Source organism: Myceligenerans pegani (assembly GCF_014892515.1).
In the GTDB taxonomy this organism is placed as follows: domain Bacteria; phylum Actinomycetota; class Actinomycetes; order Actinomycetales; family Cellulomonadaceae; genus Myceligenerans; species Myceligenerans pegani.
Map to the genome: position 1 here is coordinate 1 of NZ_JADBGR010000098.1, position 57,671 is coordinate 57,671.

Sequence of the window (57,671 nt, forward strand, 5' to 3'; positions counted from 1 at the left end):
TTCGTGCTGGCCCGCTGGCGCTTCAAGGGCGCCGACATCGTCTTCACCCTCATCCTGTTCGGGATGTTCATCCCCTACCAAGCCGTCATGATCCCCCTGAACCAGCTCGTCCTGGGCATCGGCATCCCCACCGGCATCCCCACCCTGATCCTCCTGCACGTCATCTACGGCATCCCCATCACCACGCTGATCTTCCGCAACTACTACTCGACCGTTCCCGCCGAGCTCATCGAGGCGGCCCGGGTCGACGGCGCCGGCATGCTGCGCACCTACTGGAACGTGCTGCTCCCCATCTCCGTCCCCAGCTTCACCGTCGTCCTCATCTGGCAGTTCACCAACGCGTGGAACGACTTCCTGTTCGCCGTGTTCTTCTCCTCCAGCCAGAACGGCCCCGTCACCATCGCCCTCAACAACCTTGCCAACGGCGCCCTGCTGCAGAACTACGGCGTCTCCATGGCCGGCGCCCTCCTGGCCTCCCTGCCCACCCTGCTGGTCTACATCATCCTCGGCAAGTACTTCGTCGGCGGCCTCATGTCCGGCTCCGTCAAAGGCTGAAACAACAGCGGCGCGGCATCCTCTGCCGCGCCGCTGCGTCCCGCACAGGGGCTCAGCCGCCCGACGCCGCCAAGGCCGCCTGGAACGCCACCACATCGGTCGACCCGGAGTTGAACTCCACCACCGCCGTCGTGATCTTGTCGAGCTGCGCGATCGGGACCGCCGCGCCGTGCGTCACGGACGACACGATCGTGTCCTGGCCGAACGACTCGATGGCGGTCCTCTGGTACTCGCTGAACTGCGCCGCGTCGACGTCGGTCCGGGCCGGGATCGAGCCCTTGATCTTGTTGAACGCGACCTGCCCCTCCTTCGAGCTGACCGTCTGCAGCCAGGCCTTCGCGCTGTCCTCGTCGAGGATGCCGGTCGACATGGTGAACGAGTCGGCGAGGAAGTCGAACGTCCCCGAGGTTCCCGGGGCGGGGACGACCCGGTAGTCGTCCCCGTAGGTCATGTCCTCGGAGTTGTACGCGGTGAGGGCCCAGTCCCCCATGATGTTGAACGCCGAGTCCCCCGCGATGACCATCGCGCTGGCGCCGTCCCATTCGAGCGTGTCGCGGTCGGCGTTGGTGTAGCTCATCAGCTTGCCGTAGTGCTCGAGCGCGGTGGTGACACGCGGGTCGTTCCAGTCGGTGCTGCCGTTCCAGAGGCCGCTGTACGCCTCGGGGCCGAGGTCGGCGAGCAGCGTGGTCTCGAGCAGGTGCACCTGGGGCCAGGTGGTCCCGACGGACAGCGGCGCCTCGACCCCGGCCTTCTTCAGCTTCTCGAGGTCCGCGAGGAACGCGTCGAGGGTGTCGTACTCGCCGGACGCCTCGAGGCCGTGCTGCTCCAGCACGGCGGGGTTGACCCAGAGCAGGTTGGCGCGGTGGATGTTCGAGGGGATCGAGTAGATCTTGCCGTTTTTCGTGGACAGCCGGTCGATGAGATCCTCCGGGAACGCCTCGGTCAGGCCGAACTCCTCGTAGAGTGCCGACACGTCCTGGATGTACTTGTCCTTGATGTAGTCCTGCAGCTCCGCACCCGCGTGCGCGACGAACACGTCCGGCGGGTCCTCCGTCTCGAGCCGCGACTGCAGGTGCTCCTTCGACGTCGAACTGCCACCGCCGCCCATGAGACCGTCGTTGACGAACTCGATCCCGGGGTGCTGCTTCTCGAACACCTCCACCAGCGCGTCCAGGCCCTGTTTCTCCACGCCCGCTGCCCACCAGGTGTAGACGGCGACCTTCTCGTGCGTCCGCAGGGAGGGCTCGGCGCTCTCCGCCGTCCCGGTCCCGCACGCGGCCAGCGCCAGGCAGGCAGCGGCGGCCGACGCCACCGCCGCGATTCTCTTCCGCATCACTCGCATTCGCGTCCTGTCTTCCCCTTCAACGTTGGAGGGCGACACCACCGATCCCCCGACGGATCCGATGGCGCGCGGCACCCGCGCGAGCGGGTGGTGCGCGAGCGAGCATAGCGTGAGACCGCTAACATCCAGCAAACCTGGACAACCTACCCCCGCAGCAGCATCACCCGGTCCACCGCGATCGTCCCCGGATCGAGCCGCAGGCTGATCGTCGGCTGCCATCCCGTGACGTCGTCCCGCGACATCGTCAGCGGCAGCAGCCCGGACCGGATCTCGCGCCATTCGCCGTCGTGCTCGATCCACGACGTCAGCTCGCCGTGGTCGACGACGGTCGCGAGCCGGTCACCCGGCTCCCACCGCACGTCGAGCGGCCCCACACCTGCGGACAGCCCCTTCCCCTCGCCGTCCACGACCACGTCGATCCCGCTGCTGCCGCGCGTGTGGTTGTACCAGCTGTGCGCGCGGTTGCCGGGCCCGTCGGTGATCCCGAGGAACATCGAGTCCTCCGCCGCGCCCCTCCCGGCGAACGACTCGGGTTCCACCACGAGCGCGAACCGGTCGCCCGCGGTCGCCGGCAGCGCCAGGTGGCTCCAGCGGCGCCCGTCGGCAGTCGCCTCCAGCACGCCGGCCTCGGTGTCCACGGACAGCGCGGCCGCGGGTTCGCCGTCGTCCCCGTACGCCGTGTACTCGGCGAGCCGGTCGGTGCCGAAGTCGTCGTCGAACACGACCTCGCCGAACGTCTCGGGGTCGAACGGCTCGTCGCCCGGCAGGCCCCAGGCCGCGGACGGCACGGACTCGTCCGGGATCTCGACGCCGGGCTCGGTGACCCACTTGGCGCCGGAGTCGTACTTCGTGATGGTGAACTCGTCGAGCGTCTCGCCGACCTCGACCGGCGATTCGCCGCCGGGCACCACGTACGTCGCGACGGACTCGTAGCGCAGCGTGCCGCCGTCGACGCTGATCGCCTGGTAGGCGGACACGTCCTGCGCCTGCTTCACGGCCACGGCGCCGTTCGCCTCCCACACGGACTCGCCGCGGTTGAGCACGTACTGCTTGCGCCCTCCGTTCGAGATCGCGTACACGGGCCCGGTGGTGACGCCCTCGGTCTCCGTGATGTCCATCGTGTGGTAGCCGCGGCCGTAGGTGTGGTCGTGCCCCTGCAGCACGAGGTCGACGTCGCTGGTCTCCAGCACGGGCAGGATGTACTGGCGCCAGTCGTCCTCGTCGCGCGGGTTGCCGTTGCCGTCGATCGAGTTGGAGAACACCGGCTGGTGCGTCATCACGACCGCCCAGTCGAGCGGGTTCTCGGCGAGCACCCGCTCCAGCCAGGTCGCCTGCATGGTCATCCACGCCCGGCGGCCCTCGTCGCAGTCGTAGTCCGCGAGCCCGGGCGGCCGCACGAGGGCACAGATGTCGTCGCGGTTCGCGTTCACCGTCACGAATCGGACGCCCTGGTAGTCGGTGTGGTACACGGTGTCGGTCATCGCGTCGGCGACGTGCTCGCCGTAGTCGGCGGCGTACTCGCGCGCGTCGGACGGCACCGGCCCGTTGCGCTCGTACTCGAAGTGGTCGCGGAAGTTTTCGGCGAGCGGCTGCCCGCCGATCTCGTGGTTGCCCAGTGCCGCGAGCACGTTGGTGCGGGTGCGCAGGTCCGCGTTCGCGTCGAACCAGTCGGACCACTCGAGCTGGTTCGTCGCGGTGTTCACGAGGTCGCCCGCGTACAGGCTGACCTCGGCGGACGGGTGCGCGTCCAACGCCATGTCCACCGTGTTCGCCCACTCGTCGGCGATCCCCTCCTGCGCGTCGCCGAAGTACAGGAACGTGAACGGGTCGGCGCCGCCGCTCGCCGTCGTGAACCGGTGCCAGCCGGACCACCGGCCGGCGTCGCCCACGCGGTACTCGTACGTCGTGTCCGGCGCCAGGCCGGTGAACGACGCCGAGTGGCTGCGCGCTGGGTAGCCGTCGACGTGCCGCTCCGGCTGTTCGACGGCGTCGACGGTGCGCACCTCACCCGGACCGCCGTCGGACACCTCGCGCAGTTCGGCCACGCCGTCGACCGGCAGCGGACTGGCGGTGCGCCAGGTGACGTTCTGCGACGTCGCGGGGTCGGCGGGCGGGGTGAGCACGACGCGGCTCGGCTCGCCGGTGGGAGCGTCGGGGTCGACGTACGGCGTGGTGGTGGTCGCGACGTCGAAGACGTGCATGATGCCGCGGTCGGTGTGTTCCGGGAGCACGACGGCGTCGACCGTCTTCGTCTCGTCCAGCACCGCGGGCTGGGTGGCGAAGACGCGGAAGGTGCCGCCGCCGGACGTCCCGTTGCGGTGGTTGCGCCCGGCGGTCTCGACGAGCGCGGTGTTCCCGCCGCCGGCGCCCTGGGCCCAGTCGGTGAGGTGCACCCGCACCGCCTGACGCGACCCGTCGGTGTACTCGACGTGCGCGGTGCCCGACGCCGGGCCGTTGGTCGCCAGCCCCAGGAAGGAGATCGCGGCGGCCTCGGTGTCCTCGACGTCGACGCGCTGCCCCGCGACGATCCAGTTGTCGGGTTCGCCCTCCGCGGCATCCGGCCAGGTGAAGGTGATGTCAGCGGCCTCGAAGCGCACCTCGCCGCCCGGGGTGACGCCCTCGGCCGCGAGGCTCTCGCGCGAGTACGACCAGTCGGACAGATCGATGGAGCCCATGTTGCCGCGGCCGTCGTGGGTGGTGCCGACGTTGTTGCGGGCGTCGCGGCCGTCGTCGTGCGACGGCGGGACGTCGTCGGTGCCGGTGCCCCAGTCGTCCGGGGTGTCGCTCATGGTGAACCGCAGCGTGCCGCCGCTCCGGGCGAACGACGCGTCCACCCAGGACGCGGACTGCCGCTCGCCGTTCACCCGGAGACCGGTCGTGTAGCGCTTCCCATCCGACACCCCGGGTGCCACGATCGTGTAGTCGCGGCGGCTGTCGGCGGCGTCGATCCGGATCCGGTCGAACATCGGGGCGCTCACCACGAGGTCGGCGGTGCCGTAGATCGCGGGGTAGATCCCGAGGTTGGCCCAGACGTACCAGGCGGACAGGGCGCCCTGGTCGTCGTTGCCGGGCAGGCCGGAGGGCGTCGTGTCGTACAGCTCGCCGACCGCCCGGTACAGCACGTCGGTGGTCTTGTGCGGCTTGCCGAGCCAGTTGTAGACCCACGGGCTGTTGAAGGAGGGCTCGTTGCTCAGGTAGTTGCCGGTCTGCGTGTAGGCGCCGACGTCGAGGTTCGCCATGAGCACGTCGAGCGCGTCCTCGGACGCCTCCACGCCCCCGCGCGCCTCCACGAGCGCGCCGATGTTGTGCGGCACCATCCAGCCGTACTGGTAGCCGGTGGACTGGTTGAACTGGCCCCGGCCGGACGAGTCGTCCCGCACCCGCAGGTCGAACCCGCGGTCGAAGCCGGTGCGCTCACGCGGCCGGATGTGCCGGGTGACCGGGTCGAAGACGTTCTGCCAGTGCTGCGCCCGGGCCATGAACGCGTCGTACGAGTCCTCGTCGCCCAGACGGCGGGCGAGCTGCGCGATCGCGAAGTCCTCCACCGAGTACTCGAGCGTGCGCGCCGTGGCGAAGTTCGACTTGCGGTTCTCCACGAAACCCGCGGCCAGGTACTGGTAGGCGTCGGGGCGGGTGCTGGCGTCGCCCGGCAGGGACTGCGTCTCCAGGAGGGACGCGAGGGCGGCCTCCCGGTCGTAGTCGGTCGCGCCGAAGTCGTCGGCGGCGGCCAGGGCGATCGGCAGCGAGTCCGCGGCCATGCGGGCCTGCACCAGGTTGTAGGTCGGCCCGTCGTACCAGGTTCCGGTCTGCTCGGCCATGGTCACGAGCGAGGCGTTGATGTCGCTCGCGACCTCGGGGTAGAGCATCGCGAGGAGCTGCGTGTGCCCCCGGTAGTGGTCCCAGCCGGCGAAGTTCACGTACAGGTGCTCGCCGCGCCCCATGCGGTGCAACTCGCCGTCGTACCCGATGTACTCGCCGTTGACGTCCTCGAACACGTTCGGGTTGTGCAGCGCGTGGTAGAGCGCCGTGTACAGCTTGGTGCGCGCCTCGCGGGTGCCGCCGGCGACGTCGATCGCGCCGAGCGCCCGCTGCCACGCGTGCTTCGCGGAGATCCGCACCGCCCGGAAGCTCTTGTGGCGATCGACCTCCTTGGCGCGGTTGAGCGCGGCGTTCTCGACGCTCGTGTAGCTGATGCCGATCTTCGCGGTGACCGTCGTGCCCGGCCGGAAGGTCAGGAAGGCGCCGGCGCCGTGCTTCCGGTCCGACGACGCCGTGCGGGCGCCCGGCGTGACCTCGCCGTCGTCCCACGTGCCGTGCGAGACGAAGCGGGCGTCGAAGACCGCGGAGAAGTGCAGGTCGTAGAACGTGCCCTGGTTGCACATCGAGCCGGCGCGGACCGTGCCGCTGACGGTGCGGGTGGCGGGGTCGACGGTGAGGTCGGCGGCCTCGACCGTGTTGTTGGAGCCGGCGGCGTTCAGCAGGAGGGTGGCCCCGCCGTCGTCGGGGAACGCGAAGCGGCTGACGGCGGTGCGCGTCGTCGCCGTGAGCTCCGTGGTGACGCCGTTGTCCGTGGTGACGGAGTAGTAGCCCGGCTCGGCCCGCTCGGCGTCGTGGTCGAACGGCAGGTAGTAGTCCCGGATCGACGTGCTGGGGTCCGCGGGGAGGGCGCCGTCGTCGGACAGGCTCCCGGTGAAGGGGAGGATCGGGACGTCGAAGCCGCCGTAGGCACCGGTGCAGCCGGTGCCGGAGATGCGGGTGAGGCCGAAGCCGCGCAGGCGGTCACCCGTGTACTCGTAGCCGCCCTTCTCCCCGTTGTGGCCCTCGCGGTAGGTGGTGGGGCTGTTCTGGACGAGGCCGAACGGGACGGTGCCACCCGGGAAGGTGTTGCCGTAGGCGTCGTTCGACTTGTTCTCCGTCGTGTCGAGCTCGGTGCCGATGAACGGGTCGACGGCGTCGAACGGGGCGAGGCGCGAGCCGTGGTCACCGCCGGGCCACTCCCAGGGCCAGCCACCCGGCCAGTCCCAGGACCAGCCGTCGGCGAGGAAGGCGCCTGTGTGCGGCACGCCTGTGGCCGGCGCCGCCATGGTCAGCGGCAGCGTGGCGGCCAGGCCGGCCGCGACCAGCGCTCTGCTGAGGGGTGTGGGCATGTCGTTCCTCTTCCTGGTGCGGGGCGACGCGCCCCACGGTCGGATCCGGTCAAGTCTCGAAGGGGCAGGGAGCCGCGCGGTGTCGCCCCGCTGAACGCGGGCGGAACTCCGGACGACAACGCTGTCATCCGCGTGCGGGCGTGGGCGTGAGGTCGGCCCGACGTCGGACGATCGGCCGCCCGGGGAGCCGATCGTCCGACATCCGACCGACCACTCGACATCCGACCGATCACATCACCCGACCCGGCCGGCGTCCGTGGCGATGGCGAAGACGTGGAAGCGCTCGTCGTCCGGCAGGGTGACGCTCGCCAGGTCCTTGCCCTCGGGCACCGGGATCGGCGCCGTCGAGAACAGCCCGCAGCCGATGTTCTGGACGTCGGTGCCCGCGCCCCGGGCGGAGGGCCGCGCGACCACGACGGCGTCGCCGGGCCCGCCGCACCAGTCCGGCAGCGCGACCTCGGCGGAGGCCGTGGTCCCGTCCGTAAACGTGAGGACGAGGTCTCCGCCGTGCGTCCCGTGGGTGCTGGTACCGACGACGGCGACACGGGTGGCGTCCCGGAGCGCTTCCGGCACGGCGAGCGTCTCGCCCGACGCGGCGATGTTGTCCGGCTCCCCCGCGTCCGGTGCGCCGAGCACATAGGTGAGGTCGGTCCCCGGGACGGTCAGCTCGAGACCCTGCACCGCTCCGAGCTCGGCGAGCGGCTCGCGCAGCAGGTAGGCACCGCCCCCGTCGAGGTCCGCGTTGGCCTCGCCGGCGTCGCCGATGCCGACGTTGTCGAACGCCTCCGACACCCAGGAGCCGGCTGCCACGACCACGGGCACCTCGCGCTTGACGTGCCGCCCGGACCGATCGCTGACCTTGACCTTGACGCGGTACTCGCCCGGCCGCGCGTCCGCGCCGGCACGCACCACGACGGTCCCCTCGACGGTGGCCGGCAGGCCGTCGGACCGCACACGCCACCGCGCCGGCTCCACGTCGGCGTCCAGCGGGCCACGGGCGGTGACCTTCACCTTCCCCGAGGCCGCGCGAGGAGCCTGGGCGACGACGTCGAGCCGGAGCTCGGTCGTACCGCCCGGCCGCACCACCGGATGAGCCGGGCTCACTCCGGCGCCGAGACCCGTGGTCGTGCGCTCCCCGGGCGCGACCGCACCCGGCGACGCCTCCGGCGCCGTCGCCCAGTCCGACGGCGCGGAGCCGACGACGACGTCGAGACTCCCCGCGACGACGAGCTCGTCGCCGGTGACCCAGGCGCGGTCCAGCGGCTCGCCGCCGAGCGCGACGGCCTGCGTGTAACGCTCCTGGTCCGTCACGCCCTCGGCCGTGAGGTGCAGCTCATCCGTGCCGAAGACGTCCTCGTCGAGGGCGATCCGCACGTCGTCGAACCGCGGCGTGGACAGCCCCCACAGGTCGGCGCCGGGTGCGATCGGGTAGATCCCGACGGAGGAGAGCACGTGCCACGCGGACATGGTGCCGAGGTCGTCGTTGCCGGTCACGCCGTGCGGGCCGTCGGTGAACAGGGTCGCCGCGGCGCGCACGACGTCCGTCGTCTTCCACGGCTCGCCCGCCCACAGGTACATGTAGGGCGCGTGCAGGTTCGGCTCGTTGTTCGGGTTGTACGTCTCCCAGCCGTAGTAGTCGTAGGTCCCGTTGACCCACACGTCACGGGCCGTGCCCTCCGGGTCCTCCAGGAGCTGCTCGTAGGCGAAGAAGGCATCGAGGTCGCGGACCGCCGCCCGGGTGCCGCCGAGCAGGTCGAACAGTCCGGGCACGTCCTGCTGGACGAGCCACTGGTACTGGACGGCGGTGCCCTCGTGGAACCCCTCGGAGTGCGCGGGATCCGGGTCGCCCACGAACATCCCGTCGACGCCCCGCGCGCGGAAGGCCCCGGTGCGCGGATCGAACACGTTGCGGAAGCTCTGCCCGCGCGCGGCGTAGCGGGCCGCGTCGTCGTCGTGCCCGAGGCCCTCGGCCATCGTCGCGAGCATCGCGTCGGCGAGCGCGTACTCCAGGCTGGCGGAGCCGCCGTGGTCGAAGTCGTAGTCACCCGGCTTGCCGGAGCGGGACGGCTCGTGCGGCACGAAACCGTGCTCGATGTACTCCGCGTTCGCCGCGCGGCCGTTGAACGGGGTGTCCGGCGCCGGCACGCGGTCGGCGTTCTCGCGCAGCAGCTCGTACGCCTCCTCCTCGTGCCCCTCCAGCAGGCCCTGGTTCCACGCGCTGACGAGGAACGGGGTCACGGGGTCGCCCGTCATGATGTTCGTCTCGACGGCGCCGTAGCCCCAGCGCGGGAGCCAGCCGCCCTGTTGGCCCTGCCGCACGAGCGACAGCGCCATGTCCGCCGACTCGTCCGGCGCCAGCAGGTAGAGCAGCTGCTGCTGGGTGCGGTACGTGTCCCAGAGGGAGAAGTTCTGGTAATAGGTGAAGTCCTCCTCCGCCTCGTGCACCTCCTGGTCCCAGCCGCGGTAGCGGCCGTCGACGTCGGAGGCGACGTTCGGCGCCAGGAAGCTGCGGTACAGCGACGAGTAGAAGGTGCGCAGGTCCTCGCGCGTGCCGCGGGCCACGCGGACGCCTGCGAGCCGCTCCTCCCAGGCGTCCGCGGCGGCGGCGCGCGCGTCGTCGAACGTGGAGCGCTCGGCCTCGAGATTCCGGCGGGCGCCGTCCGGGCCGACGTAGCTCATCGCGGTCACCGCCTCGACGTCGGTGTCGCCGTCCGTCGTGTCGAACGTGACGTAGGCGCCGCGACGCCCGCCGCCCGAGGACTCGCCGGAGCCGTCGGTGACCTCGTCGCCCGCCCAGGTGCCGTGGGAGGTGAACGGCCGGTCGAAGGTGGTGACGGTGTGGATCGTCTGCGGCTCGGTGGCCTGGCAGAAGCCACTGACGGTGATCTCGGTCTCGACGGTGCGGTCACCCGTGATCCGCACCGCGGAACTGTCGACGCCGTTGAGGGCCTGGCCGGTGTTGAGCAGCACGTTCGCCTGTTCGGTGGCGGGGAACGTGTAGCGCTGGACGGCGGTCCGGGTGGTCGCCGAGAGTTCGGCGCCGATCGCGCCGGCCCCGCTGTCCAGGCTCACCCGGTAGTAGCCGGGCGCCGCTTCCTCGTCGTCGTGCGAGTAGCCGAGGGCGTACTCGGCGTTGTCGGTGTTCGTCACCTCGCCGGTGGTGGGCAGCACGGGCAGGGTCCCGCCGAGCCCGCACCCCACGCCGGACAGGTGCACGAGCGAGAAGCCGCGGATGCGGTCCTGGTCGTAGTCGTAGCCGGCGTAGTGGCCGGTGTCCGGGGAGAACTGCACCATGCCGAACGGGACGGCCGCGCCGGGGTAGGTGTTGCCGTCGTCCTGGGTGCCGATGAACGGGTTGACGTGGTCCGTGAGGGACTCGCCCGCGGCGACCACCGGCGGCGCGACGGCGTCCGCGGCAGCCTCCCCGCTCGCGGCGAGCGCCGGCCGCGCCGCGGGAACCGCGGACGCCCCGGCGAGAAGCAGTGCGAGGACGGCGACGGCGCCGCCCGATCGGAATGCGTGGACCTGCATCGGTCACTCCTTCGTGTCTCCCGCGACGTCGAGGGACGCACCGCCCACGACGGCGGCGCCCGGGGCCCACCCTCGCAGCACGGTGACAACGCTGTCAACAGTCGTGGAGCAGCGCGGCGGCGTCGTGACGCGTCCGGCCGGGAGCGGGCAGGTGGCGACGGGCAGGACCGGCGCGCCCCGGCCCGGCGCCCGGGTGCCGGGCGCCGGCCGGTCAGGACTGGGAGATTCCCGCCCTGGCGATGGTGAAGGTCGACCCGGTCGCGTCGTGGGTGCACGACATGCCGGTGGTCCTGCTCACGCAGGTGTAGCCGTGGGCCTTCTGCTTCTTCTCGTACTGCAGGACCTTCAGGCCCGACGCCACGACCGGCTTGTCCTTCTTCGCCACGCACGGGACGGTCAGCGTCCCCGACTGGTCGAGCGCCACGATGTGGCCCTGAACGCCGTCGCACCCGTCGGGCGCCGGCTCGTTGTTCAGCTCGACGATGCCGCACGTCGCGGCGTTGGCGGAGATGGTGCAGGTGATGTTGCCCGACGGCGCCGCGAAGACCTTCGCGCCCGGCGCGTCCAGCTCCAGGCCGGTCGCGTATTTCGGCCCCTCGGGCTCGGAGTCCTCGCCCCCGCCGGCGGACTCCGAGTTGGCGGCCTCCGGGTTGTTCCCGACAGGGTCGGTCCGATCGCCGCCGTCGTTCGACATGAGGTTCACCGCGAACACGATCGCCGCGATCACGAGGACGACGTCGAGCGCGATGAAGGCGATCCAGCCCGGGCTGAGCCGGCGGCGCGCGGGGGCCTGCTCGTAGCCCTGCTGTTCGTAGCCGGGCTGGGCGTAGCCCTGCGGCGCGTAACCCTGCTGCGGGTAGCCCTGCTGTTGCTGCGGGTACCCCGGCTGCTGGGGGTAGCCCTGCTGCTCGTAGCCGGGCTGGGCGTAGCCCTGCGGAGGGTAGCCCTGGGCATACCCCTGCGGGGCGTAGCCCTGCTGCTGCGGATAACCTTGCTGGTCGTAGCCCGGCTGCGGCGGGTACGCCTGCTGCGGTGCGTACCCGGGCTGCTGCACCGGCGGCGCCGGGGCGGGCGTCACCGCGTCGGAGAACTGCGACGTGGGCGAGATGGCCGGGGGCATCCGTGTCGTCGCCGAGACCCGCTGCGGGCCCGGCACCTGCGCGGCCGGCGAGGCGGCCGCGGAAGAGGCGGCCGAGGCCGCGTCGGCCCCGCCGTTTCCTTCGTCGTCCCACCCCTCGGGCGGCGGCGGAGGGGGCACCGTTCCGGACATGCGGCTCCTTCTCTCGGACACGATCGACCTTGGATCATACGACGAAGCGAGGATATCGCCCGCGCGGTGTCCACTTCCGCGACGTCATCGCGTGAGGAGGCGACGACGTCGGTCGGATGTCGTGAAGTCGGCTCCCCGGGGGACCGATCTCACGACATCCGGCCGATCGCTCGGCATCGGAACGGCCTCAGGCCCCCGCGTCGGCCGCCTGCGCGCGCAGGGCGCGCTCCGTGCCCGCCAGGCCCTCCACCACGAGACGGCGCAGCGCCGGGGCGGCGTCCTCGTGGTCGGCCAGCCACGCCGCGACGGCATCGCGCAGCTCCACCGAGGCGAGCGGGGCCGGGTAGAAGCCCTCGATGATCTCCTCGGCGATGTGGTACGACCGCTCCTCCCACACGCGGAGCACCGCGTCGAGGTACGGCTCCACCACCGGCGCCAGCACGGTCGCGTCGTTGACATGCACGAACCCGAGGCCCGTGTTCCGGATGATGGCGTTCGGGGCCTCCGAGTCGGACACCACCGACTCCAGCGCCGCCAGCTTGGACCCGGTGGTCGGGACCGTCGCGCGCGCCCGGGCCGCGGACTGGCGCCCGGTGGCGGTGTCGTCCTCGGCCAGCGTCGCCGCGATCTCCTCCTCGCCGGCCGCACCGTTCAGCACGAGCCCTTCGAGCAGCTCCCAGCGCAGGTCGGTGTCGATCTCCAGCCCGTCGAGCGTCGTCGACCCGTCCATCAGGCCCTGGAGCAGCGCCACGTGTTCCTGGGTCGAAGCCAGGTGCGCGAAGAACTTCACGAGCTGGAACTGCAGGTCAGAGCCCGCCTCGGCGCCGCGGGCGAGCTCGGCGAGCCGGTCCCCCGCGCGCACGAGCGTCCCCGGACGCGCGCCCGGGGCAACGTACTGCCGGATCGCGAGCACGAGCTGGTTGAGCGTGGTCCGCACCGTGGTCGACTCGGTCTCGGCGGCGATGTTGCCGAGGACCAGGTCCACGTACGACGACGCCGGCGTCTCGCCGTCGCGCACCGCGTCCCACGCCGACCCCCACACGAGGGACCGCGCCAGCGGATCGGTGATCTGCGACAGGTACTGCACCGCGACGGCCAGCGACTCCTCGTCGAGCCGGATCTTCGCGTACGCCAGGTCGTCGTCGTTCAGCAGCACGAGGGCCGGGCGGTCCAGCTCGACCAGCTCGAGGACGTCGGTGCGCTCGCCGTCGACGTCCACCTCCGCGCGGTGCACCCGCTCCAGCTTCCCGGCGTCGTTCAGCGAGTAGAAACCGATCCCGAGCCGGTGCGGGCGCAGCGTCGGCCACTCGGCCGGCGCCGTCTGCTCCACCGTGAACGACGTGATCCGGCCGTGCGAGTCCGTCTCCACGTGCGGCCGCAGCGTGTTCACGCCCGCCGTCTCCAGCCACTTCGCGGACCACTCGGTGAGGTCCCGGCCCGACGTCGCCTCGAGCTCCGTCAGCAGGTCGGGCAGCTCCGTGTTGCCCCACGCGTGCTTGCCGAAGTAGGCGGACACGCCGGCGACGAACGCCTCGCGGCCCACCCAGGCGACGAGCTGCTTGAGCACGGAGGCGCCCTTGGCGTACGTGATGCCGTCGAAGTTGACCTGGACGTCCTCCAGGTCACGGATCTCCGCCACGATCGGGTGTGTCGAGGGCAGCTGGTCCTGCCGGTAGGCCCACGCCTTCTCCATCGCCGCGAAGGTCGTCCACGCGGCGTCGTACTCCGTCGCCTCCGCCGTCGCCAGCGTCGAGATGTACTCCGCGAAGGACTCGTTCAGCCACAGGTCGTTCCACCACTTCATGGTGACCAGGTCGCCGAACCACATGTGCGCCAGCTCGTGCAGGATCGTCACCACGCGACGCTCCCGGACGGCGTCGGTCACCTTCGACCGGAACACGTACGACTCGGTGAACGTGACGCAGCCGGCGTTCTCCATCGCGCCCATGTTGTACTCGGGCACGAAGAGCTGGTCGTACTTCGTGAACGGGTAGGGGACGCCGAAGAGGTTCTCGTAGAACTCGAAGCCCTTGCGCGTGGTCTCGAAGATGTAGTCCGCGTCGAAGTACTCGCTCAGCGACTTGCGGCAGAACGCGCCGAGCGCGATCTCGCGGCCGTCCGCCGACGTCAGGGAGCTCCGCTCGACGGCGTACGGGCCGGCCACGAGCGCCGTGATGTACGACGAGATGCGCGGCGTGGGGGCGAACGTCCACGTCGCCGCCTTCACCGACGCGTCCGTGGCGTGCGTCGCCGCCACGGGCGCCGGCGTCGGTTCGTTCGACACGACCTCCCAGTACTCCGGCGCCGTCACCGTGAACTGGTAGGTCGCCTTGAGGTCGGGCTGCTCGAACACCGCGAACACGCGACGCGAGTCCGGGACCTCGAACTGCGTGTACAGGTAGACCTCGCCGTCCACCGGGTCCACGAAGCGGTGCAGCCCCTCCCCCGTGTTCGTGTAGGCGCAGTCGGCGACGACGGTCAGCTCGTTCTCGGCGGCCAGCCCCTCCAGGGCGATCCGGGAATCGGCGAACACGACGGCCGGGTCCAGCTCGCGCCCGTTCAGGACCACCGACCGCACCGCCGGCGCCACGAGGTCGATGAACGTGGCGGCTCCAGGGGCAGCGGCGAAGCGCACTGTCGTGGTGGACGCGAACGTCGTCGGTCCGGTCGTCAGGTCGAGGTCGATCGCGTAGGAGTCGACGGTGACGACATCGGCGCGCTCGACGGCCTCGGCTCGCGTGAGGTTCTCTCCGGGCACGGGCCCTCCAGTCTCTGTCAGGGCGCTCCGGCGCCCGGTGTTCGGCGATTTCGGGGTCGATCATGCCACCAGTCGGGCCGGACGCCGCCGTTGAATTCCCCGCGGACCGATCGTTAGCGAATCGTTCAGCTTCGTGGACGGCAGCGGACGGCCCGGCGGGTGCGAGCGCGCGGCGGGTGATATGCGCGCCCGGGCCTGCCGCCGTCGCACGCTCGCGGCTACGATGCGGGTGGGGGACTGCGGAGGGGGCCGACGGTGGTCGATCACAACTGGTCACAGCCCCGCCCCGGACTCGACCGGCGGCTCGACGGAGCGCTCACCCACCGGCTCACCACGCTCGTCGCGGCCGCGGGCTACGGCAAGTCCACGGTCCTGTCCGCCTGGGTGCGCGCCGTCGGCGGCGCGGCCTACCGGATCGGGCCGGCCGACCAGGAGCTGACCGGGCTCAGCGGCGGCGTGATCTCCGCCCTGCGCCTGCGCGCACCAGCCCTCCCGTCCGAGATCGTCACGGCCGTCGACGCCCCGCTCGGACCGGACGCCGTCGCCGGCGAGTCCGCCCGGGCGAGCGCGCTGGCCGGAGCCCTGTCCGAGGCGCTCGGCGCGCACCTGACCGGCAGCCTCGTCCTCGTCCTGGACGGCCTCGAGGGAATCTCCGGCTCCCCCGCGGCGAGCCGCTTCGTCGAGACCCTGGTCCGCACCGCACCGCCGCACCTGCACATCGTGATCTCCTCCCGCGACGTGCTGCCGTTCCCCATCGCGCGACTCCGCCAGGTCCACGAGGTGCTCGAGTTCGACGCCACCGACCTGACGCTCACGCCCCAGGAGACCGCCGACTGGCTGCGCCGCCGCATCGGCGACGCCGCGGCGGGCGTCGCGTCCGCGTTGCATGCCGCGACCGGCGGCTGGCCCGCCGCCACGCACGCCGCCGTGGACGCCATGGCACGCACCGACCCCGACGCCTGGGCCGACGTGGTGGCGGTCGCGGCCGCGACCTCCGAGGCACTCGACCAGCTCGCGCGCCGGGCCTTCGACGCCCTGCCCGCCGAGCCCCGATTCCTGCTCCGCGCGGCGACCGTGGCCCCCGTCGTCACCGACCAGCTCGCCACGGCTCTCGGCGTCGCGCCCGACACGCTGCCCGGCATCACGTCGCGCGGGCTGTTCATGGAATCCGGCGCCGACGGGTCCCGGCTCACGCCCGTCGGCCTGCGCGTCCTCCACTCCCACGCGCCGCTCGAGGAGCACGAGGCACACGACGTGGCCGAGGTCGCGGCACGCTGGTACGTCGAGCACGGTGCCACCCATCACGCCGCGCAGGCGGCGGTCGCGGCACGCCACGACAACCTCATCGAGTCGCTGCTGGCCGACCACGGCGAGGCGCTCGTCGAGCACCCCGACGACCTGATCGCGGCGCTCGCGCGGATCGGGGTGGACATCGGCGGCGGCGCGGCGGACGGAGACGAGGCGAGCGGCGCCGGCGGGACCGGGGCCCGACCCGCGGGACGAGTCAACACGGAGCAGGGGAACACGGAACACCTTCGCCTCGCCGGACTGGCGCACTTCCACCGCGGGGACTGGGACGCCGCACGCGCCCTGCTCCTCCGCGCGGGCGAGGCAAGCGCGTTCGACTCCGCCGTGGCCTACCGGCTCGGCATCATCGAGCACCTCCGCGGCGAACTGCACGCCGCGCTCGATGTCTACCGCCGCGGCGCCGAACTCGGCCGCCCTGCCGCCGACGCCGCCGTGTGCACCGCGATGGCCGCCGCCGTCCGCTGGCTGCAGGGCGACCGCGCCGAGTGCGCCGCCCTCGCCGACACGGCCAGGGAACAGGCCACGCGGCTCGGCGACGACCGCGCCCTCGCGGCGGTGCACACCGTCCTCGCCATGCTCGCCGCCTACGACGGCGACGGGCGGGCCAACGACGCCCACTACCTCAAGGCGCTGGACCACGCGGCCCGCGCCGGCGACGTCGCGCAGCAGATCCGCATCCGCAGCAACCGGGCCTCCAGGCAGCACACCGCGGGCGCGTTCACCGAGGCGCTCGCCGAGCTGGAGATCGCGATCCGGCTGTGCGATCTCACCGGGTTCGCGCCCTGGGCGGCGCTGGCCCGCTCCAACCGGGCGGAGACCCTGATCCGGCTCGGGAGGCTGGAGGAAGCGGCGGTCGAGGCCGGGGACGCCGTCGAGCGCTGGGAAGCCATGGGCGCCCGCCTGATGGGCTACGGACTGACCCAGCAGGCCCAGATCCACGTGCTGAGGGGGCACCCGACCGCCGCGGCGTCGGCCTTCCGGCGCGCGGCCGAGATCGCGGAGCAGGCGGGCGACGCGCAGGCCCGCGGCACGGCGCTGGCCGGCCTGGCGGAACTGCTCGCGGCCGACGACCCGGCCGCCGCGGCCGACCTCGCCGCCCAGGCGGCCGAGCACCACGTCGGGACGGCTCTGGTCTCCGCGTGGCTGGCCGGCGCCCGGGCCGCGATCACCGGTGGTCGGCCGGACGACGCGCGGCGGCTCCTGGACGGCGCCGAGGCGGAGGCGGCGCGGCGCAACGAGCGTGCGAGCCTGGCCCGGGCGGCCGAGCTGCGGGCGGAGCTGGACGGTGACGTGCGCGTGGCGGACCAGGCCGTGCAGCGCTGGCGCACGATCGGTGACCCCATCGGCCTGGCCCGGGCGGAGCTGGTCCGGGCCACGCTCGGGCCGGCGCGTCCCGGGGCGGAGGTCGCCGAGGGCGTCCGGTCCCGGATGCACGCCATCGGCTGCCGCGCCCTGGACGGGGAGATCGAGGCGCTGGCCTCCCGCGCGTCGGCATCGGAGGAGCCGCGGATCGTCGTCCAGACGCTCGGCACGTTCCGCGTGCTCCGGGACGGCGTGCCGGTCCCGACCGCGGCCTGGCAGTCCCGCAAGGCGCGTGACCTGCTGAAGGTGCTGGTCACCCGCCGGGGCCGCCCGGTCTCCCGGGACCAGCTGGCGGAGATCCTCTGGCCCGACGCCGGGGCCGACGCCGTGTCGCTCAAGCGCCTGAACGTCATGGTGTCGACCGTCCGGGGCGTGCTCGACCCCGATCACTCCTGGCCCGCGGACCACATCGTGGCGAGCACGTCGGGATCGCTGCACGTCGAGCTGGACCACGTGCACGTCGACGTCGTCGACTTCCTCGACCGGGTCGCCGAGGCGACCGCGCTGGACCAAGCCGACCGGCGCGCCGAGGCACTGGACCGCTGGCGCGCCGCGGAGGCCGCGTACACGGGCGACTTCTGCGAGGAGGACGCGTACGCGGACTGGGCGACGACCCTGCGCGAGGAGGCCCGGCTCGCCTACGCCCAGGCCGCCGCCCGCATCGCGGACCAGGAGGCCGGCGCCGGGCACTACGAGGAGGCGGCCCGGTACTGGCTCCGACTGCTCGAACGCGACCCGTACGACGAGCGCGCCCACCTGGCCCTCATCCTGGCGCTCGACCAGGCGGGCCGGCGCGGCGACGCGCGGCGGCGGTACCAGGTGTACGCGGACCTGATGCGCGAACTCGACATCGAGCCGTCGCCGCATCCGGTGTGAACGCGGGAACGGCGACGGGGGTCGTCATCACCGTCCGCTGGCCCTCCACCCCGAACTGACTGCGCTCGGTCAACGGCAATGAGCTACCGGGCGACCTGCCATGTTCCCGGCCCGGCCGACCTGAACCTGACCTGAACCGGCGTCGTCGATCGTTGAGCATCGGTCCCGCTACCTGCGAGGAGTCACGGTGCGAACGGTCGTCGTCCGGCTCGCGGAGCCCGAGCAAACCGGGGGTACGCTGCACGGCCTCGTCGAGGTCATCGGCGAGGAGCCGGTGCCGTTCAGCGGCATCGAAGCGCTGATCGACCTCCTCACCGCGGCCGCGCGACGCCCGCTCCCGCCCGACGACGCCGGCCCGTCCCGCTCCTCGTGAACCTGACCTGAACGTCCGACGGCGATCGTGAGGGGATCGGACGCGTCCTGCGTCCGATGCCGGATCTACGAACCGAAGGGTGGACACGATGCCTGTTGATCCAACGCCAGGCTGGGGACTGGGTCATGCTGTCGGCCTGACCAACGAGGGGACGCAATGTCCGAACATCGGGTTCGATCAACAGCAGGTCGGCGAGCTTCTCGATGCGGTCGGCCTGCCGGCGGGCGGTACGTCGCTGGAGCATCTGCCCGCCATCGAGCACGGTCACGCGTCGCCGGAATTGTGCGAGGCGATCAGGGGTTTTCAGCGGGTCCAGGCCGGCTTGGTCGACGATGCCCGCGTCGACGTGAACGGTCCCACGTGGGAGCGTCTGATCAAGCTGGGAGCACCTACGGCCGTGCCTTTCGGCGGCGTCCCGCTGATGTTGAGCGCGACCAAACTCACAGTGGTCGAGCTTCCTCGATCCGCCAGCGGTCTGCCGTCGCTCACCTACACGATCAAGGGGCCTGTGGCGACGTATCGGGCTCCGGGAATCCGAATCGAGCTGTCCGCCAGCGGTCCGCTCAAGGTCTCCTGGGGCAGCACGTACCCCATCGCGTGCCAATTGTCCCCGGACCTGGCGGCACTGGAAGCCGCCGTCGCGTCGGGAGCGGCCCGCACCATCGGCGGCGCGGCGCTCAACACCCTGTGCCACCGGCTCAAGGTGGAGTCCCAGCAGGCGATCGCCGGCATGTTCTCCTCGGTGAGCCTTTCGGTCGGGCTGGACGGCACGCCGGTGCTGGGCGGGAGCATCGGTGACGGCACGCGATTCCAGTCCATTTCGGCGGATCCGATCGAGCGGTCTGTGACGTACAGCGCCGTGAAATCGATCGTGAAGTCGCAACCGGTGCTCGGCGGTGACGTGCAGATCTCGGGCTCCGTCACGTTGACGCTCAAGGTCACGGCCGAAGACCCGGATGGCGAGGCAAGTGTCGTGGTACTGCTGGTCGGGCTCGTCGTCGGCGGCCACATCGTCATGGCCGCAGCCGGAGGACTGGCCGCCGGCCTCGGCGCTGTCGGGGAGGCGGCGGCCATCAGCAAGGAGGTCGTCGTGCGCGTGGGCCCTGCTCTCCTCGTCCCCTGACACTTCGCCTGACCGACCACGAACTTCAGCCAACGACCCTGAGGAGCACAACGATGCCCAACGACATGAAACCCGAAGCACTACTGAACAAGGTGCTTGGAAAAGTGACCGATGTTCTGATCAACGGCGACGGTACCGTCCTGCCCAAGGCGACTGACCACTACCTCGCGTTCATGAGCCCGGGGATCCCGTTGCTCGACGACGACTTCAACTACGCGCTTGAGGGGTTCGGCGGGGTAAACCGCCACAACGTCGATACCGCGGACCTTCCGGGCTCGGTCGGCCCGAAGGACGCGACCGCGCCGAGTACAGAGGCCTCGGCTGCCGCGATGGCCAGCGACGCGCTTGCCAAGTACCAGCGAGCCGAGGCGTTCCAGGCGATGTGCGACCTGATCCCGGACACGACCGGAATCGTCGATTCCAATCGCATCAACGTCTGGAATCCCGAGTCGCGGGTCTCCAGCGTGTACGCCCTGGCCCTGCAGATGAGCCAGGTCTACGACATCCAGCCGGACGAGGAGACTAAAGCGAAGATCGAGCGCTGGCGGTCACTGCTCCAGACCGAAGAGCAGGACATCGTCGATCCGGAGACGACCACATTGGTACCGAGCAAACTCGTCAAGCGGTACCAGGAGAAGCAGTTCGAGTGGCTGAAGGCCGCAACCGAGTATCAGAATCTCCGCGTCGACGCGCTCACCGCGACAAACCAGGAGGCGGTCCACCGCTTTGCCACGACGGCGAGCATCATCGAGATGAAGGTGCGGGCAGCGGCGAACGACTGGGCTACCAACGGGTACCGTGACGAATACGATCGCATCGCCGCGGCGATTGCGTCGGTCGAGGGGCGCAGCTACGCCTTGCTGAAGCAGCGCTACGTGGAGGACTTCACCCGAGGCGTGCTGACCAACCCTTCCTCGGGCGCGAACTTCCTGTACACGTCGCCGGCGCCGGCCTCGTTCGCTCGCGGAGGATCCGGTTGGACCGAGTTCACCTTCGGCAGTGGCGACTATCAGAGCGCCAACAGCTTCTCGTCAAGCACTTCGTCGGGCGGTGGCGGATTCTCCATCTTCGGAATCGGTGTCTCCGGTAGCGGGTCGGTCACAAGGACCAAGTGGGAAGGAACCATCGACGCCTCGAACTTCACGCTGACGATGAAAATCGCCCGTGTCCCGATCTACCGGCCATGGTTCCATCTCGACTTCCTCAAGAGCCAATACTGGCGATTCGCTCAGAACGACACGGTCGTCAAGGACCAGTTGATCAGCGACGGCCAGTCACCGCCTCAAGGTCTCATGCCATCGATCACTACCGAGTGCGTGTTCGTACGGGACGTGCGTATCCACTTCGGTGAATCGCACAGCGACTACATGTCAAAGTTCGAGACCGTGCGAGGAGGAGGGGGCTTCTCTTTCGGCCCGTGGTGGGCCGGCGGCTCGCACGTTAACCAGTCGGACTCCCGGACCTTCGATTCCACCTGGAGCAACGAAGGTATCTCCATCAACGGACTGCAGTTGCTGGGTTTCGTTTGCCATACGCTTCCGCGATCTCCGGAGCCCAGCCCGGAGATCACCGACTGGATCTGATCATCCGCTGCACATCGACCATCGGCCACGCTTACAGCCTGAGCAGGGATCAGCCATGAACCAGACCCTTCACTGGGCCGCCGAGCCGGAGACGCTCGCCATCACGCAGAACGGAACCGCGCTCCTTGCGGCAGAGGTCAACACGCTCAACGCGATTGAGGTGCTCGAGGCCGTCACCGGCACCGGGGCCGCACCCCCGCCTTCGGCCGGACCCCCCACCTCGCGCGATCTGGCTGAGGTCGTCGCCGACGCCGACCGGAGCGGGGACGATCCGAGTCCGGCGTCGGCGGTCTCCCTGGCCCTGGCCGCGTGCATCGGCGAGTACACAGCCGCGGGCGACCGATCAGCGTTTCCGAGTTTCGCAACCACGACGTGGGTGGCGCCCACGCCCATGTCCTTCGAGCTGGTGTATCAGAGCAGCCTGGTCGCGGCGCACGCATCGGTCTGGAATCCGGGCCCGTCACCGACGTTGCTCTGGGACGTCTGGCGTGACGTGCTCGACGAAGCCGAGGCACGTGACCACGAGCCATCCGACGAGGAACTGACGCGGATCGAAGCAGCACGGGCGCTCCTGTACGTCGACGCAGACGCCGGATCCGTCACCGACATCTACCGCCGGTACGCCAAACTCCAGGGAGAACTCATCGTCGCAGCGAGTCGACACGCCCAACTCCAGCTGTCGGAGACGGTGTCCGAAACCGAATTGGATGCCTCGGAGGCGGCCGTCGCCAACGCCGCGAGCCGGCTCGCCATCGAAGGTCGCCAATCCGATGTCGAGGCGGCGATACAGACGATCGCAACGTACGGGAGTTCCCGTCCCACAAAGCTCTTCACGCGCGCCCGGGAGAACTTCGACCTCGTAACCATCTGGCGAACAGACGCCGCATCGGGTGCTCGCTACCCCGAGACGTCCTTCGTTCCCGCGTCGTTCGAGACCGCCGCATGGACACCGATCCAGCTCTCGCGGGCCGACATCATCAAGCGATCCTCCGTGGGTGACCGATACCCGGAGCTATCGGAAGCGAGGCTCGTCGACCACGGGGCGATTGACGCCGGCGAGCGACTTCTGGTCGACGGCCTGAAGGCCGAGCTGGCGTTCGTCGCCGTGCGCCGCGAGTCCTGGTTCAACCCCGATCTCCTGGGATTGCGTGCCTGGCGCCTCAAGGACCCAACGGCGCCGCTGGTCAGTGACGGCGCTGTACCAGCAGCGGGACGCCTCCCCGCCTTCGCCGTCGGGCTGGTCCTGATCCGGAACCTCGAACTCGCTCGTGTCGTCGAGAACCAGATGACCTTTGAGGAGGAGCGGCGGTTGCGACAAGAGCACTACGACCGCGAGTATCCAGCGGCCAAGGCACGCCACGAGCAGCTACGGCTGGTCGATCCCCGGAAGGCAGCACTGGAAGGGATCCGGGTCCCGCCGTTGCTGATACCGCGCTACCTCCCGGCCGACCCATATCGTCGACCCGAGGTGTGCATCGCCGCCTTCGTGTGCCAGTTGGTCCCCCGCTCACCCGACCCAGACCCCGTCCTGTTCGCGGATGAGTAGAGGGCGCATGCCCTGCGAGACCCCGGGACCGGTATCCGTGACGTGTCTCTCCGGCTGCTCGACACCGGCCTGAGGCTCGTCAAACCTCTGAGACCCGATCGGAGATCTCCCATGACTACCGAACCTTCAGCTCCCACAACCAAGTTCGACCCCGTCGAGCTCCCTTCGCGTTACGCCAAGGCGATCGTCGCGATCATCGCCGCCGCGCTCAGCGTGCTCGTCACAGCGCTGACCGACGACGTCGTGACCCTCGCGGAGGTACTCGGCATCGCCGTCGCGGTGGTGACCGCCGTATCCGTCTACCTCGTGCCGAACCTGCCGACCGGCATCGGTCACTACGCCAAGGCGATCGTGGCCGTCGCCGGTACCGCGCTCCAGGCCGCCGTTCCGCTCGCTGTCGAAGGCACTATCGACGTATCCGGCTGGCTGCTGATCCTGCTGGCCGCGCTCGGCGCCGTGTCCGTCGGGATCGTGCCCAACCGCAGCGAATAGCCTGCTCAGCTCTCCGAGAGCGAGGCACTCATGGCGCGACGACCGGTCCGCCCAATCACCTTTGCCTGAAAGGAGAACCGCGATGACCGCGGCCGCGTGCCGCCCAATCCCGCCCAACGACGCCGGCCCGTCCCGCTCCTCGTGAACCTGACCTGAACGTCCGACGGCGATCGTGAGGCATCACCGGTACCTCCGATGACCTCTTCGGCTGGGAGGACATGGCGTCGCGGCAGTGGATGGCACCTTCGGCCTCAGGCGCGCAGCACCCGAGGACTCCGCCCCGGATCGAGTCGTCAAGGGCCGAGGAGGGCAAGAGGGATGACCGCGACACCGTCAGCCCGGCGATACGCACTGCGACCCGTGGTCAGCACGATCTTGTCGACGAGGTCGTCACCGAGCCGATCGCCCAGCCAATGCAGATGACGCACGTCGCGATCGTCCGGGGTAGCAGCGAGTTTGACCTCGAACGCGATGGTGCGTCCGTCTGGGGCATGGACCACCAGATCGACCTCACGCTCACCTCGCGCCGTACGGATGTGGGCGACGTCGAGCTCGAGTGGCTGCGCATACACGCGTACGCACAACGTCGCCAAGGACTCGAAGAGCGTTCCGAGAAGCGGCCCGTCTCGCAATGACGCGAACTCCCGGCCCGCAGAGGTGTCGAGCAGGGTGTCAGCGGTGACTCGCAACAGCGACGCGGCAAGCGCGGGGTCTGCCAATTGATGCTTCGGCGTCCGTCCGAGCCCTGCGAGCCGATTACGGCTCAGTGTGAACGCGGGCACCTGGTCCAGGAGCCACAGGTGCGACAGGACGTCACGGTAGTCGTTGACGGTGGCGCGGGTGGGGCGCTGGTCGTCAGGGATCGCCGCCGCGATGGACTCGTACGTGGCCGTCGTCGAGCTGGCCGCCGCGTACGCTCGCACCCAGTGCGCGAGGGACGCCGGGCGCTTGGGTACGAATCCGAGTTCGGGCACGTCCTGCTCGAGTGCGCTTTCGACGTATCCGGCCAACAACCGTGGTCGAGAGCGTTCGGAGGCGAAACGTATTCCAGGAAATCCTGAACCCAGGATCTCGTCGACGTAGTCGCCGAGCCCGAGATCCGACGTCCCTGCGACCTGCTGCTCTCCGCGCCAGAGCGCCGCCAGACTTACCGACGGGAGCGCCGAGCCGCGCTCGACGAGGCTCATCGGACGCATCCGCAGTCGGACCAGCCGACCGGCACCGGAATGCACGCGAACGTCGCGCGGGTTCGCGCTGCCCGTGAGGATGAACCGGCCGGGCGACGGATCGGCGTCCACCTCTCGGCGCATCGCCTCCCAGATGTCGGGGTCGTACTGCCACTCGTCGATCAACACCGGCGGCTGCGCCGCCGCGAGAGCCTCGCGCCGTGCGGACTGCACGACAATTCGCTGATCCACATCCGCCAGGTCGAGAATGGTGCCGGCGTGCCGCTTGGCCGACTCGGTCTTTCCGATCGCCTTCGGTCCGACGACAGATACTGCGGGGACATCGGCGACCAGCTCAGCGAGTTCTTCGTCGATGACGCGTGCACGGTACTTCAAGGGCCATGGCTCTCGGTCGGGTGGTCGAGGACCGTTCGAGCCTATCCCGAAGCGGCGCGATACTCAACAGATCCGCAGTGTCATACTCTACTAATTTGCGAGTCGATACTATACAGATCGGCGACTCTACTACTCGCCACGCCTCGGCAGGGCCACCCCGTGAACCTTGCCTGACATCGACGGCGACCTAATGGGAGAGGACGGGTAGCGTGACTCCGGCCGCCGCGGCAAAGCCTCGCAGCGCCGCGATGATCCCGGCGATCGCCTCGGCTTCAGCTGCCACGACGGCTGCCGCAGCAGCCGCTTCGGCGAGCGCGATCATGATGGCGAGCAGTCCGGCGACGAGCCGTGCCCTGTTGAGGTACTCGATGTAGTCCCCCTTGAGACACAAGGTCCAGAAGATCAGTCCGCGCACGGGGCGACGTAGTTCGAGCACGGGCCTGATGCGCTCCCCGTGCGGCCCGATCAACGGGGTCAAGGTCAACGGGATCTCACGTGTAGGGGTGTACCGCCGGCCGGGCTTGTACGGGAGCCCCGCGGCCTCGTAGTCATCCAGGATGCTCAGCAGCTTGAGGCCGGCGTCGCGTGCGCCACTGATGCTCGCGGGCTTGATCTCGTACCACTCCGAGCTCCCCCCGGCGTGGCGCATGATGTCCGGGCGGCGTCTGCGGCCGAGCTCGGTGACCTTGGCGGGCGTCAGTCCGGGGTGCTCGGCCGCGAGGAATCGCGTGTACTTCGACGATCCCTTCTCGTCGTCGAAGAAGTCGGCCACGGGCGCAGGTCCCATCAGGGTCTTGAAGTCCTCGAACACGCGCGGCTCGACGATGGTCTCGCCGAACCATTGCGCGATGGCGTGTCCGAGCTCCATCGAGAGCCGGAAGCACAACCGATCCCTCAGCTCGAAGAGGTCCAGAAGCCTGTCGCCGATGCCGACGTCGGCGTGCAGGATCTCGGCGAAGCCAGCCTTGTAGGGGTCGAGTGCGAGGATTCCGGCCTTCTCCGGCGGCCTGGCGAGAGTCTCGTCCTCGAGGAAGGCGATCTCGGCGTCGAGCGCGTGCGATGTCCCGACGCCGACGACGGGATCGTTGGGCATCAGTCCGCGATCGGTCTTGTAGTCGACGATCGCCCGGGCGGTCTCACCGCCGACGGTGAGCCTGCCGTCAATGTCGGTGGTGGGCATCGAGTATCCGAGTGCGACCAGCGCGGTTTGTACCAGTGTCACCTGATCGGAGGTCTCGGGGGCGGAGATCCGCCTGTTCCCGCTGGCGACAGCCTGAAGATCCGCGCTGCTTCCGAGCAGCTGCGAGGTGAGCATGATGTCCCCTTTCACTACGCCGAGAGGTCGATCGCGGCCAGGTCGTCGCGCCAGGCCGTGACGAGATCGACCACGTTGGCGTAGTACTTCTGCTCGACGGCGGCGTCCAGGGTCGCGATCTGACCGACGATGTACTCGAGTTCGCTCGTGTACTCGAACCCGCCGGGCGAGACGATCTTCGCGCGCCAGGACGTGTTCGGGATGATGAGGTTCCGGTGCACCTCCTCCACGCCGACGGTCATGTCGGGACTGGTCGGCCGCAGGACCCCGATGGCGCCCTCTTCCCCGGTCAGCACGCGTGCTTCGAGGTCGCCGCCGTCGACGCTGACCGTCCAGGCGCGGGTGATGAGTGCGTCGAGCCGGTCCGGCAGCGCGACCGAGAGGATGTCGAGCTGTTCGATCAGCCCCTCGTAGGCGTCTTCGTCCCATCCGAGCTCGGGCACGATGGCGTCGAGTTCGAGCAGACCGGTTTGGTCCAGCGAGAACGCAAGGCTGTATGCGTCGGAGTCCTCAACCTGGAAGAGCTTGCCGAGGCCCGGTCCACCGAGAACGGGACGTGGTTCAGTGGGCCACCCGCCTGGCTCGTCGGGCATCGGGAATGGGATCGGTTGCTGAAGATCCGGATCGGGGCAGCTCCCGTCCTCGACCTTCTCAGGGATCCGCGTGTCGTCGACGACGATCTCCTCCTCGACCCAGCATCCGACGACGGCGTGCTCGCCCTTTTGGACCTTGTCGTGGTCGTTCGGGGGTTCGGGCGCGTTCGCGTTCTCGTCGTCGGACGAGCCGAAGACGGCGTCGAAAATGCCCGAGATGAACGTCACAGCGCCTTCGACCACCGCCGATCCGACCTTGATGGCACCCGCGATCGGGGCTTCGGCCACGAGCCCGATACCGATGGCGACGGATGCGACGGTCTCCACGAACTGGCCCACTTCGCTCTGGCGGAACTCGGCGAAGGTGGATCCAGCGTCGGCGTCGATGGTGCCGAGGACGCTCTGGACGCGGTCGAAGATACGGTGCCCCGGAGCCTTGATCGTGTGCACGACCTCGGTTCCCACACCGATGGGATCGTCGAACACGTGCTGGAGAGTCTCCAGGGACGGAAAGCCGAACTGGCCGGTGATGCCGTCGACGACCGGAATGAGGTCGGCTTCGCCCGACAGGACGCCCTCGAGCCCGCCGACGGCGTTCCAGACCATCTCGGCGCGCGCCAGCAGGCCGCCGTCGTGCGAGTGCAGCTCGGTCAGGATCGTGGACAACAGGATCGACTCGAGGCCGGCGATCGATCCATGCTCGTCGGCGAAGTCTAGGAGTGAACTGAGCATCTCGTGGCTGCCCTCCGGTCCCATGGCGAGGACCTGGCCGAGCGTGGTCGCCGTCGCGTTGGCGTGCAGGACGGAAGCCACGTCCGGAGGGAGGTCGAGACCGCCGGGGAGGCCGAAGTTCGGCACCCGCCCCGCGGCGATCTGCCCCATGTCCTGGATGTACTCCCACGCCCGCGTGGTCGGCACCTCGTAGTACCTGGCCTCCGCCAGGACAACCGCGCCCAACTCGGTTTCCGCAAACGGGATGGCGGTGAGTGTTTCGATCTGTGACATCGTCGTCTCCTTGGAGGAACGTCTGCTTTCGATGCCTCACGATCGCTGTCGGACGTTCAGGCCAGGTTCATGGACAAGGCAACGGCATGACTGATCGCGGGCCAGGAGGCATCGATCAGCTGGCCGCGGCGTTTCACTTCCGGTGCCGGCGACATCGTCTGCACCAGCCGGTCCGGCTGCGGTGTGTCCGATGCTCCGCCTCGATGACGTAAGTTCAGGCAGGTTCAGGTCAGGTTCAGGCGGCGAGTCCCGAGGCTCGCAGCGGCTGCAGCGGATAGGGAAGGCCCAGCCATCTGCTGTGCGAAGAAACGCGCGACACCTCTCCCCCGCCCGCCCAGGATGGCGTCATGACCCTCTACGACCCCTTCGCCGTCGGCCCGTACTCCGTCACGAGAAGCACAGACAGCATCGACCTGGACACCGGACTGGGCAGGCCGCACCCGGTCGAGACGTGGGCGCCCGCCGAAACGCCAACGCGCGGACCCGCCGGAACCGAGGCCCCGACGGTGCTGTTCTCACATCGCGGCGGCGCTCATCGAGGCTCGGCGTCGTTCCTGTGTGCGCACCTGGCGAGCCACGGGTACCGGGTACTCGCGACCGACCACGCCGAGACGGTCGACGAGACCCTCGGCGGCGCGCGACCCGGGGAGGACGCGGCCGGCCGGGCCGCACGCGCGGACCTGATCGCGCGGACGCGCGTGGTGGAACTACGCACGTTACTTGAGCGGGCGGTGGCCGACGGCGCCGAGCGGATCGGCGTCGTCGGCCACAGCATCGGGGGCTGGACCGCGCTGACCGTCGCGCAGGCCGATCCCCGGGTGGACGCTGTCGTGGCCATCGCGCCCGCGGGTGGCTCCGACCCGAGGCCCGGCGTCTACCAGGTGACGCTCGACCCGGTGCGCAGCGTGCCCACGCTGTACCTCACCGGGGCGGAGGACGTCTCGACGCGCCTGGCGGGGATCCGCGACATGGTCTCGCGCACGCCCGACCCCGTACGGCTCGTCGTGCTGGACGGCGCCGACCACTACCACTTCGCGGACGACGTCGGCGCGGAGCACGAGGCGATCCGGTCGGCAGCAGACACGGTCCCGCTCCTGAGCTGGGTCCGAGCGATGCGGCAACTCGACGAGCTCATCGATCCCGCCGTCGCACACGCCTTCGCGCAAGGCCTGACCCTCGCACACCTCGACGCGACGCTGCGTGACCGGCCGGCAGCGGCCGCCCTCCTGTCGGGCGACCTGACAGCGGCCCTGGCGGCCCGTGGCATCCCCGCGACCGAACCGGAGCGTGCACCCACACGTGGCTGACGGGTGGACAGCACCCCTTTTCTCGTTCGTCGTCCGCGTCCGGCTCCTCCTTCCAGCCTCGGGTCGGTGCCGCCGCCACGCAGCTGTCCGTGCCGCGCCGCCGCCGTGCGACCGCGGGCGGGCGGGTATCGAATGGACGAAGACCCCCATCGACGAAGACACCCATCCGCGAAGAGGACACGATCATGGCGGCACATGCCGGCGAGAAAGCGCGGAAGACCGGCGACTTCTTCTGCGCGAAGTGCGGCGAGAAGGTTCACGTGACCGCGGGAGACACGATCCCGGAGTGCCCGAACGGCCACGACGAGTTCGAGACGCGGCGCAACGAGCCCGGAAACGCCTGAGCGCCGGGTCGAGCCGCTCACCGGTTCCCTGCCTCGCCGCCGCGCACCTGGCCCGAGTCGCCCTGCCCGGGGCAGAATCCAGGGATGAGCAGCTCCGAGAACCCGGTCGACATCAAACCCCGCTCCCGCCAGGTGACCGATGGCCTGGAGGCCACCGCGTCCCGGGGGATGCTCCGCGCCGTCGGGCTCGGCGACGACGACTTCGCCAAGCCCCAGATCGGCGTCGCCAGTTCGTGGAACGAGATCACGCCGTGCAACCTCTCGCTCGACAGGCTGGGCAAGGCCGCCAAGGAGGGCGTGCACGCCGCGGGCGGCTACCCGCTGGAGTTCGGCACCATCTCCGTCTCCGACGGCATCTCCATGGGCCACGAGGGCATGCACTTCTCGCTCGTCTCCCGCGACGTCATCGCCGACTCGGTCGAGACGGTGATGCAGGCCGAGCGCCTGGACGGGTCGGTGCTGCTGGCCGGGTGCGACAAGTCGCTGCCCGGCATGCTGATGGCGGCCGCGCGCCTGGACCTGTCGAGCGTGTTCCTCTACGCCGGCTCGATCATGCCGGGCTGGGTCAAGCTCACCGACGGCACGGAGAAGCAGGTCACGATCATCGACGCGTTCGAGGCCGTCGGGGCGTGCGCGCGCGGGCTCATGAGCACCGAGGACGTCGGCCGGATCGAGCGCGCGATCTGCCCCGGCGAGGGCGCGTGCGGCGGCATGTACACCGCGAACACGATGGCGTCGGCGGCCGAGGCGCTCGGCATGTCGCTGCCCGGCTCGGCCGCTCCGCCGTCGGCCGACCGCCGCCGCGACACGTGGGCGCACCGGTCGGGCGAGGCGGTCGTGAACCTGCTGCGCCGGGGCATCACCGCGCGCGACATCCTCACCAAGGAGGCGTTCGAGAACGCGATCGCCGTCGTCATGGCGTTCGGCGGGTCCACGAACGCCGTGCTCCACCTGCTGGCCATCGCCTACGAGGCCGAGGTGGAACTCACCCTCGACGACTTCTCCCGCATCGCGGACCGCGTGCCGCACCTGGGCGATCTCAAGCCGTTCGGGCAGTACGTGATGAACGACGTCGACCGCATCGGCGGCGTCCCGGTGGTGATGAAGGCGCTGCTGGACGCCGGCCTGCTGCACGGGGACGCCCTGACGGTCACGGGCCGCACCATGGCCGAGAACCTCGCCGAGATCGCGCCGCCCGACCCGGACGGCAAGATCCTGCGTGCCATGGGCGAACCGATCCACCAGACCGGCGGCATCACCATCCTGCACGGGTCGCTCGCGCCGGAGGGGGCGGTGGTGAAGTCGGCCGGCTTCGACTCCGACGTGTTCGAGGGGACCGCGCGCGTCTTCGAGCGCGAGCGCGCCGCGCTGGACGCCCTGGAGGACGGGACGATCCAGGCCGGCGACGTCGTCGTCATCCGCTACGAGGGCCCCAAGGGCGGCCCCGGCATGCGCGAGATGCTCGCCATCACCGGCGCCATCAAGGGCGCGGGCCTCGGCAAGGACGTCCTGCTCGTGACGGACGGCCGGTTCTCCGGCGGCACCACCGGCCTGTGCGTGGGTCACATCGCACCCGAGGCCGTCGACGCCGGGCCCATCGCGTTCGTGCGCGACGGCGACCGCATCCGCCTCGACGTGGCCGCGAAGACCCTCGACCTGCTGGTGGACCCGGCCGACCTGGAGGCCCGCCGGGCGGGCTGGGCCCCGCTCCCCCACGGCTACACGCGCGGCGTGCTGGCCAAGTACACGAAACTCGTCGGCTCGGCCTCGCGAGGCGCGGTGCTCACATGACCCTGCCGACCGCGTCCGCGGGAACTCAGCCCTCCTCGTTGAGGACCGTCACCAGGGACCGCAGCCGCGCCGAGTCGAACAGGTCCTCCAGCATGACCAGGGCGCCCGAGCCGTCTGCCAGCGGGACGCGCCAGTTCGGGTAGCCGTCGCCGGCGCCGAGCTGCGCCTGGGTGCGCCGCTCCCCGACCGCGTCGGCGAGGTCCACGGCCACGAGCGCCGCCGGGGTGTCCCGCAGGTAGCGGTACAGGCCCTCGACGAGCTCCCGTTCCGACGGGTCGAACGTCGTCATGCCGCTCCGGGACAGCGACGTCATCAGCGCCTCGCGGCGTGCCCGCGCCCGGGAACGCAGCACCTGGGCGTCCTCGGTGAGGATGCCCAGCCGCTCGCCGAGGTCGATGTGCTCGCCGGCCAGGCAACTCGCCGTCGGCGGCAGGTCCGGCGGCGTCGGGGTGACGAAGCCGCCGGGGCGGAAGTCCTGCGGCGGGACGAGCTCGCCGGTGCCGGACTGGTCGGCGAGCAGGACGGATCCGAGCAGGATGCCGCGCCCGGCCAGGTAGTCGCGCTCGGCGTCGTCGAGGAGAGCGTCGTCGGCGATCAGCGGGACGCCGGCGCGGTGCGCCTCCAGGCACAGGATCCCGACGAGTGCCTCGTGGTCGTACGTCACGTAGGCGCCCGCGGTCGCCCGTGTGGCGCCGGGGATCCACCAGGATCGGAACAGATCCCCGATGTGCCCGACGCGCAGCGCGCCGCAGTGCCGCAACGCGGTGCGGAGCATGTCACGGAACGGCGCGTACCCCGCCTTCGCGAGCTCCTGCGGGTGCCAGGGCGGCAGGCCGCGGTTGCGGCCCTCGGCGCCGACGGCCGACGACGGCGGCACGCCCACCGACACCCCGCGCGCCAGCACCCCGGGCTGCACCCAGACGTCGGCTCCCTCCGGGTGCACGCCCGAGGCCAGCTCCTTGACGATCCCGACGCGCATCCCCGCCTCGAGCCCGATCCGGTGGGCGCGCCGCAACTGCTCGTCGGCGACCCACTGGAGCCAGCAGTAGAACTCGACCCGGTCCTTCAGGGATCCGCGCAGCGTCGCCACCGTGGACGACGACGGGTCCAGCAGGTCCGGCGGCCACTCCTGCTCGCCGAGGTGCTCCGCGATGGCGCACCAGGTGGCGAAGTCCACCAGGCCACGCCCCTGCCCCAGGACGAACTCGTCGAACGCGGTCTGCCGCGCGGCCGAGCGTGCCGCGGTGAAGACCACCTCGAGCGCCGACTTCTTGGCCTCCCAGACCGCCTCGCGATCGATCGGGGCGGCGTCGCTCGACAGGTCGCGCACCGGCTCGCCCGCCCACTCCACCAGGGAGCGGTCGGCCGAGGACAGGTAGGCGGTCTCCCGGATGTCCTCGACGCGGATGTACAGCGGCGACAGGAACCGGCGCGACGTCGGCAGGTACGGGCTGTCGGTGATGGGTGCCGTGGGCTCCGTGGCATGGAGGGGGCCGGGCGCGACGAAGTCCGCACCCGCGTTGTTCGCCGTGAGCCAGGCCAGGTCGGCGAGGTCGGCCAGGTCGCCGATGCCCCACGAGTCGCGCGAGCGCACCGAGTAGAGCTGGGTCAGGAAGCCCCACACCTGCGTGTCCGCGAGCGCCCGCGCCGTCGCCAGCCGGTCCGGCGTGACGACGAGGGTGGTCACCGCCGTGGTGCCGTCCGACTCGGCGTGCAGGGTGTGCCATCCCAGGGGCAGGTCGCCGGGGACGACGAAGGTCGCCCGGCCCACCTTCCGCGAGTCCACGGTGCGCGGCTCGACCAGGACGTCCGCCTGGTCCAGGTGGCGCGTGCCCGGGGCCGGCGTCGCGTCGTCAGGCCCCGGCGCACCCGCGGGAGGCGGCCCGGACGCGGGCGCGACGCGCCGGATCGTGCCCGTGGCCGGGCCGACGCGCCAGGGCGTGGCGCTCGCCGGCACCGCGGGTGCCGCGGGTTCGAGCTCCACCCAGCACGAGACGCTCGATCCGTCGGTCACGTGCACCGGGATCCGCGTCTCGGTGCCCTGGCGGACGACGACGGCGGACGGGAGCATCTCGCGCCACTCGTCGTCCCGCACCCGGGCGGTCGACTCGGCGATGGCCGACGGCGACGCGGCGGGCACGCCGAGCGCGCCGAGCACGGCCGCGAGCGTCGACGGGCTCACGCGGCGCGTGGTCCCGGCGGCATCGGTGAACACGGTCTGTACGCCGCAGAGCTCCGCCAGGTCGGCGAGATCCTCCGGCAGCTCGGGCAGCGCCGACCGACCGGCCGGCTCGGTGGCGCCGTCGACACCGGTCGCGGCGCGAGTCGTCTCGTCGTGGCTCACAGGCAAGATCCTGCCACCGAACGGGGTCGCTCGGGGGGAACCACCGGCGTGTGGCCCGATTCGGGGGACGCGCGGACCCGCTTCGTGCGGCGGGCCGCGAGCCCGGCGGGCGGCTCCGAGGGGCCCGCACCGCCGTCGGCCCGCGCTCGCGTCAGCTCTCGCTCGGCGGCATCTCCGACGCCTCGGCCGCCCGGTTCGCCGGGATGCTCTGCACGACGATGCCCTCGCGCAGCAGCTCCTCCTGGGCGGAGACGCGCAGTGCCCGCGCGATCAGCCACTGCTCGCCGGGGCGGACCTGCGCGTGCAGGGTGAACGTGAGGGTGAAGGCGTCCACGTTGTCGACGCCGCGCACCGACGGCGCCTCCAGCAGGGCCGACGACGTCTCCGGGTCCTCCTGCACGCGGTCGACGGCGCGGCCGAGCGCGGCGCGCACGGCTTCGACGTCGCTCCCCACGGGCACGAGGATGGGTGCCACCGCGCGGCTCCACTCCTGCGTGCTGTTGCCCGCCCGGAGGATCTCGCCGTTGCGGACGTACCAGAGGGTGCCGTCGAAGTTGCGCACCTGGGTCAGGCGCAGCCCCATCGCCTCGACGGTGCCGGTCACGCCGCCGCCCAGGTCGACGAAGTCGCCCACGCCGAACTGGTCCTCGATGAGGAGGAAGATCCCGCTGAGGAAGTCCTTGACGAGGCTCTGGGCCCCGAACCCGATCGCGACGCCGACGATCCCGGCGCCGGCGATCAGGCCGGTGAGGTCGATCTCCAGCACGCTCGCGATCGACAGCACGGCGAACACCCCGATGGCGATGTTGGCCGTCGAGTTCAGGACCGAACCGACCGTCCGGGCCCGCTGGGCACGACGGTCCGCCGTGGGGCCGTTGCCGGTCTGTGCGAGGACCTCGCCCAGAGCCTGCGGGCTGATCCGCACCTTACGTCGCCTCTTGTGGGCGGTGTCCACGGCGGCGGCGCTCGCTTCGGCCGCCGCGGCCCGGACGGCGCGCTCCTGGTCACGGGTCACCCCGGCGGCGATGCGCTCGGTCAGGTGCGTGATCAGGCGTCGTGTCAGGACGAGCGCGACGACGCTGACGACGAGGATGATGAGGATGTTCAGCGGCTTGTCCACGAACCAGTCCCAGAACCCTTCGGCACCGTCGAAGAAGGCCGCGGCAAGTTGCTCTTCGTTCACGGGTGCTCACGCTAGTGGCTGCACGGGCCCCGGAGCCAAGCCCGCACGGCGGTCCCGCACACCGCCGCGCGACCTTCACAGCGCGTCCGGGAACGGCTCACGCGACCGTGGCGGAGGTCACGCACCCGCCCGCGACCCGGCCACGTCCGCCGTCGTACATGTCAGGCGCGGGCTCGCAGACCGTCCAGCTCGGCGGCGAGGTCATCGGCCTCCGGGCCCACGATCACCTGGACGACGCGCCCGGACCGGACCACGCCGAACGCGCCGGAGTTCTTCAGGCCCGGCTCGTCCACCAGGGCCGGATCGCTCACCTCGACGCGCAAGCGGGTGATGCACGGCTCGAGCTCGACGACGTTCGTGTTGCCGCCGAGTGCCACCAGGATGTCGTTCGCCTTCGACATGAATCACGCTCCCAAAACCCGTGCGTCGTTGCCGGACTGCCTCCACCCTATCCGGAGTCGCGAGAGATCGGCACGAAGCACGGCGGTTTCGCCCGTCGCGATCCCCGCCGTCCCCGGTGCGTGCTGTCGGCGGACTCACACCGCCCTCCGGCTCCCGGGGCCGCCTCCGGGGCCCGCACTGATGCGAGGATGACGGGGTGAAGACGTTCTACGAACAGGTCGGCGGGCACGAGACGTTCGCGAAGCTGGTCGACACCTTCTACGAGGGCGTCGCCGGCGACCCCGTCCTGCGCCCCATGTACCCGGAGGAGGACCTGGGCCCGGCCGCCGAGCGCCTCACGCTGTTCCTCGAGCAGTACTGGGGCGGGCCCAAGACGTACTCCGAGGAGCGGGGCCATCCCCGGCTGCGGATGCGGCACATGCCGTTCAAGGTCAATCCGGACGCCCGCGACCGCTGGCTGAAGCACATGCGCGCCGCCGTCGACGCGCTGGACCTGGCGCCCGTGCACGAAGCGGAGCTGTGGGACTACCTCGAGCGCGCCGCCTTCTCCATGATCAACACCTTCGAGGACTGAACGTGGAGCGAATCACCGATCAGCCGGCGACGGCCGACCCCCTGGGCCACCTCCTGGAGGTCCTGGACCTGCGCCCCGTGGACGGCCCAGGCGCTCGCGGCGAGGACGACGTGTTCGAGGGCGACAGCGTGCTCGGCCCCGCCCCACGTGCCTACGGCGGCCAGGTGCTGGCGCAGGCGATCGTCGCGGCGGCACGCACCGTCCCGCCCGGCCGCCTCATCCACTCCCTGCACGGCTACTTCCTGCGCGAGGGATCGCTGGAGGCGCCGATCGGGTTCGCCGTCGAACGCCTGCGGGACGGGCGTTCGTTCAGCGCGCGGCGCTCGCACGCGATGCAGTTCGGCCGGCCGATCCTGTCGATGATCGCGTCGTTCCAGGAGGACCAGCCCGGCTTCGAGCTCACCACGCCGATGCCCGACGACGTCCCGGCGCCCGAGGACGTCCCCTCCGCGCTCGAGGAGCTCGCGGGCGCCGACGACCGTGCCCGCGCGTTCTGGGCCGAGCAGTCCGCGTTCGACCTCCGCCACGTGGGCGGGTCGCTCTACCTGCCGCGCGACCCGTCGGCCGGGGAGGCGCCGCGCACGCAGCTGGTGTGGATGCGGGCGCGCCGCCCGATCGAGTGCGACGACCAGATGCTGCACCGGGCGATGCTCGCATTCGCGTGCGACCAGATCATGCTCGAGCCGGCGCTGCGGGCGGCGGGGAAGTCGTGGCAGGAGGTGGGTGGCGGCAAGGTGCCCCTGGCCAGCCTCGACCACGCGATGTGGTGGCACCGCGACGTGCGGGCGGACGAGTGGCTCCTGTACGTGCAGGGCGCCGCGTCCGCGCAGGGCGGTCGCGCTCTGGGGCACGCGCGCGTCTACCGGACCGACGGCACGCTGGTGGCGTCGATGGGCCAGGAGGGCATGATGCGGCTCCCGGCCGCATAGCGGCGCGCCGCCGCCGCGGCACGGGCAGGGCCGTCGCGGCCGTGCCGTCGCGGCCGTGCCGTCGCGGCGCGGGTGCGGCCGTCCGCTCCGAGCGGATTATCCGTGACGGTGTCCGAGGTCACAGGTACGTTGTGCGCATGTCTCGCCCCTACCTGCGGTACCCGCACCTCCACGAGGACCTCGTCACGTTCGTCGCCGACGACGACGTGTGGCTCGCGCCTGTCACCGGCGGGCGCGCCTGGCGCCTGACCAGCGATCACGTCGCCTGCGCGACCCCGCGGCTGGCCCCGGACGGCTCCCGGGTGGCCTACCTGTCGCACCGGGACGGCCACCCGGAGGTGTACGTCGCGGACCTGGACGGCGGAGCGGCGCGCCGCCTCACCTGGTTCGGCGGGATGCGGACGCTGCTGCTCGGCTGGGACGGCGCCGGCCGCGTCCTGGTGGCGACGAACGGGGCGGAGCACCACCGGTGGCTCACCGTCGTCCACGCGGTGGCGCTCGACGGCTCGGTGGAACGGCTGCGGTACGGCCCGGCGTGGGGCGTGGCCGCCCACGACGGCGGCGTCACGGCCCTGGTGTCGGCCGGCTACCGGCCGGCGGTGCACTGGAAGCGGTACCGGGGCGGCACCGCGTCCCGCCTGTGGCTCGACCGCACCGGCGACGACTCCTGGAAGCAGGCGCTGCCCGCGGAACAGGCGGCGGTCCTGGACCCGATGTGGGTGGGTGACACGCTCCTGTTCACGTCGGACCGGGCGGCGACCTTCCCCGATCACGCCGACGAGCAGGCGAACCTCTGGGCCTGGGACGGGCTGGCCACGGCCGCGCCGGGCGAGGGGACGACACCGGCGGCGCCGCGCCAGGTCACGTTCCAGACGGCGGAACAGGGCTACGTCCGGGACGCGACGACGGACGGCGCCCGGGTCGTCTGGCACAGCCGTGGCGACCTCTGGATCCTCGACTCGCTCGACGGCACGCCCCGCCGCGTCGACGTCACGCTCACCGGGGCGGCGCCGCAGCCCTACGCCGCCAGGCCGTCGCGGATCGACGGGCTGGCGACGGACAAGGGCGGCGACGGGAGCCTCGTCGGCTGGCTCGGCACCGCCTTCTGGGTGACGCACCGGGCGGGCCCGGCGCGCGTCCTGGTCGCCGATCCGGCGGAACGTGTCCGGGAGCCGGACCTGCTGGGCGACACCGGGCGCGCCGTCGTCGTGACGGACGCCGACGGCGAGGACGCGCTGGAGGCGCACTCGCTGGACGGCTCCGCGCCCTCGGTCCGGTTCGCGGGCGGTGCGCTCGGCAGGGTCCTCCACCTCGCCGCGAGCCCGGACGGGGCGAGCGTCGCCACGATCTCGCACGACGGCCGGATCAGCCTGGTCACCGTGCCGGCGCCGGGTGAGCCGGAGTCGTCCACGGTCACCGAGGTGGGCCGGTCGGCCGCCGGGGAGGCGGAGGGCCTGGCCTTCTCGCCCGACGGCCGGTACCTGACCTGGAGCGCACCGACCGGCAACGAGGGTGACCACCACCACCTGATGGTGGCCGACCTGCGGGCGGACGTCCCGGAGGGGCGAGCGGTGACGTCCGGGAAGTTCCACGACCGGTCCCCGGCGTTCACCGACGACGGGAAGTACCTCGTCCTGCTCTCGGACCGTACGTTCGACCCCGCCTACGACGCGCACGAGTTCGCGCTGTCGTTCGGCGCGGCGACCCGCCCCTGGCTGATCCCGCTCAGCGCGGCGGAGCCCGCGCCGTTCGGCCCGAGCGTCGACGGCTGGCGCCTGAGCAAGCCCGAGGAGAAGAAGGAGCAGAAGAAGGGCGAGCAGCAGAAGGACACCGCGCCGGCGGACGACGGCGACGAGCCGGCGGACGCGGCCGTGACCTGCCCCGACATCGACTTCGACGGGGCCGAGGAGCGGGTCGTGCCGTTCCCCGTCGCCTCCGGGCGCTACCGGGCCCTGCGGAGCGCGAAGGGCGGCGTCCTGTGGATCCGCGAGACGGACGACGCCGGAGTGCTGGGCGCCCGGAACGCCGGCGTCGAGGAGGACGGCGAGGCGAACTCGCTGCAGTTCTGGTCCTTCGACGAGCGCAAGGCCACCGATGTCGCCGAGAAGGTCGACGGCTATGCCGTCTCCGGTGACGGCAAGCGCGTCGTGATCCGGTCCGGTGACGAGCTGACCACGCAGCCCGCCACCGCGAAGCCGGGCGACGACGCCGGCCCCGGCGGCTCCACCGGCATCGACCTGTCCCGGATGCGGTACGAGGTGGACCCGAGGGTGCAGTGGCGCCAGATGTTCGACGAGAACGCGCGGATCATGCGCGACCACTACTGGCGCGCGGACATGAACGGCGTCGACTGGGACGCGGCGGTGGCGCGCTGGCGTCCGGTGGTCGACCGGATCGCCACCCACGACGACCTGACGGACGTGCTCTGGGAGACCGTCGGGGAGCTGAACACCTCGCACGCCTACATCAGCCCGCCGTGGCAGCCCGGCGACACCTCACGCCGCCTGGGCTTCCTGGGCGCCGACTTCTCCCCGGCGGACGGCGGCTGGCGGATCGACAGGATCCTGCCCGGCGAGTCCTCGGATCCCGACGCGCGCTCGCCGCTGCGGGCGGCGGGGGTCGACGCGCGGCCCGGCGACACCGTCGTCGCGATCGACGGCGTTCCGGTCGACCCGGTCGTCGGGCCGGCGGCGAACCTGGCGGGGGCGGCGGAGCGGCCCGTGGAGCTCACCCTCCGGCGGCAGGGGGCGGAGGCCGACCGTCGCGTCGTCGTCGTGCCGCTGGCGGACGAGGCCGTGCTGCGGTACCAGGCCTGGGTCGCCTCGCGCCGCGACTACGTGGCGGAGAAGTCGGGCGGCAGGCTCGGCTACGTGCACGTCCCGGACATGACGAGCAACGGTTGGGCCCAGATGTTCCGGGACCTGCGCCAGGCCGTCCGCCGCGAGGGCCTCGTGGTCGACGTGCGGTTCAACGGGGGCGGCCACACGTCGCAGCTCGTGATCGCGCGTCTGGCGCGCCGGATCATCGGCTGGGACGTGGCACGGCACTACGAGCAGCCGATGCCGTACCCGGACAACGCGCCGCGCGGCCCGGTGGTGCTCGTGACGAACGAGCACGCCGGCTCGGACGGCGACATCGTCAACGCCGCCGCCCAGGCCCTGGACGTCGGCCCGGTGGTCGGCGTGCGCACCTGGGGCGGCGTCGTCGGCATCGACGGGCGGTTCGACCTCGTCGACGGGACGAGCATCACCCAGCCCCGCTACGCCTTCTGGCTGGAGGGGCCCGGCTGGGGCGTCGAGAACCACGGCGTCGACCCGGACGTCGAGGTGTGGCACACCCCCGCCGACTACTTCAGCGACGCCGACAAGCAGCTCGACGCCGCGATCGCCGAGTCGTTCCGCCTGCTGGCGGAGCACCCGGCCGCCGAGCCGCCGGAGCTGCCGGAGCCGCGCGTCCGCCGGGCGTGAGGCGGGCTGACGGCGGCCCGCCGAGGGCCGCCGTCAGCGGCGGCGGAACGTGACCGGCTCGTCCAGGTACGGCTTCCACGCGGCGCGCTCCGTCTCGGTGATGCGGCGCGGCTTGCCCGTGGCGGCGTCGACCAGGACCAGCGTGGTCGAGGCACGCACGTACGGTTCGGAGTCCAGCGGTTCGCCCGAGGTGGCGACGACGCCCGGGCCGCCGTCGTGCACCGCGTAGCAGACCTCGATCGACGCGCCGCCGAGCTTGCCGAACCACATCTCCACGAGGACCGGGCGGCGCGTGTACGCCAGCGGGCGCAGGTACTCGATCTCCTGGTGGGCCACGAAGGTGTGCGTCGTCGCCGCCGGCCCCGAGTCGACGACGGCCGTCGGCAGCGGGTCGACGACGTCCTCGTGCCGCCAGAACGCCTCGATACGGGCCTCCTGGAGCAGGTCGAGCATCTCGACGTTGTTGACGTGCTGATACGCGTCGAGGTCGGACCAGCGCAGGGAGACGGGGATGTGCAGACGCATGGGATCCATCTTCGTGCATCCGCGCCGCGGGACCGGGCGACGTCGTCCGTGACGCCCGACACGACGTCGTCCGTGACCTCCGGCATGACGTCCTAATCGTTTCGTCGCCCTCCCGGCGCTCCCCCGGGCACCGCCCGCGCGGCTACAGTTCGTGACCGCTCGCCCCGAGAAGACTCCTGCACGAGAAGCTCCCTGGAGGAACCATGCGCCGTACCGCCGCCGTCGCCCTGGTCGCCGCCCTGTCCCTGACCGGGTGCTCGATGCCGTCGACCGGCCCCGGCGGCGCCGACGCCGGGACCGTCGAGGCTCCGCCGGAGCCGCTCGGCACCGAGGCCGCGGGCGAGCAGTTCCTCCAGATCGTCGCCCCGTACGACGGCGTGCGGGACCAGTTCGAGGAGGCCGTCGACTCCGAGGCGCCGCTCGAGCAGCAGACCGGCCTGGCCGCGGCGGTGGCCGCCGCGCTGCGCGCCGAGGCCGAGGGCCTGCACCGGTCGGCGTGGCCCGACGAGGTCGCCGCCGACGCGCACGCGCTGGCCGCCACGATCCAGGAGGCGGCGGGCCACTGGGAGGGCGCGGCGGCCGCGGAGTCGAAGAAGGAGGTCATGAAGCACGTCGACCAGGCGATGAAGGTCGACGACGGCGGGGCGGAGGCGGCCATCCGCGAGACGCTGGGCCTGGCGGACGCCGGCGCGAGCGAGTAGGAGGCCGGCGGAAGCGGGCGCTCCCGCCGTCAGCTCGCCGCGATCGTCGCCGCGGTCCGGCACCGGCCGAGCGCCGCGAGCTCCTCCCCGACCGGACGCCGCACCAGCCGGTCGGCGACCTCGGCCACCGCCGCCCGTAGCCGGCGGCGGGCGACCGCGGCCCGGCGCCGGGCACCGATCGCCGCGAGTACCCGCGACACCAGCGCCACCAGCACCCCGAGCAGCAACCCGCCGAGGACCAGCAGCGTCGGCCACGGGATCTGGAACGGATCGACGCCGAGCCCGTCGGGCGGGCCGGGCGTCGCGCCGGGGAACACCACCTCGGTGCCGTCCCCGGACGGCACCGGCACGGTCCAGACCGGCGTCGGCGGCGCGGGCAGCCGCAGGTAGGAGAACAGGAACAGCACCGCCAGCCACGCCAGCCCCGCGCCGACCGCGGCGATCAGCGTCCACTGCAGCACGTTCACGGCCCGCCACCACAGCGGCCGCCGGCCGGCCTCGAGCCGGGTGCTCGCGACGGCCTGGTCGAGCGCATCGGGCAGATCGTCGATGCCCTGCTGCGCGCGAGCGCGGGCGGCCAGCACCCACGAGTCGGCCACACCGTCGGTCACGCTCTCGACGTACCGCCGCACCCCCGTCGCCGCCGCCGCGCGCACCGCCGGCGCGGGTGACGGCAGCGAGGTGCGTACCAGGTCCTCCCGGCCCTGCGGGGCACGCTGCTCGACGCCGCGCAGCCCGAGCCGGCGCAGCGGATCCCGCCGGAGCCGCCCGAGCCAGCGGGTCAGCGGCCAGCCGGTCGCCGCCCGCGCGTCCCGGCGCGCCGTCGCTCGCACGGCGTCGACCACGACCGTCACGCCCGCCGCGTCCTCCAGGGCCTGCAGCAGCGCGCCGCGCGCGCGGTCCGCCGCCCGCGCGGGCGGCTGCGCCCCGCACGCCTCCACGATGTCCGACGCCGCCGCGCGCTCGTCGCCCACCAGCCGCGCGGTCGCGGCTTCGCGCTTCCTCGCCGCCTTCGCGAGCAGCGCACGCAGCTCGTCCATCCCCTCGCCGGTCGCCGCCGACAGGCCGAGCACGCGCGCGCCGTCGAGCCCGTCGGCGGCGACGAGCCGCTTCAGGTCCGCGAGCATCGCCCTCGTCTCGTCGGGCGCCAGCCGGTCGATCTGGTTCAGCACCACCACGACGACGTCGGACCGGCCCGCCAGCGGACGGAGGAACCCCTCGTGCAGCGCCGCGTCGGCGTACTTCTGCGGGTCGACCACCCACACCAGCAGGTCCGCACGCCCCACGAGGGCCTCGGCACGCAGCCGGTGGTCCACCACGACCGAGTCGTGATCCGGCAGGTCCAGCAGCACCAGGCCGGTGGCGTCGTCGGCCGGCGGCGGCCCGGACATCTCGACGTGCCGTGCCACCTCCAGCCAGGCCAGCAGCGGTCCCGCGCCGTCGCCCCAGTACGCCGCCAGGGCGTGCGACGTGGTCGGACGCCGCACGCCGGTCACGGCCACGTCCTGACCGGCCACCGCGTTGAACACGGACGACTTTCCCGAGCCCGTCGCCCCCGCCAGCGCCACCACCGTGTGCTCCGCCGAGAGCCCGCCGCGCTCGCGCGCCCGTTCCGCCACGGCCCGGGCTGCGTCCAGCAGCTCCGGCGCGAGGCGCCCCTCGCCCTCGTGGGCGGCGTTCTCCAGGGCCGCGGTCCGGGCGGCCAGGTCGAGCCGGCTCATCGGCCGGCCTCCGCACGGCCGAACAGGCGATGCCAGAAGCCACGCCGGCGGCCGGACTCCTCCTCGGTGCCGGAGCCGTCCGCGTCGCCCGGTCCGGCACCGGACCGGCCCGGCGGCCCGACGGCGGTCGCCGCACCGGCCGGTCCGGTCCCGGGAGCCCCGGCGATGTCGTACCCGCCCGCGCCCGCCCCGCGCAGTCCGCGCGCGGGCGCCTCCGTGCCGGAGGCCGGCGCGGCGGCGTTCCCGGTCCCGGCGGAGTCCCGGGAGTCCCGCTCGGCCGACGCGGCGTCGGCGACGGCACGCGCGGCGTCCCGCAGCGCCCCGCCTCCGGCGTCGGCGGAGCCCACGGCGTCGAGCTGGGCGGTGTACCGCGCGGCCTGGCCGTCCATCACGACGCGCACGCGCGCGCCGAGCCGTTCCTTGGCCTCGACGGCGAGCCGCCGCACGGCGTCCTCGCCGAACACGGCCTCCAGCAGGCGCTGCGCCAGGACGGCCGTACCGCCGGCGATGCCGACCTCGATCCCGGACAGCCCGCCGGTGGAGGCGAACACGAAGATCATCAGCGCCACGCCCAGTCCGTTGACGCCCAGGGACAACGCCCGCGCGGTGCCGCGCCTGGCCGAACCCTGCTCCCGCACGAGGTTCAGCACGTCGGACTGCCAGCCGCGGATCTGCTCGCCGACGTCGGCCCGCAGCGCACCCGACGCCCGCGACAGGTCCAGGCCGTCCAGCAGCGCCCGGCCGGCCGCGTCCCCGCGCCAGCCGGCGTACGCCCGCTCGGCCGCACCCTCGGCGGCGTCGAGCACCACGGACTCCAGGCCGTGCGCGATCGCCTGCTCCACCTGCGGCGCCTCCCGCGGCCTGCCGCGGAAGAACCCGCCGATCGCGTCCCGCACGCGCCCGATCCCGTGCTCCACCGCGCGGAAGAACTCCCCGGTGCCCACGAAGTCCTGCCAGCGGGCGAGCACCTCGCCGCGCAGCAACGCGCCGTCGGACGTCGCCGCGTTCACGTGGGCGACGGCGTCGGCGTACGCGCCGGCGACGACGGCGCGCAGGCGGGCGTCGGCCTCCTCCTGGGCGTCGGCGGCGTCCGCGAGGTCCTCGGCGCGCCGCACCAGGTCGTCGACGACGCCGTCCCGGGTCGCCGCGATGACGTGCGCCCGGGCGCCCGCGTCGCCGCCGAGGTCCGTCAACCAGTCGGCGACGGGTGCCACCGCCCGCTCCGGGAGGTAGCCCTCGGGCGTGAGCCCGGCCTCGGGGACGACGAACAGGCGCGCCTCGCCCAGTCCCTGCTCGGCCATGAGGTCGCGCAGGTCGTCGACGGTGGCCTCGGCCCCGGGGTCGACCCGGTCGAGCACCATGGCGACCTGGGCGCGCCGCTCGGCGGCCGAGGTCAGCAGGTCCCACGGCACGGCGTCGGCGTAGCGGGCCGCCGTGGTGACGAAGAGCCACAGGTCGGCCGCGCCGAGGAGCTGCGTCGCCAGGTCGCGGTTGGCCTGCTCGACCGAATCGATGTCCGGCGCGTCGAGCAGTGCCAGCCCGCGGGGCAGCGTCTCGCTGGCGACCATGCGGAGCGTGCGCGGCTCCGCGGGGCCGGGTGCGCCGCCGCCGGTCGTCCGTCCGGCCGACGGCGGTCCGCCCGCGCCGGTCACGCGCGACAGGCCCGGGAGGACGCGGTCGCCGGTGAACCAGCGGGCGTCGAGCGGGTGGTGCACCAGCACGGGCGCGCGGGTGGTCGGGCGCAGGACACCCGGCACCGTGACATCCTCGCCCAGGACCGAGTTCACGAGGGTCGACTTGCCCGCACCGGTCGACCCGCCGACCACCACGAGGAGCGGGGCCTGCTGCGACCGCAGGCGCGGGAGCAGGTAGTCGTCCAGCTGGTCGACCGATCGGCGCCGCGCGTCGCGCGCCCGGTCGGCGCCGGGTGTCTCGAGCGGGAGGCGGAGCGTCCCGAGCCGCGTACGCAGGCCCTCCAGCGACCGCGTGAGGTCGCCGACGGCATCGTCCGCGGGCGACGCGGCGCCCACGGCTCCTCCGGCCGGCTCGGCGGCGCCGCGGTCTGGCGTGGGCACGTCGTCGGGCTGCTCGGTCATGGCGCACAGTCTGCCGTAAGCGCGCAGGCCGGTCCCGTGGAGCGGGCTCGTGGCGGCCGGTTCGTGACGACGGGTTCGTGACGCCGGGGCTCGGGCGGCCGGTCCCCGGCGACCGGGTTCGTGGCGGCGGCAGAGCCCGGCGTCCGGCTCCGCTCCTCAACGCCGCAGGCGGCGGCGCAGCCAGTCCGTCAGGGCACGGGCGTGCTCGCGCTGGGCGGCCCGGGTGAGCGGCGACGCCGGATCGGGCGGCAGGAGCGATCCGTACGCGTGGTGTCCCGCGAGCACCGCCAGGTAGGCGGTGACCTCGTCGGCGTCGTACGAGCCGGGGAAGGGCCGGATCGCCAGGGCCTGCTCGGGCGCCGGGCCGCCCTGGGCGTGCATGAGGCCGAGCATCGACAGGGTCGTGGTGAACGCCGGGCCGGCGCCGCACACCGCCCAGTCGACCGCGAGCGGCGGGATGGCGCCGCGCTCGGCCGCGAGGAAGACCGCCTCGCGACGCAGCACGTGATGTCCCAGGCGGTCGCCGGAGAGCCCTGCCGCCGCCTCGCGAGCAAGCTCGGCGAGCGCCTCGACCCGGCCGGGCAGCCATGCCCCGAACGAGGCGAGTGCGGCGGGGTGGTCCTTGGCGAGGCGCGTCCAGGCGTCGGTGTCGAACAGGTCCTGCCACGCCGGGAAGCTGCCACCGGCGTGCGGGCCGGGAACGGCGATGTCACCGATGCCGTACGCGAGCTCGAGCGCCTCGTCGACCTCGGCGTCCGCCCACGGCAGCTCGGGGAGCCGTACGGGCGGCATCGCGAATCCGAGCGCGAGCCACTTCCCGTACCCGCCGACCTCCTCGTCGACGGTCCAGACCAGCGGCGGCACGGGTGCTCCCGCGGGCAGCGCCCGGACGAACCCGAGCTCGGCGCGGAGCCGGCGGTGGCCGACCGGGTTGTGGCTGTCCGCCGCCCTGACGTAGTAGTTCACTCCTCCGGCCTGAAGCTGGAGCTCGTACCCGCCCGCGGAGCGGCCGCCGGGCAGGCTCGTCCAGCCCAGGACACGCGCACCGATCGCCTCGCTCACCCGGGTTCGCACTGCCGACGGGATGTCCGGCCAGCCGGGCCGGAGCGATGCGGGCGATGCCATGAACGAATGATCCCGGCACCGCGCCGTCCCGGGCAACTCCCGATGCGTTCGAATTCACCCGAACACCCGTGGGACGCGCCGCCCTGATCCCGGTAGATGTCAGAATCCGAGCCTGCGCCGGAGCCACTCCACGCAGACGCTCGCGTGCGCCCGCAGGACGGACGGCCGCTCCCCCGGTTCGGCGCGTTCCGGGTGGAGCGCCTGTTCGACGAGCTGCCCGGTCAGGGCGGTGACGAGGCAGGTCACGGCGTCGGGATCCGTGTCGGACGACAGCGGGTGCCTGGCGAGGACCACCTCGGGGGCCGGCCCGCCCTCCGCCCGGATGTGGGCCAGGAGCAGGACGGTGTCGACGAACGGCGCGCCGCGTGCCGCGCGGGCCCAGGCCGCCGCCACCGGCCGGCCGTCGGGCGACAGCGGCGGGTACAGCGTGTGCCGGGTCGGCGACCCGTGGACGAGAGTGTCGCCGGACACGGCCTCGGCGCTGTGGACGGCGATCTCGGCGAGCGCTTCCAGCCGCGGTTCGAGCCACGGGGTGAAGTTCCGCAGCCCTTCGGGTCGCTCCTCGGCGAGGCGCCGCCACGGTCCGGCGCCGAACAGCTCGGCGCTGTCCAGGAACGGTCCGTCGGCGGGTGCCTCGAACTCGCGGATCTCCCGCAGGACGCCGAGGGCGGCCCCGACCTCCTCCTCCGTCCACTCGTCGCCGATCGGCCGGATGTCGCGCATCCCCCAGCTCGCCACGATCCATCGTCCGAACTGCCCGAGATCCTCGTCGAACCACCAGAGCAGAGAGGGCACGGGCGCCCCGGCCGGGAGCACGGCGACGACGTCGATCGCCCGCCGGGCCAGTTCCTGGGCCCGCGGATCGGCCGTGTTCACCACGGTGCACACCTGGGTTCCGGTGGCAGTCTGGAGCGACATCGCCGCCGCGCCGCCGACGCCGTTCATCGGCAGTGTCGTCCACCCGAGGACCCGGGCCCCCAGCTCGTCCGAGATGCGCTGTCGAACGGGCGGTGGCAGATCCTGCCACCCGGGCTGGGGCACGGAAAAGACCATAGGACGATCCTCCCGGACTCCCCCCATTCCCGGCAAACCCATCCACGGCCGAAGAGTCATCCGATGTACGTCATTCATCGCATGAAACGAATCAGCCGGCTGTTCGGCCTCCGGACATCTGTGGTTCCGGAGGCCGGACAGCCGGCCGGCTCCCTCGCGTCGTGCGTACCGTGCGGCGGGCGACGGGGTCGCGCGCCTCAGTCGCGGGTGAGGCGGCGGTAGGTGACGCGGTGCGGGCGGGCCGCGTCGGCGCCGAGCCGCTCGACCTTGTTCTCTTCGTACGACTCGAAGTTCCCCTCGAACCAGTACCAGTTCGCCGGGTTCTCCTCGGTGCCCTCGTAGGCCAGGATGTGCGTGGCGACGCGGTCCAGGAACCACCGGTCGTGGGAGACCACCACGGCACATCCGGGGAAGTCGAGCAGCGCGTTCTCGAGCGAGCCCAGGGTCTCGACGTCGAGGTCGTTGGTGGGCTCGTCCAGGAGGAGCAGATTGCCGCCCTGCTTGAGGGTGAGCGCGAGGTTCAGGCGGTTGCGCTCACCGCCGGACAGCACCCCCGCCGGCTTCTGCTGGTCCGGGCCCTTGAACCCGAACGAGGCGACGTAGGCGCGGGACGGGATCTCCACGTTGCCGACCTTGATGAAGTCCAGCCCGTCCGAGACCACCTCCCAGAGCGTCTTGTCCGGATCGATGCCGCCGCGCGACTGGTCCACGTAGGACACCGACACCGTGTCGCCGATCTTCAGGGTTCCGCCGTCCAGCGGCTCCATCCCGACGATCGTCTTGAACAGCGTCGTCTTCCCCACGCCGTTCGGGCCGATGACGCCCACGATGCCGTTGCGCGGCAGCGTGAAGCTGAGCCCGTCGATCAGGGTCCGGTCACCGAAGCCCTTCCGGAGGTTCTCGGCCTCGAGCACCAGGGAGCCCAGGCGCGGGCCGGCCGGGATCTGGATCTCCTCGAAGTCGAGCTTCCTGGTGCGCTCCGCCTCGGCCGCCATCTCCTCGTAGCGCTGCAGGCGGGCCTTGGACTTGGTCTGGCGGCCCTTGGCGTTGGACCGCACCCATTCCAGCTCGTCCTTGAGGCGCTTGGCGAGCTTCGCGTCCTTCTTGCCCTGGACCTCGAGGCGCTCGCCCTTCTTCTCGAGGTAGGTCGAGTAGTTGCCCTCGTACGGGTAGAGACGCCCCCGGTCGACCTCGCAGATCCACTCCGCGACGTGGTCGAGGAAGTAGCGGTCGTGCGTGACGGCCAGGACGGCGCCCGGGTAGCTCGCCAGGTGCTGCTCGAGCCACAGCACGGACTCGGCGTCCAGGTGGTTCGTCGGCTCGTCGAGCAGCAGCAGGTCCGGCTTCTCCAGCAGCAGCTTGCACAGGGCGACCCGGCGGCGCTCACCGCCGGACAGCACCGTCACCTCCGCGTCCGGTGGCGGGCAGCGCAACGCGTCCATCGCCTGCTCGAGCTGGTTGTCCAGGTCCCACGCGTCCGCCGCGTCGATCTCCTCCTGGAGCGTGCCCATCTCGGCGAGGAGCGCGTCGAAGTCCGCGTCCGGCTCGGCCATGAGCGCGGAGATCTCGTCGAAGCGAGCCTTCTTCGCGAGGATGTCGGCGACCGCCTCCTGGACGTTACCCAGGACCGTCTTCTCCTCGTTCAACGGCGGCTCCTGCTGCAGGATCCCCACCGAGTAGCCGGGCGACAGCCGGGCCTCACCGTTGGACGGGGTGTCCAGGCCCGCCATGATCTTCAGGATCGTGGACTTCCCGGCCCCGTTCGGGCCGACGACGCCGATCTTCGCGCCCGGGAAGAAGTTCAGCGACACGTCATCGAGGATGACCTTGTCGCCGTGCGCCTTGCGCGCCTTGTACATGGAGTAGATGAACTCAGCCACTGCCTTCGTTCCACCGTTTCAACAGGGTTGGGAGGGGGTTGCGCCCGTCGCGCGGCGACCTGCTCGCGCACATCGCGCTCGGCCGCGACGGGCGTCGTCGTCCCCCAGCCTACGCGTTCGGGGTCTCGCGGGTCGGCGATGTCGTGCCAGCCGCCGCGGTGGACCGCGGCGGGGACGCCACCGCGAGCGTCACCCCTCGCCGCCGTCGTCGTCGCCGGAACCCGGCACGGCCGCTCCGTCCGGTCCGGCCATGACCTCGGCGGCCGCGTCCGCGAGCGCCGCGGCCTCCTCCACGGCCTCCCCCGCCCCGTCCGGACGGGCAGCCGCGTCCCTGCCCGTCATCGCCGCCCAGGCGTCCGAGTCCGGCACGCCTCGCGCGAGCCCGCCCCATCCGGACGCCGCCGTCGCGCGCTGCTCGCTCCCGGACGCGCCCGGAGGCTCGTCGGCCGGGATCACGCGCTGGAACTCCGCTCGTCCCTTCATGAGGTTGGGCCCCACGGAGTCGGCGTTGATCACGAGGCTCGTGCGCCGCCGCGCCTCGTCGCCCCACTCGTCCACCTCGAGCCGCCCGGCGACCATCACCGGCTGCCCCTTCTTGACGCTCTTGCTGATGTTCACCGCGGCGTGCCCCCACGCCTTCACCTGGAACCAGATCGTCGGGCCGTCGTAGAACTCGCCGTTCGTGTCCCGGATGCGCCGCGTGCTCGCCACCGAGAACGTGGTCCACTCGTTGCCGCTGCCCGACCGCCGGATCACGGGATCGCTCCCCGCGTTCCCCGTCACGGTCACCTTTACCTCGTTGCTCACGTCGCGCTCCTTCGCTCCGCCGCACCGGCCCCCTGCCGGCGCGCCGGAACCAGCATCACGCGCGGGCCGCCTCCACGGAGGGCGTCGGAGCGGAGGCTGTGTACGAAGCGCTGTCTCCACGACCCGAGGTCGGTGTCCGACCGGCCCGGGACGGCGCCGAGGGTCCCTCCTCGCGTGCGGACTGGGCGAACTCGCGCACCTGCCGGTGCTCGTCGAGCAGCCGCTGCGTGGGCTCCCCGAGCGACCGCTCCAGGACCCGCTCCACGGCGGCCCTCCCCGCCGCGAGCACGGCCTGCTCCCGGCGTCTCGCCAGCGCCCGCCGGATCCGCGTCGCCGCGAGGAAGACGCCGAGCGCCGCGAGCGCCGCCACGACCCCGGTCACGCCGAGCACGGTCGAGGTCGTGTCGTCGAGGGGCAGCACCTGCATCGACGCCAGCACGGTGGCGAGGCCGAGCACCACGGCCAGGGCCACGAAGGCGAGTGCCACCCGCCGCAGCGGACGCGCCGACGCGGGCCCTCGCACGTCCAGCGTGACGCCGCGCAGTGCGGTCGCGAGGGACGCGCCGACGTGCTCGGCGGACGCCACGGACTCCGCGAGCGACCGCTGCCAGCCGGGCCGGAGGTTCTCGCCCGCGCCGGTGAGCCAGCGCGCGCGGGACAACGCGACGGCGTCCGGATCGGGCGCGGGGAACTCGGGCCGCCCGTACCCGTTCTGCACGGAGGCGGCCACCTGGGCGGCGACGGGGGCGAGACCGACCGCCTCGCCCAGCGCCTCGGTCTCCGCGGCAAGCACGGTGGAGGTGTGCCAGGGAACCTCGGCGGGGGTCTCCTCGAGCAGGGCGGCGGCGGCCGCGTCCAGCTCGGCGGCCGCGCGCCCGGCGGCCACCGACCGCCGTCGGACCGCTCGCTCGAGCAGGTCCCGCAGCTCCGGCACGCCGTACCCCGTCTTCGCCGAGACCGGGACCACGGGCACCTCGCCCACGCCGTCGTCGCGCAGCAGGCGCTGCACATCGCGTGCCAGGTTGTCCTGCTGGCCCGCCGGCACGGTGTCGATCTGGTTGAGCGCGACCACCATCGACCCGGGCCGCTCGCCCGCGCCGCGCAGGTAGCCGGAGTGCAGCGCGTCGTCGGCGTACTTCTGCGGGTCCACCACCCACACGAGCAGGTCGACCAGGGGCAGGACGCGGTCCACGATCTCGCGGTGCCCCGGGGCGACGGAGTCGTGATCGGGCAGGTCGAGCAGGACGAGGCCGCCGAACCCGTCCTCGTCCGCCCCGTCGAGCTCACCGGCGCGGGTGATGCGCCGCTCGCGTTCGACGCCGAGCCAGTCCAGCAGCGCGGCGGCGTCGTCGGACCAGGAGCAGGCGGAGACCTTCGCCGTCGTGGGCCGCTTGACGCCCACCTCGGCGAACGAGAGCCGGGAGATCCGGTTGAACAGGCTCGACTTGCCGGATCCGGTGCCTCCCGCGAGCGCGATGACGGTGTGGTCGACCCCGAGCGCGATGCGCTCGCGCACGCCCGCCACGGCGCTCGCGACGCGGCCGAAGACGGCGTCGTCGAGCCGGGAACCCGCTATCTGCAGGGCGCGGCCGAGGTCCTCGGTCCGGGCGCGCAGCGCGGCATCGTCTCCGGCACGGCCGTGCGGCCGCGTCGAGGCGCTCGTCATGTCAGCCTCCTGAGCTCGGCGAGCCGAACGCGCAGCGTGGCTGCCGCGTCGTCGGCGAGGGCGGGGATCTCAAGGGCACTCTGGACAGATCGGGCCTCGGCCGCAACCGCTAGCGCGGTACGGTCGGCCAGATCCGAGCGCAGCGGGCGCACGAGGTCGTCGACGGCGTCGTCCAGCACCCTGCCCAGGAGACGGGCGGAGTCCTCGTTCCCGAGCGCCGCGGCGAGCAGGAGCGTCGCCAGTCCGGCGTCGCCGAAGGCGCGTCGCGCGCCCTGTGCCGCCGCCGCGTCCACGGATTCCGGGGTGTCCGTGCCCGCGTCGCCGTCCTCCGCGCCGAGGCCCGCCACGAGGCGGTCGGCCTCGGCGACCCAGGCGGCGGCCTGCTCGGCCGCCCAGTCCTGGCGGGTCCGCCCGCGTTCCGTGCCCGACGGCGCCACCGCGGCGCCCGCGGCGGGAGCCCCCGGTCCGGCGAGCTCGGCGCGCAGCCGCTCCTCGGTCCGGGCGCCGGCGGCGGCGAGCGAGCGTTCGGCCGCCCTCCTGGACTCCTCGCGCAGCGGCGCGAGCGCCTCGGAGCGGGCCCGCCCGGCGCGCTTCGTCGCGCGCACGACGCCGTCACGCACCGTCACGCGGTCGATGCGCCGGCTCGCGACGAGTTCCGCGAACCGTGCGGACACCTGCGAGCCGCCGGCCGTCCCGGCCGTGATCGTGGCTCGCGCCACGGCCTCGGCGTCGGGCACGACCACGTCGATCACGCGGCGTAGCTCCCGGGCCGCGGCGCCCTGCGCGTCAACGGCCTCCACGAGCCCCTCCACCCAGTCCGGCAGCACCTTGAGCGCGCCCTTGAGGGTGCGCACCACCACGGTGCGGGACCGCTCCGGTCCGGCCATCATCGCCAGCCAGCGCCCGATCCCCGCGACGAGCGTGGTGTCGAGCAACCCTTCGTGCGGGCCGACGTCCGGGATCACGAACAACGGCGTGTCCGTCATGCCGCGCTCCCGCATGCGCGCGTTCAGGTCGCCGCGGATCGTGGCGAGGTCGTCCTCGCCGACCCGGTTGAGCACGATGGCCACGCTCGCCCCCCGCTCGCGTGCGCGGTCGAGGGCCTCCCAGGGCAGGGCGTCCCCGTAGCGGGCGGCCGTGGTGACGAACAGCCACAGATCGGCGCCCTCCAGGAGCTTGCCGGCCGTGCTGCGGTTCTGCGAGACGAACGAGTCCAGGTCGGGCGCGTCCAGCAGGGCGGTGCCGCGCGGCACGCCCTCGTGCTCGACGACCCGCGCGAGCTCGGTCACCGGCCCCGCCTTGAGCGTCGCCCGGTCCCGCGGGTGCACGCCCACGACGGGTTCGCGGGTGGTGGGCCGCAGCACCCCCGCGTCGGAGATGTCCCCGCGCAGGAGGCTGTTGAAGATGGTCGACTTGCCGGCGCCGGTGGAGCCCGCGAGCACCACGAGGGCGGGACTGGACAGCTCCGCGAGCCGGGGCAGCAGATGCTCGTCGAGCTGCGCGAGGAGGCGCGCGCGAGAGGCTTCGGCGTCGTCGGCCCCCTCGATCGGAAGCGGCAGACGCACGGCGGCGACGTCGCCGCGGAGGTCCTGGACGACGTCGTGCACCGTGAAGCCGAGCTGCTCGGCGACGTCGGGGTCGACGCCGCCCCGGCGGCCGAGCGCGGCGGAGCGCGTTCCGAGAGTCACGGGTTCATCCTGATATCTCCACATGCCCCTTGCCAACCGGGACGCGCCGGACGGCGGCCGCGGACTGCCTCAACCATACTGGTCCACGCTCCTGGTCCAACTCCGGGGCCAGGATCGATACGATAGGCCCGCGCCCCCTGCGGGCGCACGCCTCCATAGCTCAATGGATAGAGCAACGGCCTTCTAATCCGTAGGTTGCAGGTTCGAGTCCTGCTGGAGGCACCTAAAAATTCACCCACGCAAAAGTCGCAGCTTTCCCGCTCCGCCTTTACCGTGGCTCAGCACAGCGAGATGCGCCGGTGGCGGCGCGGACATTTCCACCAGAGCCTCCGGAGGTACCGCCGATGACCGTGGCCGCACCACACCGGCCCGGCTCGCACGCTCTCCCGGACGGCATCGCCCGGCGTGCCGCGAACGCCGTGTCCGGCACGCCGGGGCGCCTCGGCCTGGCACAGATCGCCTCCGTGCTGGCCTGTGTCGCCCTCGGGATCTCCGGGTTCCTCGCGGGTACCGGCCAGTCGGCCGACCTCGACGTCGCCCACGCCGACGCCGTCGACCTCGTGGCGACGCAGGACCTGCGCAACCACCTCGTCTCGGCCGACGCGGCGGCCACGAGCGCCTTCCTGGTCGGTGGGCTGGAACCCACCGCCATGCGGGAGCGCTACACGGCGAACCTCGCCGCCGCCGCACGCGCCGTGCCCCCGCTCGCCGCCCGCACCCCCGAGCGCGCCGAGGAACTGGCCGCCGTGTCCGACGCCGTGCAGCGCTACTCCGGCCTCGTCGAGTCGGCCCGCGCCAACAACCGGCAGGGCCTCCCCGTCGGCACCGGCTACCTCGACCTCGCGTCCGCGACGCTGCGTGACGAGGCGCTCCCCGTGCTCGACGACGTCGCCGAGAACATCACCGCGCGCATGGACGGCCACCTGGCCGCCGTGTCGATGCGGCAGACGCCGTTGCTGGTGGCGGTGGCCGGACTCGTCGTGCTCGGGCTCGTGCAGTGGTGGCTGGCCCACCGCACCCACCGCATGATCAGCCCCTGGATGGTGGTCGCCACGGCCCTCGCCCTGGTCGGCTGCCTCGCCGTGGCCATCGGCGTGATCGGCGGCAACGTCGTCGCGCGCAAGGTCGCCGACGGCCCCTACGCCGCCACCGTCGCGACCTCCGCCGCCCTCGCCGAGGCCACGGACGCCAAGTCGCAGGAATCGCTCACCCTGATCAAGCGCGGGTCGGGGCAGGAGCACGAGGACCGGTTCCAGGACTCCACGGCGCGCGCCGCCGCGCTGCTGTCCGTCTCCGACGAGGCCGCCGGGGACGAGCGGCCCACCGGCGCCCTCCTGCGGGCCTGGCTGGACGGCCACGCCGAGATCCGCGAGCTGGACGACGCCGGCCGCTGGGAGGAGGCGGTGTCCGCGGCGATCGCCACGGACGACGGCTCCTCCCTGGCGGCGTTCGAGGACTTCGCCGACCGCGCGACCCGGGACGTCGCGGTCACCGGCGAGCGCGCCGCCGCCCAGCTCACCAAGGCGTCCGCCGTGTCCTCCGCCACCGGCTGGATCGCCCTGGTGGCCGGGCTGCTCGCCGCGGGCATGACCGCCACCGGCATCTGGGCGCGGCAGAAGGAGTACCTGTGAACGCCGTCGCCCGCGGTCGCTCGGTGCCCGGGCGTGCCGGACGGCACCCCGGGGCCCGGCGCCTCGCCGCCCTGATCGTGTCCGGGCTCGTCGTCGTGGCGCTGGCCGCCTGCGCGATGCCGCGCGCCACGACCACCAGGCTCGACGACGTCGTGCCGACCCACGGCGACGCCGGCCGCCTCCCCGATGCCCGCGCCGGCCACGGACCGCCGTCGGACACCAGCGAGTCGGAGATGAGCGAGTCGCTGCGCGAGGCCCTGGACGAGCGCCGGGAGTGCACCGACGGCACGCCCGCGACGGCGTCGTACGCGCCGCAGGGCGCCAAGCCGGGCGTGGTCCCGGAGGGATCCACCATGGCGCGGATCCGCGAGCGCGGCGCGCTGCGGGTCGGGATCTCGGCGGACACGCTGCGCATGAGCGCGCGCGACCCGTTCACCGGCCGCATCGAGGGTTTCGACATCGACGTGGCGCGCGCCGTCGCGAAGGCGATCTTCGGCGACCCGAGCCGCGTGCGGTTCCGGGTGATCACGTCCGCGCAGCGGGAGCAGGTGCTCGTCGACCACGAGGTCGACATGGTGGTGCGGACGTTCACGATCACGTGCGAGCGCTGGGAACGCGTCGCGTTCTCGGCCGAGTACTACCACGCGGGGCAGAAGCTCCTGGTGCCGTTGTCGTCCGGCGTGAAGGGCGTCGGGGATCTCGACGGGCACCGCGTGTGCGCGTCCGAGGACACGACGTCGCTGGCGCTGCTGCGGACCTGGAAGGGCGTCGAGCCCGTCGCCGCCGCGACGCACACCCAGTGCCTGGCGATGTTCCAGCAGGGCCGGGTGGACGCCCTCACGGGCGACGACACCGTCCTGGCGGGCTTCGCCGCGCAGGACCCGTACGCGAAGGTGGTGGGCGATGCGGTCAGCGACGAGCCCTACGGCATCGGTGTCCCGGCCGACCAGGTGGATCTGGTGCGGTTCGTGAACGCGGTGCTGGAGCAGCGGGCCTCGAGCGGCGGCTGGCGCGCGAGCTACGACCGCTGGCTGTCCGACGTGCTGGGTGGCGCGCCCGCGCCGCCGGCCCCGGTCTACGGACGGGCCGCGTGATCGGGGTGCGCGACGGCGGCGGGTCCCGGCCGGACACGTCGGCCCGGACGACGCGGACGCCGGCCCTCGCGGTCCGCGCGCCGGGCGCACCCGGCGGCACGGCGGCGACGAGTTCGTCGCGGCTGGGCGCGACGGCGCTCGGGTCGGCCATCGCCACGGTCTCGCGGGACACCCACGTGCACAGCACGTCCTCGCCCTGGCTGCGCGAGAAGCGTCTCGGCGCCGGGCTCACCGTCGTGCCCACGCCCGAGGTCCAGGACCCGCTCGAGTCCGTGATGGAGCATCCGGAGCTCGCCGAGGCGAAGCGATTCTGCTCGGCGTGCGGTGAACCCGTCGGCCGGGCGCGCCCCGGGGTGCCGGGACGGACCAAGGGCTACTGCGCCGCGTGCGGCACCCCGTTCGACTTCGCGCCGTCGCTGTCGCCCGGCGAGATCGTCGGTGGGCAGTACGAGGTGGTCGGTTGCATCGCGCACGGCGGCCTCGGGTGGATCTACCTCGCCCGCGACCGGAACGTCGCCAACCGATGGGTGGTGCTCAAGGGACTGCTGAACGCCGACAGCGCGGAGGCGTACGACGTCGCGGTCGGCGAACGTGAGTTCCTCGCCGAGGTGGAGCACCCGCTGATCGTGGAGATCTACAACTTCGCGCGGCACGCCGGCGCCGGCTACACGGTCATGGAGTACGTGGGCGGGCGCTCGCTCAAGGAACTGCGCGCGGAACGGGGCTCCCCCTTCCCGCCGGACCACGCCATCGCCTACCTGCTCGAGATCATGCCGGCGTTCACCTACCTGCACGACCACGGCCTGCTCTACTGCGACTTCAAGCCGGACAACGTGGTGGTCCAGGGCGACACCGTCAAGCTCATCGACCTCGGCGGCGTGCGACGGATGTCGGACATGACGACGCTGATCTACGGCACGCGCGGCTACCAGGCCGCGGAGGTGTCGCAGGTCGGTCCGTCCGTCGCGTCGGACATCCACACGATCGGGCGTACCCTCGCGTCGCTCGTCCTGGACTTCCCGAGCACCAGCGTCCACGAGCACACCCTCCCGCCCGTCGAGGAGACCCCGCTGTTCGCCCGGCACGACTCGCTGCACCGGTGGCTCGTCAAGGCGTGCCACCCCTCGCGGGACGATCGCTTCCTCACGGTCGACGAGGCGCGCGGGCAGCTTCTCGGGGTGCTGCGCGAGGTCGTCGCCCTAGAGCGGACGGGAAGCGGCGGTGCGACGGCGTCCGCCGCGTCGGCCCTGTTCGGCGTCCCGCCCGCCGACGGCTCGGGCGGCCCCCTGAAGTGGGACGAGATGCCCGAGCTCGTCCCCGACCCGACCGATCCGATGACCTCGTGGGTCGCCGGCGTGAACCTCACCGATCCGGTCGCGCGCATGGACCAGCTCGCGCTGGCCCCGCGCCGGTCCGTCGAGGTGCTGCTCGCCGAGGCCCGCGCCGCGCTGGAGATCGGTGAGCTGGCGCGGGTGCGCGACACCGTGAGCCAGATCCTGTCCCTGGACCCCTGGGAGTGGCGCGCCGCCTGGATGGAGGGCCTGGCCGATCTCGCCGAGGGCGACGCCGCCGGTGCTGCCGCCGCGTTCAACGCCGTGTACG

Annotated in this window: 37 protein-coding genes and 1 tRNA gene (1 of these 38 running past the window's edge); 18 read left to right on the forward strand and 20 right to left on the reverse strand. The window is 72.3% G+C overall.

Annotated features, from left to right (window positions below; all coding sequences use genetic code 11):
- On the forward strand, positions 1-555 hold a 555-nt coding region (locus IIE03_RS16495; RefSeq protein ID WP_192862201.1), incomplete at its 5' end, for a carbohydrate ABC transporter permease.
- 52 nt (positions 556-607) lie between these two features.
- Here IIE03_RS16495 and IIE03_RS16500 read toward each other — a convergent pair.
- The 5 genes from IIE03_RS16500 to pepN form a co-directional block, all read right to left on the reverse strand.
- Positions 608-1,888 (reverse strand): ABC transporter substrate-binding protein, encoded by a 1,281-nt coding sequence (locus IIE03_RS16500; RefSeq protein WP_225997896.1) that lies wholly within the window; start codon positions 1,886-1,888, stop codon positions 608-610.
- A 152-nt stretch (positions 1,889-2,040) separates the two neighbouring features.
- Positions 2,041-7,044, reverse strand: coding sequence for a GH92 family glycosyl hydrolase (locus IIE03_RS16505; protein ID WP_192863864.1), 5,004 nt, complete (start codon positions 7,042-7,044; stop codon positions 2,041-2,043).
- A 234-nt stretch (positions 7,045-7,278) separates the two neighbouring features.
- A complete protein-coding gene (locus IIE03_RS16510; protein ID WP_192863865.1) occupies positions 7,279-10,575 on the reverse strand; it encodes a GH92 family glycosyl hydrolase in 3,297 nt (1,098 codons plus the stop codon).
- A gap of 211 nt (positions 10,576-10,786) precedes the next feature.
- A complete protein-coding gene (locus IIE03_RS25980; RefSeq protein ID WP_225997897.1) occupies positions 10,787-11,845 on the reverse strand; it encodes a hypothetical protein in 1,059 nt (352 codons plus the stop codon).
- Positions 11,846-12,032: 187 nt separating this feature from the next.
- Positions 12,033-14,603 carry an aminopeptidase N gene (pepN, locus tag IIE03_RS16520; protein ID WP_192863866.1) on the reverse strand — a complete coding sequence of 857 codons (2,571 nt, stop codon included), beginning with the start codon at positions 14,601-14,603 and terminating at the stop codon, positions 12,033-12,035.
- A gap of 255 nt (positions 14,604-14,858) precedes the next feature.
- On the opposite strand from pepN, the gene IIE03_RS26790 reads away from it, so the two are divergent.
- The 6 genes from IIE03_RS26790 (at position 14,859) to IIE03_RS16550 (ending at position 23,266) form a co-directional block, all read left to right on the forward strand.
- Positions 14,859-18,149: a BTAD domain-containing putative transcriptional regulator gene (locus IIE03_RS26790; protein WP_192863867.1), complete on the forward strand. Its 3,291-nt coding sequence runs from the start codon at positions 14,859-14,861 to the stop codon at positions 18,147-18,149.
- A 187-nt stretch (positions 18,150-18,336) separates the two neighbouring features.
- Complete coding sequence (locus tag IIE03_RS16530; protein ID WP_192863868.1) at positions 18,337-18,522, forward strand: hypothetical protein; 186 nt, start codon at positions 18,337-18,339, stop codon at positions 18,520-18,522.
- A 79-nt stretch (positions 18,523-18,601) separates the two neighbouring features.
- Positions 18,602-19,645: a hypothetical protein gene (locus tag IIE03_RS16535; protein WP_192863869.1), complete on the forward strand. Its 1,044-nt coding sequence runs from the start codon at positions 18,602-18,604 to the stop codon at positions 19,643-19,645.
- Positions 19,646-19,698: 53 nt separating this feature from the next.
- Complete coding sequence (locus tag IIE03_RS16540) at positions 19,699-21,228, forward strand: hypothetical protein (RefSeq protein ID WP_192863870.1); 1,530 nt, start codon at positions 19,699-19,701, stop codon at positions 21,226-21,228.
- Between the two features lie 55 nt (positions 21,229-21,283).
- A complete protein-coding gene (locus tag IIE03_RS16545; protein ID WP_192863871.1) occupies positions 21,284-22,774 on the forward strand; it encodes a hypothetical protein in 1,491 nt (496 codons plus the stop codon).
- A 111-nt stretch (positions 22,775-22,885) separates the two neighbouring features.
- Positions 22,886-23,266, forward strand: coding sequence for a hypothetical protein (locus IIE03_RS16550; protein ID WP_192863872.1), 381 nt, complete (start codon positions 22,886-22,888; stop codon positions 23,264-23,266).
- Between the two features lie 293 nt (positions 23,267-23,559).
- On the opposite strand, the gene IIE03_RS16555 is transcribed toward IIE03_RS16550, so the two are convergent.
- The 3 genes from IIE03_RS16555 to IIE03_RS16565 form a co-directional block, all read right to left on the reverse strand.
- A complete protein-coding gene (locus IIE03_RS16555) occupies positions 23,560-24,828 on the reverse strand; it encodes an ATP-binding protein (RefSeq protein WP_192863873.1) in 1,269 nt (422 codons plus the stop codon).
- A gap of 187 nt (positions 24,829-25,015) precedes the next feature.
- Complete coding sequence (locus tag IIE03_RS16560; RefSeq protein ID WP_192863874.1) at positions 25,016-26,143, reverse strand: hypothetical protein; 1,128 nt, start codon at positions 26,141-26,143, stop codon at positions 25,016-25,018.
- A 14-nt stretch (positions 26,144-26,157) separates the two neighbouring features.
- Complete coding sequence (locus IIE03_RS16565) at positions 26,158-27,741, reverse strand: hypothetical protein (protein WP_192863875.1); 1,584 nt, start codon at positions 27,739-27,741, stop codon at positions 26,158-26,160.
- Between the two features lie 347 nt (positions 27,742-28,088).
- On the opposite strand from IIE03_RS16565, the gene IIE03_RS16570 reads away from it, so the two are divergent.
- From IIE03_RS16570 to ilvD, 3 genes are all read left to right on the forward strand, one after another.
- Positions 28,089-29,048, forward strand: coding sequence for an alpha/beta hydrolase family protein (locus tag IIE03_RS16570; RefSeq protein ID WP_192863876.1), 960 nt, complete (start codon positions 28,089-28,091; stop codon positions 29,046-29,048).
- Between the two features lie 185 nt (positions 29,049-29,233).
- Complete coding sequence (locus tag IIE03_RS16575) at positions 29,234-29,392, forward strand: zinc ribbon-containing protein (RefSeq protein WP_192863877.1); 159 nt, start codon at positions 29,234-29,236, stop codon at positions 29,390-29,392.
- 84 nt (positions 29,393-29,476) lie between these two features.
- The gene (gene ilvD, locus IIE03_RS16580; RefSeq protein WP_192863878.1) at positions 29,477-31,183 is read left to right on the forward strand and encodes a dihydroxy-acid dehydratase; all 1,707 of its coding nucleotides are present in this window, start codon (positions 29,477-29,479) and stop codon (positions 31,181-31,183) included.
- Between the two features lie 25 nt (positions 31,184-31,208).
- On the opposite strand, the gene malQ is transcribed toward ilvD, so the two are convergent.
- From malQ to IIE03_RS16595, 3 genes are all read right to left on the reverse strand, one after another.
- Complete coding sequence (gene malQ, locus IIE03_RS16585) at positions 31,209-33,527, reverse strand: 4-alpha-glucanotransferase (protein ID WP_318843028.1); 2,319 nt, start codon at positions 33,525-33,527, stop codon at positions 31,209-31,211.
- A 151-nt stretch (positions 33,528-33,678) separates the two neighbouring features.
- Positions 33,679-34,710 carry a mechanosensitive ion channel family protein gene (locus IIE03_RS16590; RefSeq protein ID WP_192863879.1) on the reverse strand — a complete coding sequence of 344 codons (1,032 nt, stop codon included), beginning with the start codon at positions 34,708-34,710 and terminating at the stop codon, positions 33,679-33,681.
- Positions 34,711-34,871: 161 nt separating this feature from the next.
- A complete protein-coding gene (locus tag IIE03_RS16595) occupies positions 34,872-35,111 on the reverse strand; it encodes a glucose PTS transporter subunit EIIB (protein ID WP_192863880.1) in 240 nt (79 codons plus the stop codon).
- A 197-nt stretch (positions 35,112-35,308) separates the two neighbouring features.
- On the opposite strand from IIE03_RS16595, the gene IIE03_RS16600 reads away from it, so the two are divergent.
- The 3 genes from IIE03_RS16600 (at position 35,309) to IIE03_RS16610 (ending at position 40,082) form a co-directional block, all read left to right on the forward strand.
- Entirely contained in the window at positions 35,309-35,686 is a 378-nt protein-coding gene (locus IIE03_RS16600; RefSeq protein WP_192863881.1) for a globin, read from the forward strand.
- Between the two features lie 11 nt (positions 35,687-35,697).
- A complete protein-coding gene (locus tag IIE03_RS16605; protein ID WP_192863916.1) occupies positions 35,698-36,615 on the forward strand; it encodes an acyl-CoA thioesterase in 918 nt (305 codons plus the stop codon).
- A gap of 137 nt (positions 36,616-36,752) precedes the next feature.
- Positions 36,753-40,082 (forward strand): S41 family peptidase, encoded by a 3,330-nt coding sequence (locus IIE03_RS16610; protein ID WP_192863882.1) that lies wholly within the window; start codon positions 36,753-36,755, stop codon positions 40,080-40,082.
- Positions 40,083-40,115: 33 nt separating this feature from the next.
- Here the strand turns inward: IIE03_RS16610 and IIE03_RS16615 are convergent, their stop codons facing one another.
- Complete coding sequence (locus IIE03_RS16615; RefSeq protein ID WP_192863883.1) at positions 40,116-40,607, reverse strand: acyl-CoA thioesterase; 492 nt, start codon at positions 40,605-40,607, stop codon at positions 40,116-40,118.
- A gap of 203 nt (positions 40,608-40,810) precedes the next feature.
- On the opposite strand from IIE03_RS16615, the gene IIE03_RS16620 reads away from it, so the two are divergent.
- A complete protein-coding gene (locus IIE03_RS16620) occupies positions 40,811-41,308 on the forward strand; it encodes a hypothetical protein (protein ID WP_192863884.1) in 498 nt (165 codons plus the stop codon).
- 29 nt (positions 41,309-41,337) lie between these two features.
- On the opposite strand, the gene IIE03_RS16625 is transcribed toward IIE03_RS16620, so the two are convergent.
- The 8 genes from IIE03_RS16625 to IIE03_RS16660 all read right to left on the reverse strand — a co-directional run bounded on the left by IIE03_RS16625 (position 41,338) and on the right by IIE03_RS16660 (position 53,344).
- Positions 41,338-43,029 (reverse strand): GTPase, encoded by a 1,692-nt coding sequence (locus tag IIE03_RS16625; protein ID WP_192863885.1) that lies wholly within the window; start codon positions 43,027-43,029, stop codon positions 41,338-41,340.
- Entirely contained in the window at positions 43,026-45,125 is a 2,100-nt protein-coding gene (locus IIE03_RS16630; RefSeq protein WP_192863886.1) for a dynamin family protein, read from the reverse strand. The genes IIE03_RS16625 and IIE03_RS16630 overlap by 4 nt, the downstream gene beginning before the upstream one ends.
- Before the next feature lie 156 nt (positions 45,126-45,281).
- On the reverse strand, positions 45,282-46,250 hold the full coding sequence (locus IIE03_RS16635; RefSeq protein ID WP_192863887.1) for a hypothetical protein: 969 nt from the start codon (positions 46,248-46,250) through the stop codon (positions 45,282-45,284).
- 99 nt (positions 46,251-46,349) lie between these two features.
- Positions 46,350-47,291: a hypothetical protein gene (locus tag IIE03_RS16640; RefSeq protein WP_192863888.1), complete on the reverse strand. Its 942-nt coding sequence runs from the start codon at positions 47,289-47,291 to the stop codon at positions 46,350-46,352.
- A 209-nt stretch (positions 47,292-47,500) separates the two neighbouring features.
- On the reverse strand, positions 47,501-49,183 hold the full coding sequence (gene ettA, locus IIE03_RS16645; protein ID WP_192863889.1) for an energy-dependent translational throttle protein EttA: 1,683 nt from the start codon (positions 49,181-49,183) through the stop codon (positions 47,501-47,503).
- A gap of 189 nt (positions 49,184-49,372) precedes the next feature.
- A complete protein-coding gene (locus tag IIE03_RS16650) occupies positions 49,373-49,990 on the reverse strand; it encodes a single-stranded DNA-binding protein (protein ID WP_192863890.1) in 618 nt (205 codons plus the stop codon).
- Positions 49,991-50,045: 55 nt separating this feature from the next.
- The gene (locus IIE03_RS16655) at positions 50,046-51,656 is read right to left on the reverse strand and encodes a GTP-binding protein (RefSeq protein ID WP_192863891.1); all 1,611 of its coding nucleotides are present in this window, start codon (positions 51,654-51,656) and stop codon (positions 50,046-50,048) included.
- Positions 51,653-53,344: a GTPase domain-containing protein gene (locus tag IIE03_RS16660; RefSeq protein ID WP_192863892.1), complete on the reverse strand. Its 1,692-nt coding sequence runs from the start codon at positions 53,342-53,344 to the stop codon at positions 51,653-51,655. Before IIE03_RS16660 ends, IIE03_RS16655 begins: the two co-directional genes overlap by 4 nt.
- Before the next feature lie 149 nt (positions 53,345-53,493).
- Between IIE03_RS16660 and IIE03_RS16665 the strand changes: the two genes are divergently transcribed.
- The 4 genes from IIE03_RS16665 to IIE03_RS16680 all read left to right on the forward strand — a co-directional run.
- Positions 53,494-53,566 (forward strand) — tRNA-Arg (locus tag IIE03_RS16665).
- Positions 53,567-53,688: 122 nt separating this feature from the next.
- Positions 53,689-54,975 carry a hypothetical protein gene (locus tag IIE03_RS16670; RefSeq protein ID WP_192863893.1) on the forward strand — a complete coding sequence of 429 codons (1,287 nt, stop codon included), beginning with the start codon at positions 53,689-53,691 and terminating at the stop codon, positions 54,973-54,975.
- Complete coding sequence (locus IIE03_RS16675; RefSeq protein WP_318843029.1) at positions 54,972-56,069, forward strand: glutamate ABC transporter substrate-binding protein; 1,098 nt, start codon at positions 54,972-54,974, stop codon at positions 56,067-56,069. The genes IIE03_RS16670 and IIE03_RS16675 overlap by 4 nt, the downstream gene beginning before the upstream one ends.
- Positions 56,066-57,671, forward strand: partial view of a serine/threonine-protein kinase gene (locus tag IIE03_RS16680; protein ID WP_318843030.1) — the 5' portion only. It continues 560 nt past the right edge of the window; 1,606 of the gene's 2,166 nt are visible here — the first part of the coding sequence; its start codon is at positions 56,066-56,068; its stop codon lies off the right edge, out of view. The genes IIE03_RS16675 and IIE03_RS16680 overlap by 4 nt, the downstream gene beginning before the upstream one ends.

Coding starts and splice junctions, on each gene's coding strand:
- IIE03_RS16670 (WP_192863893.1), top strand. CDS start 53,689: ATGACCGTGGCCGCACCACACCGGCCCGGCTCGCACGCTCTCCCGGAC.
- IIE03_RS16560 (WP_192863874.1), bottom strand. CDS start 26,143: ATGCTCACCTCGCAGCTGCTCGGAAGCAGCGCGGATCTTCAGGCTGTC.
- IIE03_RS16550 (WP_192863872.1), top strand. CDS start 22,886: ATGACTACCGAACCTTCAGCTCCCACAACCAAGTTCGACCCCGTCGAG.
- IIE03_RS16625 (WP_192863885.1), bottom strand. CDS start 43,029: ATGAGCCGGCTCGACCTGGCCGCCCGGACCGCGGCCCTGGAGAACGCC.
- IIE03_RS16595 (WP_192863880.1), bottom strand. CDS start 35,111: ATGTCGAAGGCGAACGACATCCTGGTGGCACTCGGCGGCAACACGAAC.
- IIE03_RS16630 (WP_192863886.1), bottom strand. CDS start 45,125: ATGACCGAGCAGCCCGACGACGTGCCCACGCCAGACCGCGGCGCCGCC.
- IIE03_RS16615 (WP_192863883.1), bottom strand. CDS start 40,607: ATGCGTCTGCACATCCCCGTCTCCCTGCGCTGGTCCGACCTCGACGCG.
- IIE03_RS16505 (WP_192863864.1), bottom strand. CDS start 7,044: ATGCCCACACCCCTCAGCAGAGCGCTGGTCGCGGCCGGCCTGGCCGCC.
- IIE03_RS16500 (WP_225997896.1), bottom strand. CDS start 1,888: ATGCGGAAGAGAATCGCGGCGGTGGCGTCGGCCGCCGCTGCCTGCCTG.
- IIE03_RS16565 (WP_192863875.1), bottom strand. CDS start 27,741: ATGTCACAGATCGAAACACTCACCGCCATCCCGTTTGCGGAAACCGAG.
- IIE03_RS16620 (WP_192863884.1), top strand. CDS start 40,811: ATGCGCCGTACCGCCGCCGTCGCCCTGGTCGCCGCCCTGTCCCTGACC.
- IIE03_RS16635 (WP_192863887.1), bottom strand. CDS start 46,250: ATGGCATCGCCCGCATCGCTCCGGCCCGGCTGGCCGGACATCCCGTCG.
- IIE03_RS16540 (WP_192863870.1), top strand. CDS start 19,699: ATGCCCAACGACATGAAACCCGAAGCACTACTGAACAAGGTGCTTGGA.
- IIE03_RS25980 (WP_225997897.1), bottom strand. CDS start 11,845: ATGTCCGGAACGGTGCCCCCTCCGCCGCCGCCCGAGGGGTGGGACGAC.
- ilvD (WP_192863878.1), top strand. CDS start 29,477: ATGAGCAGCTCCGAGAACCCGGTCGACATCAAACCCCGCTCCCGCCAG.
- IIE03_RS16510 (WP_192863865.1), bottom strand. CDS start 10,575: ATGCAGGTCCACGCATTCCGATCGGGCGGCGCCGTCGCCGTCCTCGCA.
- IIE03_RS16610 (WP_192863882.1), top strand. CDS start 36,753: ATGTCTCGCCCCTACCTGCGGTACCCGCACCTCCACGAGGACCTCGTC.
- IIE03_RS16655 (WP_192863891.1), bottom strand. CDS start 51,656: ATGACGAGCGCCTCGACGCGGCCGCACGGCCGTGCCGGAGACGATGCC.
- IIE03_RS16570 (WP_192863876.1), top strand. CDS start 28,089: ATGACCCTCTACGACCCCTTCGCCGTCGGCCCGTACTCCGTCACGAGA.
- IIE03_RS16575 (WP_192863877.1), top strand. CDS start 29,234: ATGGCGGCACATGCCGGCGAGAAAGCGCGGAAGACCGGCGACTTCTTC.
- IIE03_RS16545 (WP_192863871.1), top strand. CDS start 21,284: ATGAACCAGACCCTTCACTGGGCCGCCGAGCCGGAGACGCTCGCCATC.